General features: G+C 54.4%; 47 protein-coding genes, 2 rRNA genes and 1 pseudogene (1 of these 50 running past the window's edge). 17 read left to right on the top strand and 33 right to left on the bottom strand.

All coding sequences use genetic code 11. The annotated features are described in order from the left end of the window. Positions 1–414 carry the end of a stationary phase inducible protein CsiE gene (gene csiE, locus OGW13_RS02285; RefSeq protein ID WP_287115562.1) on the top strand. The gene continues 867 nt to the left of window position 1, outside the view, so the window shows 414 of its 1281 coding nt (coding positions 868–1281); its start codon lies beyond the left edge, outside the window; it ends in the stop codon at positions 412–414. Here csiE and OGW13_RS02280 read toward each other — a convergent pair. The 4 genes from OGW13_RS02280 to OGW13_RS02265 all read right to left on the bottom strand — a co-directional run bounded on the left by OGW13_RS02280 (position 406) and on the right by OGW13_RS02265 (position 7253). Further along, on the bottom strand, positions 406–1545 hold the full coding sequence (locus OGW13_RS02280) for a 3-phenylpropionate MFS transporter (RefSeq protein WP_058586958.1): 1140 nt from the start codon (positions 1543–1545) through the stop codon (positions 406–408). The two genes, csiE and OGW13_RS02280, sit on opposite strands and share 9 nt — an antisense overlap. 88 nt (positions 1546–1633) lie before the next feature. Further along, positions 1634–2476, bottom strand: coding sequence for an aldose 1-epimerase (locus OGW13_RS02275; RefSeq protein ID WP_058586959.1), 843 nt, complete (start codon positions 2474–2476; stop codon positions 1634–1636). Beyond that, positions 2476–3915 (bottom strand): sugar porter family MFS transporter, encoded by a 1440-nt coding sequence (locus tag OGW13_RS02270; RefSeq protein ID WP_109740515.1) that lies wholly within the window; start codon positions 3913–3915, stop codon positions 2476–2478. The genes OGW13_RS02275 and OGW13_RS02270 overlap by 1 nt, the downstream gene beginning before the upstream one ends. A gap of 71 nt (positions 3916–3986) precedes the next feature. Next, on the bottom strand, positions 3987–7253 hold the full coding sequence (locus OGW13_RS02265; RefSeq protein WP_287115561.1) for a DUF5107 domain-containing protein: 3267 nt from the start codon (positions 7251–7253) through the stop codon (positions 3987–3989). A 113-nt stretch (positions 7254–7366) separates the two neighbouring features. On the opposite strand from OGW13_RS02265, the gene OGW13_RS02260 reads away from it, so the two are divergent. Then, entirely contained in the window at positions 7367–8560 is a 1194-nt protein-coding gene (locus OGW13_RS02260) for an ROK family transcriptional regulator (protein ID WP_287115560.1), read from the top strand. Between the two features lie 75 nt (positions 8561–8635). After that, on the top strand, positions 8636–9058 hold the full coding sequence (locus OGW13_RS02255) for a DoxX family protein (RefSeq protein WP_142765336.1): 423 nt from the start codon (positions 8636–8638) through the stop codon (positions 9056–9058). A gap of 48 nt (positions 9059–9106) precedes the next feature. Here the strand turns inward: OGW13_RS02255 and glyA are convergent, their stop codons facing one another. Then, positions 9107–10360 carry a serine hydroxymethyltransferase gene (gene glyA / locus OGW13_RS02250; protein ID WP_042999800.1) on the bottom strand — a complete coding sequence of 418 codons (1254 nt, stop codon included), beginning with the start codon at positions 10358–10360 and terminating at the stop codon, positions 9107–9109. A gap of 327 nt (positions 10361–10687) precedes the next feature. Here glyA and hmpA point away from each other — a divergent pair, with 327 nt between their 5' ends. Beyond that, positions 10688–11878, top strand: a complete 1191-nt coding sequence (hmpA, locus tag OGW13_RS02245; protein ID WP_061069771.1) for an NO-inducible flavohemoprotein — start codon at positions 10688–10690, stop codon at positions 11876–11878. Between the two features lie 96 nt (positions 11879–11974). Here hmpA and glnB read toward each other — a convergent pair whose 3' ends face one another. The 5 genes from glnB to OGW13_RS02220 form a co-directional block, all read right to left on the bottom strand. After that, positions 11975–12313: a nitrogen regulatory protein P-II gene (gene glnB / locus OGW13_RS02240; RefSeq protein ID WP_012906673.1), complete on the bottom strand. Its 339-nt coding sequence runs from the start codon at positions 12311–12313 to the stop codon at positions 11975–11977. A 60-nt stretch (positions 12314–12373) separates the two neighbouring features. After that, a complete protein-coding gene (gene glrR / locus OGW13_RS02235) occupies positions 12374–13708 on the bottom strand; it encodes a two-component system response regulator GlrR (RefSeq protein WP_086512879.1) in 1335 nt (444 codons plus the stop codon). Continuing rightward, positions 13708–14439: a two-component system QseEF-associated lipoprotein QseG gene (qseG, locus tag OGW13_RS02230; RefSeq protein WP_044264932.1), complete on the bottom strand. Its 732-nt coding sequence runs from the start codon at positions 14437–14439 to the stop codon at positions 13708–13710. The genes glrR and qseG overlap by 1 nt, the downstream gene beginning before the upstream one ends. 21 nt (positions 14440–14460) lie before the next feature. Then, positions 14461–15891, bottom strand: coding sequence for a two component system sensor histidine kinase QseE/GlrK (gene qseE, locus OGW13_RS02225; RefSeq protein ID WP_042999796.1), 1431 nt, complete (start codon positions 15889–15891; stop codon positions 14461–14463). Positions 15892–16370: 479 nt separating this feature from the next. Further along, complete coding sequence (locus tag OGW13_RS02220) at positions 16371–17618, bottom strand: IS1 family transposase (protein ID WP_054176535.1); 1248 nt, start codon at positions 17616–17618, stop codon at positions 16371–16373. A gap of 133 nt (positions 17619–17751) precedes the next feature. On the opposite strand from OGW13_RS02220, the gene OGW13_RS02215 reads away from it, so the two are divergent. Both OGW13_RS02215 and OGW13_RS02210 read left to right on the top strand, forming a co-directional pair. Continuing rightward, on the top strand, positions 17752–19305 hold the full coding sequence (locus tag OGW13_RS02215) for a bifunctional metallophosphatase/5'-nucleotidase (protein WP_042999794.1): 1554 nt from the start codon (positions 17752–17754) through the stop codon (positions 19303–19305). Positions 19306–19328: 23 nt separating this feature from the next. Further along, positions 19329–20864 (top strand): aryl-sulfate sulfotransferase N-terminal domain-containing protein, encoded by a 1536-nt coding sequence (locus OGW13_RS02210; protein ID WP_109740522.1) that lies wholly within the window; start codon positions 19329–19331, stop codon positions 20862–20864. A gap of 59 nt (positions 20865–20923) precedes the next feature. On the opposite strand, the gene purL is transcribed toward OGW13_RS02210, so the two are convergent. After that, positions 20924–24811, bottom strand: coding sequence for a phosphoribosylformylglycinamidine synthase (purL, locus tag OGW13_RS02205; protein WP_054176532.1), 3888 nt, complete (start codon positions 24809–24811; stop codon positions 20924–20926). Positions 24812–25072: 261 nt separating this feature from the next. On the opposite strand from purL, the gene mltF reads away from it, so the two are divergent. Further along, complete coding sequence (gene mltF, locus OGW13_RS02200; RefSeq protein WP_042999791.1) at positions 25073–26623, top strand: membrane-bound lytic murein transglycosylase MltF; 1551 nt, start codon at positions 25073–25075, stop codon at positions 26621–26623. A gap of 15 nt (positions 26624–26638) precedes the next feature. Here mltF and tadA read toward each other — a convergent pair whose 3' ends face one another. Genes tadA through murQ form a run of 4 tightly spaced genes read right to left on the bottom strand, consistent with a single transcriptional unit; the run spans position 26639 to position 30109 of the window. Beyond that, positions 26639–27157 (bottom strand): tRNA adenosine(34) deaminase TadA, encoded by a 519-nt coding sequence (tadA, locus tag OGW13_RS02195; RefSeq protein WP_071887577.1) that lies wholly within the window; start codon positions 27155–27157, stop codon positions 26639–26641. A 43-nt stretch (positions 27158–27200) separates the two neighbouring features. After that, positions 27201–27836, bottom strand: a complete 636-nt coding sequence (gene yfhb / locus OGW13_RS02190) for a phosphatidylglycerophosphatase C (protein WP_042999789.1) — start codon at positions 27834–27836, stop codon at positions 27201–27203. Positions 27837–27839: 3 nt separating this feature from the next. Next, on the bottom strand, positions 27840–29204 hold the full coding sequence (locus OGW13_RS02185; RefSeq protein ID WP_042999788.1) for a PTS transporter subunit EIIC: 1365 nt from the start codon (positions 29202–29204) through the stop codon (positions 27840–27842). Positions 29205–29206: 2 nt separating this feature from the next. Next, positions 29207–30109, bottom strand: coding sequence for an N-acetylmuramic acid 6-phosphate etherase (murQ, locus tag OGW13_RS02180; protein ID WP_042999787.1), 903 nt, complete (start codon positions 30107–30109; stop codon positions 29207–29209). 116 nt (positions 30110–30225) lie between these two features. Between murQ and OGW13_RS02175 the strand changes: the two genes are divergently transcribed. Continuing rightward, a complete protein-coding gene (locus OGW13_RS02175) occupies positions 30226–31074 on the top strand; it encodes a MurR/RpiR family transcriptional regulator (RefSeq protein WP_042999786.1) in 849 nt (282 codons plus the stop codon). A gap of 55 nt (positions 31075–31129) precedes the next feature. Further along, positions 31130–31390 (top strand): YfhL family 4Fe-4S dicluster ferredoxin, encoded by a 261-nt coding sequence (locus tag OGW13_RS02170; RefSeq protein WP_042999785.1) that lies wholly within the window; start codon positions 31130–31132, stop codon positions 31388–31390. On the opposite strand, the gene acpS is transcribed toward OGW13_RS02170, so the two are convergent. From acpS to rseD, 12 genes and pseudogenes are all read right to left on the bottom strand, one after another. After that, the gene (gene acpS / locus OGW13_RS02165; protein ID WP_042999784.1) at positions 31387–31767 is read right to left on the bottom strand and encodes a holo-ACP synthase; all 381 of its coding nucleotides are present in this window, start codon (positions 31765–31767) and stop codon (positions 31387–31389) included. The two genes, OGW13_RS02170 and acpS, sit on opposite strands and share 4 nt — an antisense overlap. Then, positions 31767–32498, bottom strand: coding sequence for a pyridoxine 5'-phosphate synthase (gene pdxJ / locus OGW13_RS02160; protein ID WP_042999783.1), 732 nt, complete (start codon positions 32496–32498; stop codon positions 31767–31769). The genes acpS and pdxJ overlap by 1 nt, the downstream gene beginning before the upstream one ends. A gap of 16 nt (positions 32499–32514) precedes the next feature. Further along, the gene (gene recO / locus OGW13_RS02155) at positions 32515–33225 is read right to left on the bottom strand and encodes a DNA repair protein RecO (protein ID WP_043001853.1); all 711 of its coding nucleotides are present in this window, start codon (positions 33223–33225) and stop codon (positions 32515–32517) included. Positions 33226–33254: 29 nt separating this feature from the next. Further along, the gene (gene era / locus OGW13_RS02150) at positions 33255–34160 is read right to left on the bottom strand and encodes a GTPase Era (RefSeq protein ID WP_042999782.1); all 906 of its coding nucleotides are present in this window, start codon (positions 34158–34160) and stop codon (positions 33255–33257) included. Continuing rightward, on the bottom strand, positions 34157–34837 hold the full coding sequence (gene rnc, locus OGW13_RS02145) for a ribonuclease III (protein ID WP_042291512.1): 681 nt from the start codon (positions 34835–34837) through the stop codon (positions 34157–34159). The genes era and rnc overlap by 4 nt, the downstream gene beginning before the upstream one ends. Before the next feature lie 273 nt (positions 34838–35110). Then, on the bottom strand, positions 35111–36085 hold the full coding sequence (gene lepB, locus OGW13_RS02140) for a signal peptidase I (RefSeq protein WP_042999781.1): 975 nt from the start codon (positions 36083–36085) through the stop codon (positions 35111–35113). A gap of 16 nt (positions 36086–36101) precedes the next feature. Beyond that, a complete protein-coding gene (gene lepA, locus OGW13_RS02135; RefSeq protein WP_042999780.1) occupies positions 36102–37901 on the bottom strand; it encodes a translation elongation factor 4 in 1800 nt (599 codons plus the stop codon). 282 nt (positions 37902–38183) lie between these two features. Next, positions 38184–38663 (bottom strand): SoxR-reducing system protein RseC, encoded by a 480-nt coding sequence (gene rseC / locus OGW13_RS02130; protein WP_044253150.1) that lies wholly within the window; start codon positions 38661–38663, stop codon positions 38184–38186. Beyond that, positions 38660–39616, bottom strand: a complete 957-nt coding sequence (rseB, locus tag OGW13_RS02125; protein WP_042999715.1) for a sigma-E factor regulatory protein RseB — start codon at positions 39614–39616, stop codon at positions 38660–38662. The genes rseC and rseB overlap by 4 nt, the downstream gene beginning before the upstream one ends. Continuing rightward, the gene (gene rseA, locus OGW13_RS02120) at positions 39616–40266 is read right to left on the bottom strand and encodes an anti-sigma-E factor RseA (RefSeq protein ID WP_042999714.1); all 651 of its coding nucleotides are present in this window, start codon (positions 40264–40266) and stop codon (positions 39616–39618) included. The genes rseB and rseA overlap by 1 nt, the downstream gene beginning before the upstream one ends. 30 nt (positions 40267–40296) lie before the next feature. After that, entirely contained in the window at positions 40297–40872 is a 576-nt protein-coding gene (gene rpoE / locus OGW13_RS02115; protein WP_000003307.1) for an RNA polymerase sigma factor RpoE, read from the bottom strand. Continuing rightward, positions 40869–41034: pseudogene (gene rseD, locus OGW13_RS02110) on the bottom strand (rpoE leader peptide RseD). The gene rpoE and the pseudogene rseD overlap by 4 nt, the downstream one beginning before the upstream one ends. Before the next feature lie 261 nt (positions 41035–41295). On the opposite strand from rseD, the gene nadB reads away from it, so the two are divergent. Further along, positions 41296–42918: an L-aspartate oxidase gene (gene nadB / locus OGW13_RS02105; protein WP_044253156.1), complete on the top strand. Its 1623-nt coding sequence runs from the start codon at positions 41296–41298 to the stop codon at positions 42916–42918. On the opposite strand, the gene trmN is transcribed toward nadB, so the two are convergent. Further along, complete coding sequence (trmN, locus tag OGW13_RS02100; RefSeq protein ID WP_044253159.1) at positions 42903–43640, bottom strand: tRNA(1)(Val) (adenine(37)-N(6))-methyltransferase TrmN; 738 nt, start codon at positions 43638–43640, stop codon at positions 42903–42905. The two genes, nadB and trmN, sit on opposite strands and share 16 nt — an antisense overlap. Before the next feature lie 131 nt (positions 43641–43771). On the opposite strand from trmN, the gene srmB reads away from it, so the two are divergent. Continuing rightward, positions 43772–45106 (top strand): ATP-dependent RNA helicase SrmB, encoded by a 1335-nt coding sequence (srmB, locus tag OGW13_RS02095; protein ID WP_042999711.1) that lies wholly within the window; start codon positions 43772–43774, stop codon positions 45104–45106. 44 nt (positions 45107–45150) lie between these two features. On the opposite strand, the gene grcA is transcribed toward srmB, so the two are convergent. Further along, on the bottom strand, positions 45151–45534 hold the full coding sequence (gene grcA, locus OGW13_RS02090; protein WP_044253162.1) for an autonomous glycyl radical cofactor GrcA: 384 nt from the start codon (positions 45532–45534) through the stop codon (positions 45151–45153). 317 nt (positions 45535–45851) lie between these two features. On the opposite strand from grcA, the gene ung reads away from it, so the two are divergent. Further along, positions 45852–46541, top strand: coding sequence for a uracil-DNA glycosylase (ung, locus tag OGW13_RS02085; protein ID WP_042999709.1), 690 nt, complete (start codon positions 45852–45854; stop codon positions 46539–46541). 33 nt (positions 46542–46574) lie between these two features. Here the strand turns inward: ung and OGW13_RS02080 are convergent, their stop codons facing one another. Beyond that, a complete protein-coding gene (locus tag OGW13_RS02080) occupies positions 46575–47612 on the bottom strand; it encodes a tRNA/rRNA methyltransferase (protein ID WP_042999708.1) in 1038 nt (345 codons plus the stop codon). A gap of 206 nt (positions 47613–47818) precedes the next feature. Between OGW13_RS02080 and trxC the strand changes: the two genes are divergently transcribed. The 5 genes from trxC to OGW13_RS02050 all read left to right on the top strand — a co-directional run bounded on the left by trxC (position 47819) and on the right by OGW13_RS02050 (position 53538). Next, on the top strand, positions 47819–48238 hold the full coding sequence (trxC, locus tag OGW13_RS02075; RefSeq protein WP_042999707.1) for a thioredoxin TrxC: 420 nt from the start codon (positions 47819–47821) through the stop codon (positions 48236–48238). Between the two features lie 68 nt (positions 48239–48306). Further along, positions 48307–49005, top strand: a complete 699-nt coding sequence (tapT, locus tag OGW13_RS02070; RefSeq protein WP_287115539.1) for a tRNA-uridine aminocarboxypropyltransferase — start codon at positions 48307–48309, stop codon at positions 49003–49005. 35 nt (positions 49006–49040) lie between these two features. After that, on the top strand, positions 49041–51701 hold the full coding sequence (locus tag OGW13_RS02065; protein WP_058586971.1) for a bifunctional acetate--CoA ligase family protein/GNAT family N-acetyltransferase: 2661 nt from the start codon (positions 49041–49043) through the stop codon (positions 51699–51701). A gap of 113 nt (positions 51702–51814) precedes the next feature. Then, complete coding sequence (gene pssA, locus OGW13_RS02055; protein ID WP_044253171.1) at positions 51815–53170, top strand: CDP-diacylglycerol--serine O-phosphatidyltransferase; 1356 nt, start codon at positions 51815–51817, stop codon at positions 53168–53170. A gap of 41 nt (positions 53171–53211) precedes the next feature. Beyond that, the gene (locus OGW13_RS02050) at positions 53212–53538 is read left to right on the top strand and encodes a YfiM family lipoprotein (RefSeq protein ID WP_054176525.1); all 327 of its coding nucleotides are present in this window, start codon (positions 53212–53214) and stop codon (positions 53536–53538) included. Here the strand turns inward: OGW13_RS02050 and OGW13_RS02045 are convergent. The 3 genes from OGW13_RS02045 to OGW13_RS02035 form a co-directional block, all read right to left on the bottom strand. Beyond that, positions 53535–54833, bottom strand: coding sequence for an MFS transporter (locus OGW13_RS02045; RefSeq protein ID WP_042999703.1), 1299 nt, complete (start codon positions 54831–54833; stop codon positions 53535–53537). The genes OGW13_RS02050 and OGW13_RS02045 overlap by 4 nt on opposite strands. A gap of 324 nt (positions 54834–55157) precedes the next feature. Beyond that, a 5S ribosomal RNA gene (gene rrf, locus OGW13_RS02040) occupies positions 55158–55273 on the bottom strand. A 94-nt stretch (positions 55274–55367) separates the two neighbouring features. Next, a 23S ribosomal RNA gene (locus tag OGW13_RS02035) occupies positions 55368–57671 on the bottom strand; the annotation flags it as partial.

The raw sequence follows: 57671 nt of genomic DNA, 5'->3' as shown, positions 1-57671 counted from the left end.
CGCCTCTATCCGCGTCTGATGCGTACCACCCGCGATGCGTTACGCGGGTTTGAAGAAGAGTATGCCGTTGAGTTTTCTGAAGAAGAGACGGGACTGGTGGCGGTGATTTTTGGCGCATGGCTGATGCAGGATAATGACCTGCATGAGAAACAGGTCGTCTTACTGACCGGTGATAATCCGCAACTGGAGCAGCAGATAGAACAACAACTGCGTGAACTGACGCTACTGCCGCTGAACATCAAGCCATTGCCGATGCGAACTTTCCAGCAGGAAGGCTCACCGCGCGGCGTGGCGCTGATTGTTACCCCTTACGCCACGCTGCTGCCGCTCTTTTCACCCCCGTTGATTCATGCGGATCAGGCGCTAACGCCACATCAGCAGCAGCAGATCCGCAAGATGCTGGAATCAGGATGAAGCGGCCACTTTTGGCCGCAGTACCATAGCCGGCAACGCCACCAGCGCCATAACCCAGAAGACGCCGTTGCCCAGATTCTGGTACAGGAAGCCAGCAAACACGGTCATGATGGCAATGCTGCCGCCCATCGCCACAGCAGAATAGACCGCCTGCAGACGAATGACTTCGCTTCCCTGACGCGCCGCAATATAACGCATCGCCGCCAGGTGGCAGACGGTAAAGGTGCCACAATGGAGGATCTGCACCACAATCAGCCACGGCAGCGCCGTCGTCCAGCCCATCAGTCCCCAGCGAATCACACCGCAGATGGCGGAGAGCAGTAACAGATCGCGGGCGCTAAAGCGGCGGAACAGCTTATTGCTCAGGGCAAAGATGATCACTTCTGCCACCACGCCGAGCGACCAGAGATAGCCGACCGCCGACGCGGAATACCCCGCCCCCTGCCAGTAAATGGCGCTAAAACCGTAGTAGGCGGCATGCGCCCCCTGCAACAGACAGACGCAGGCCAGAAAGCGCCAGCTTTGTGTGACCAGCGAACGCCAGGCGGGCCAGCCAGCGCTCTCCTGGTGACGGTTTTCCCCTTTGGGCAACACGCTGGGGCGAATCAGCATTCCCAGCAACATTGAGGCGACGCCCAGCGTCAGCAGCGCCAGAATCGCCCGGTAATCAAACAGGCTGACCAGTTTGCCGGTTAGCGCCGAACCAATCACAAACGCGACCGATCCCCACAGACGCACCCGTCCATAATCCATGGTGATCTGCTTTTGCCAGGTATTCGCCAGCGCGTCCGTGAGCGGCACCAGCGGCGAGAAGAAGAGGTTAAAGCCGACCATTACCACCATCAGCCAGGCGACATGGGTTCCGGCCCAGAAGGCCAGCGCAAAGATCAGCGTTAGTAGCGCCAGAATGCGTAACGCGGAGATCAGCCGTGATGGATCGCTGACCCGCGGGGCAATGATCAAACTGCCAAGAAAACGGGCGACCAGACCAGCGCCCAATAAGAGGCCGATCGTCTCCGGCGTGAGGCCAAGCCCTTTAAGCCAGACGCTCCAGAAGGGAAGAAAAATCCCGTAGCTAAAAAAATAGGTGAAGTAACCGAGCGCCAGCCAGCGCGTGGAGTGCAAAGACATGATCCCCTCCCGTGTGGAGGCGATAGTCTGGCGATAAACGCAGGCTGGCGCAAGTGAACATTAACAGCAACATAACAACGTTTTGTCGCTAATCAACGCGAATCTCCATCGCGAAACGGCACTGTTCTCCAGAGCCTAACATCCGCAATCCCGGCTGCCCCGGCATGTGGTGGGCATTCACCGGATGCGTCTGCGGTTCCAGACAAAGAAATGACTCACCTGGCATTCTGAAAAGCATAAGCCAGGGAGTTTGCGCAGAAATCGTGACACGCATCACATTACGTTGAATGATCGCCTGCCCACTCCAGCCGGAATACCCCACATTTAGCCAGCGATCCGCGCCATACTGCGCCCTGGTAAAATCAGCCTCCGTCGGCAGTTCACTCTGCCAGGCCAGCGGCAAATGGTGCTCGCCTTCCGGCCAGTAACCGCTGGCAGAAAACTGCACGGTGCTTCGCGCATCAAAGACAAAAAACGGGTGGAAACCGCAGCCGTACAGCATGGGGCGCTTGCCCAGATGGGCGATCGTCAGCGACGCCCTGAATACTGACGCGTCAAGCACATACTGCAGTTCCGCCTGATAATCATAGCCACATGCCAGTTGACTGCGCAGACGCAGCGAACAGCTATCATCGGTCGCCGCCGTCACTTCCCAGCGTTTAAGCCAGCCGTCACCGTGCAGGAAAAACGCGTCGTCGGCCTCATATAACGGCAATTGCACCTCGGTTCCGCGCTGGCTGAAGCGGTTACCGGCCACGCGATTGGCAACCGGCAGCATCGGAAACAGCCCGCCATCACCGGCGGTTTTTCCCTCGCTTTCGCGTAGAACCGGTTGTTGATGTTGTAACGAAAACAGCGACAACAGCGCGCCGCCTTGAGGATCCACGCGCATCCGCAGATGCGCGTTATGCAGCGTCAGCGGCGTGGTCATCAGCGCACGCTTTTTGGCTGTGCCGACGGGCTGGCTTTCAAATGTCTCGCCGCCAGTTGTTCTTCCAGCGCTTCCAGCGTTACGCCTTTTGTTTCCGGTACATTACGCAGCACATACACATATCCCATTGCGCAAATCACGCCGTAGAGCAGGAAACTCCCGGCGGCACCCAGCCCGGCATTGAGCAGCGGGAAGGTATAGGTCAACAGGAAACAGGCAATCCACAGCGCCAGCGTACCCAGCGACATCGCCAGCCCGCGCACGCGGTTAGGAAAGATTTCAGACAGCAGCACCCAAGTGACCGGTGCCAGCGTCAGGGCATAAATGGCAATGGCCGCCAGCACCAGAACCAGCACCGGCCAGCCCATAATCCCCATCCCGTAGGCACCGGCAATCAACACATAAATCACCGTCAGGCCGGATGCGCCGAACAGCATCAGCTTGCGCCGCCCAATTTTGTCCACCAGCGGCAGTGCGGCGAGGGTAAAGACCAGGTTGATAATGCCGGTGGCAACGATCGATTTCAGCGTACCGTTGATGTCGAAACCGGCAGAGGCGAAAATTTCCTGCGCGTAGTTAAAGATCACGTTGATCCCGCACCACTGCTGGAAGACCGCCAGCACCATGCCGATGATCACGATCGGTTTGATCTGCGGTTGCAGCAGCGTGGACCATGCGACTCTGTGATTATCTTTGAGCAGCGTGTGTTCGATCTCTTTTAGCGTCTGTCCGGCGTACTCCGCAGAGCCAATGCGTTGCAGCATGGCACGCGCACGCTCCGGTTTACCCGCCTTCACCAGCCAGCGCGGGGATTCCGGGACGAAAAACATCAGCACCAGAAAGGCCAACGCGGGAACCAGTTCCGCGCCAAACATCCAGCGCCAGCCCATCTGCCCGTTCCAGCTCTCAACAATTGCCTGCTGTGTCGCCCCTGTGGCAACGGGTTCAGCGATCATCAGGTTGATCAGTTGCGCCGCCAGAACACCAATGACAATGGTCAACTGGTTCACCGCCACAAAACGTCCGCGTTTTTCCGCCGGACTGACTTCGGCGATGTACAGCGGACTGAGCGCTGACGCCAGGCCAATCCCGACGCCGCCAACAATGCGGTAAACCACGAACATGTCGAAGTTGCTGGCAACGGCGGTTCCCCATGCCGAGGCGCTGAACAGAATAGCAGAGAGGATGAGCGGCATTTTTCGGCCAAATTTATCGGCGCACCAGCCCGAAATCAACGCGCCAAAAATACAGCCCACCAGCGCGGAGCTCATCGCCCAGCCGGACTGCGCCGGATCGGTTATCGAGAAGTACGCTTCATAAAAAGGCTTTGCCCCACCAATCACCACCCAGTCGTAGCCAAACAGCAAACCACCACAGGCTGCGACCAGACAGATAGTCCAGACGTAGCCGATTTTCAAATGTGTCTGCGCGTTATTTATTATGATTCCTCTTTCAGGGAAACGCAGGGAACAGTAGGTTTCCGGTGGCGTTACCGCCACCGGTTCAGGGTTTAGTGCAATAACTCCAGTCTGATGACATGGCGCACAAGCAGAGCTTTGTCATGCGCCGGGTTCTGTTGCAGAAGTGCGTCAAGCGCCTGCTGGCAGGCGGATAAATCCCCAAGCCCCAGATGCCCCAACGCGGTAATAAACAGGCAGTGCTGCTGGTGCTTTGCCTCCGCCGGCGTATCGAGCACCACCAGATCCGGTAATGAGACGGCGAAGAAATCCACCTCCGGCACGTGGTCACGTTGTGATGTCACCCATTGCAGGAAGCTGCGGAAAAGTTGCTCTGCGTCGTCACGTTCACCCAGCTGTTTCAGCGCCATGCCCTGCCAGAAGAGATAGTCCACGGGCTGATCGTTGTAGTAGCGTCCGGCATCCAACGTGCTTCCGCCACGGGTGGCACGGGCAAAGTAACGATGCGCTTCGTCATGATATCCCTGACGCTGAGCGCAATAGCCCAACAGATACCAGATATCGTTATCGGTTTGTCCGGGTAAGCGCCCTTCCCCCAGGTTATGCGGATAGATCAGCGCCTGTTGTAGCAGACTGACCGCGTCGGAGAATTCCTCTTTGCCGATCGCCGCCAGCGCCCGATGCATCTGGTTCAGCAGGTACTGCCCGGTCGCTTTCCCCTCGCCCCCTTCCCAGGGGTGGAATACGCGCTCGCCAAGCACCTTCGCGGCATCATCGTAGTGGCCCAGTCCGTTCCACAGGCTGAGCAACTCCACGGTTAAATCGTCACGCTGGAACACCACCGCCTTACGCGATTCCAGCTGTTGCAGACGCTGTTCGGCAGGCGTCGCCAGGAGTTTATTGAGGTAATCCAGTTCAAACAGGAAACGGGCGTTATCAGGTTCCAGCGCCACGGCCTGTGACAAATACTGGTGTGCCTTGACGCCATCGTGCTGTTTGTTCCACGCATAAATCCCCAGCAGACGGTGCACAGGCGCAAATTCAGGCTCCTGTTGCAGGGTAAATTGCCAGCAGGTAAGCGCCTCTTCGTAGCGGCGTTTGCTGTACCAGAAGCAGCCCAACAGATAGCGGGCGTAAGCACTATGCTCCAGCGTTTGCAGCATCTGTACTTCGTCGAGGGTATTCGGGAAACGTACCCGGTTAGGCAGGCAAGCACGCGCCTGGGCGATGAACGGCTGCGGATGGTCGCTCAGCGACGCCCGCCACAGCAACGGCAGCGTTTCCTGACTGTCCAGCAGTTCCAGCAGTTCGCGGGCTGCAGCTTTTTGACCGAAAGAGAGTAGCCATCCTGCCAGTTCGCAGGCGTTAGTACCTCGGCGACCGGTAATAGTGATAAGCGCCGTTTTCGACGGTTCATCCCGGCGTATCGCCCAGCGGGCATAGTGCAGCACGTAGCTAAGCGGATAGTCATTACGCTGCTGCTCGATGTACTTCAGCGCCTCAGACGTGCGCCCCAGTTCTGCCAGTACCAGCGCTTTCAGTCCCATCGCCAGATTGTTGCTGCCGTTAAAGCGCAAACTCTGCGTTACTTTTGCCAGTGCATCTGCATGATCGCCACGCGCCATCGCAAGCCGGGCCAGTGCCCAGAAGGCCGCGTCGCGACAGTTTCCGCTCCAGCTCGCCTTGTAGTAATGATCCCAGGCCTGCTGGCAATCGCCCTGGCGCTCCCGCGCAGCGGCTAACAGCATACTGGCTTCACCATCGCGCGGGTTTTTGTTCAGGTGATGCGCCCGCGCTAATGCCGCTTTCGCGCAGCGTTCAGCTTGCGCCCAGTCAGCCTGGTTCAGCGCCAGCGTCCCCAGCGCAACGTTGTTGCGGTAATCCAGCGGATCCATTTCCAGCGCCCGGCGATAGTAATCCCCGGCGTAACGACTGGCGTGGTTGTACTGCTCCAGATGCTGACCGATAAAGTAAAGTTCATCAGTGTTAGATAATGCCTCCGGCTGTGCCGGGGCCGTTGCCGCCGAGGGCAGCGGCAAATCGTCAGCAATATGCTCTTCGTATTGCAGCAATGTCTGACCGTCGTGACGGGTGACCGTCATGGTGATCCGCGCATAGCCCGAATCGGCAAGCGTCGTTAGCCAGCTTTTCCCCGGTGCCAGCGTCAGCGTGGTTTCGAAGAAAGGCGCGCCGTCTGCACTGAGCGTCACTTGCACATCCTGCAATGGCGCAACCGCATAGACACCAACGGACAGCTGGCTTTCATCACGCACCAGTCGCAACGCCAGGTCGGTACTGGCGTTTTGCACCATTCCTAATTCACTGTATGGCAGGAAGTTCTGGACGAACACCTTCTCTTCAAAAGGTGCAAGCCAGGTGAAATCCGGCTGGTTGTCGGTAAACACCCCGGTCATTAATTCGATGTACGGGCCATTCTCATCGGTCAGGTTACGATCCCAGGCCACGCCAAAATCCCCGTAACCCCAGCTCCACTGCTTTTTCCCCGGCGAGATGTGATGATCGGCAACATGGAGCAACCCGCCGCGCTCACCGTGATGCCAAGCACCGACAAAATCATAGTCCGATTTTTCCGCCATGTACGAAGTCGGCACCGGCACATTCTTATAGCGGGAGATATCCACCCCTGCCGAGTAGTCAACTTTGTAATAGGTGCCCGTAGCGATCGGAAAAGCGGAGACATCGCGCTTGCCGTGATCGAACACCGCCGTGACATCAGGCGGGAACACGCTTTGATGATCGTCGCCGCCCTTCACCGCCGGGTTCGCCCACCATAAAAAATGACGTGGCGTGGCGTTGCCGTTGAAGACTTTACCGGTGATTTCTATCAACGCGCGATCCGGGTAGAGGGTGAATCCAGTCATCACCTGCAGACCGCGCATCGGCTCCACTTCACCCATCCAGACGGTTTGTTCGCCGTGTTCCCCTGCCCGCTGTGTAAAATCTACCGGCATAAAAGTGGTGGGGCGATGGTGCTGCGGCCAGTTAAATTCGATCCCGCCGGAGATCCACGGCCCCAACAGGCCAACCAGCGCAGGCTTCACCACTTCGTTGTAATAGACAAAATCGCGCTGCTGCACTTTGTCATACGCACGGTGAATACGCCCCCCCAGTTCGGGCAGCAGCATGACGCGGATAAAATCGTTTTCCATCCACACGGCCTGGTAATCGCGCATCTCGCGCTTGCCGGTCAGGGTGTCGATCACGCCGTAGGGGTAAACCGCACCTGAGGAGCCCTGATAAACCCGTTTTTCCAGAAACATCGGGTTCGGATCTTCCTCACCCACCGTCCAGGTCGGTAGTGAGAGGGTTTCCTGCCAGACCTTAACTGAACCGTACATGCTGCCTCCACTCAATAAACAAAAGTAAAATGTCATCTTGTGGCTATTGTGTGGCAGTTAACTGGCGGTAAAATGCGCAATGCTCACGCAATATAGTTAAGGGAGTTAAGTGTATGCAGCGTTCGGGATTCAATAACGCCCGTGTCAGACAGGCGAATAAACAGATCTTCCTGTCGCATTTGTGGCGCGAAAAGCAGCTCAGTAAATCGCAGCTGGCGCAGCTCACCGGCCTGTCGATTCCGGCGGTGAGTAACATTCTTGAAGAATTGCTGGACGAAGGACGGCTGTGCCACTCCCGTGAAACGCTGAGCCAGCGCGGGCTCAGCAACGGGAGTTTTCATCTGCCGGTACAGGGCGCGTGGACGCTGTGTATCAACGTCACCCCGACCAGTCTGACCAGCCAGCTGGCCGATGCGCGTCTGGTGGCGGTTGGCGACTGGCAGCATGAGGTGATTAACGCCGCGACGCCTGACGCGCTGCTTGCCGCAATAGCCAACCACTGGCGGCGCTGGCGTCAGCGCTATCCCGACACCACGATCAACCTCGCGCTGGGCGTCCACGGTCAGGTGGATCCGATCACCGGTGCGTCGAAAACGATGCCACAGGCGCCGTGGAAAACGCCGGTGGAAATCAAGTATCTGCTGGAGGAACGACTCGGTATACAGGTCCGCCTCGACAACGACTGCGTGATGCTGGCGCTGGCGGAAAAGTGGCAAAACCCGGCGGCCAACGAGGACTTCTGCGTGATTAACGTCGATTACGGCATTGGCTCATCGTTCGTCATTCACGACAATATCTGGCGCGGTAGCCTGTACGGCAGCGGTCAGATTGGGCATACCATTGTTAACCCCGACGGGATCGCCTGCGACTGCGGTCGTTACGGCTGTCTGGAAACCGTCGCCTCCCTGAGCGCGCTGAAAAAGCAGGCCAGAGTCTGGATGAAGGCGCAGCCAGTGCCGGGAAGGGATCCGGAAACGCTGACCACGGATTTACTGATCGACGCCTGGCGCAAGGGTGATGTACGCATTCAGGCATGGGTGGAACATGCAGCCAGCGCGATTGGTTTAAGCCTGTATAACTTTCTTAATATCCTGAATATCAACCAGATCTGGCTGTACGGACGCAGTTGCGCCTTCGGTGAATCCTGGCTCAATACGCTACGGCAACAGACGGGATTTAACCCTTTCGATCACGGCGATAACCCGCGGGCGAAAGCGACGCAAATTAGCTTTGGCACGCTGACCCGCGCCCAGCAACTGATGGGCATTGGCTATCTGTACGTGGAGTCGCAACTGAACGAAATATAAGCTTATGGCGCGAATGGCGAGCCTCGGGGTTGTGTAGTAGTTTTAAAGTACGTTACTCATGCTAATGAGCCTGCTATGAACACGTTACGTTATTTTGATTTTGGAGAATCACGCCATCTGTTTTTATTGATTGCCCGTATTGCGCTGGCAATTCTGTTTATTATTTTTGGCTTTCCGAAACTGACAGGGTTCGACGGTACCGTACAGTATATGACGTCTCTCGGTACCCCTGCGCCGATGCTTGCTGCGATCATTGCCGTTGTTATGGAGGTTCCGGCAGCGATACTGATTGTGCTGGGCTTTTTCACGCGTCCACTGGCGATTATTTTCGTTTTCTATACGCTGGGTACCGCCGTGATCGGCCATCACTTCTGGAATATGACCGGTGATGCGGTGGGACCGAATATGATTAACTTCTATAAGAATGTCAGTATCGCAGGCGGTTTCCTGCTGCTGGCACTGACGGGGCCGGGCGCGATTTCCATTGACCGGCGCTAAAAAGAAAAAAGGCCGCATCGGCGGCCTTTTGCTTGCAGCAAAACGGAATTATGCGTAAACCGGGAAGCGTGCGCAGATATCCAGAACTTTCCCTTTGATGCGCTCAATCACCGCTTCATCATTGATGTTGTCCAGCACGTCACACATCCAGCCCGCCAACTCTTTCGCTTCCGCTTCTTTAAAGCCGCGACGCGTAATGGCCGGAGAACCGATACGGATACCAGAAGTGACGAACGGGCTCTTCGGATCGTTCGGCACGCTGTTTTTGTTCACGGTGATATTGGCACGACCCAGCGCGGCGTCAGCTTCTTTACCGGTCAGGTTTTTGTCCACCAGATCCAGCAAGAACAGGTGGTTTTCAGTACCGCCGGACACCACTTTGTAGCCACGGTTCAGGAACACTTCCACCATCGCTTTGGCGTTTTTCGCAACCTGCTGCTGGTAGACTTTGAACTCTGGCTCCATCGCTTCTTTCAGTGCAACCGCTTTACCGGCAATCACGTGCATCAACGGGCCGCCCTGCGCGCTTGGGAAAACGGCAGAGTTCAGTTTTTTGTACAGCTCTTCATCACCGCCTTTCGCCAGGATCAGGCCGCCGCGCGGACCCGCCAGGGTTTTGTGGGTGGTGGTGGTCACAACGTGTGCATGCGGAACCGGGTTCGGGTAAACGCCTGCGGCAATCAGACCCGCAACGTGGGCCATATCAACGAACAGGTACGCACCGATGCTGTCAGCGATTTCACGCATTTTTGCCCAGTCAACCACGCCGGAATAAGCTGAGAAGCCACCGATGATCATTTTCGGTTTGTGCGTCTGCGCCAGTTGCGCCATCTCTTCGTAGTCAATTTTACCGGACTCATCGATACCGTAAGGTACGATGTTGTACAGTTTGCCAGAGAAGTTCACCGGAGAGCCGTGAGTCAGGTGGCCGCCTTGCGCCAGGTTCATACCCAGAACGGTATCACCGGGTTGCAGCAGCGCGGTGTAGACCGCGAAGTTAGCCTGAGAGCCGGAGTGCGGCTGTACGTTAGCGTAGTCTGCGCCAAACAGTTCTTTGGCGCGATCAATCGCCAGTTGCTCAACGATATCGACGTATTCGCAGCCGCCGTAGTAGCGCTTGCCCGGATATCCTTCAGCGTATTTGTTAGTCAGCTGAGAGCCCTGCGCCTGCATGACACGCGGACTGGTGTAGTTTTCGGAGGCGATCAGTTCGATGTGCTCTTCCTGACGTACTTTTTCCTGCTCCATAGCCTGCCACAGTTCGGCATCATAATCGGCAATGTTCATTTCACGCTTTAACATCCGCATCTCCTGACTCAGCTAACGATAGAATTTTTGGCCTTAAAAGGCGGTCCTGTTGGACAACGGGCAACAGTATAACTGAATCATTCTGTGATAACAGGTCTTGACAAAGGAATTTACGCAAACGATTACCTTCACAGGACACAAGGCTTTGCGGAATGAAGACCTTACGAATTTCAACGGATTTCTTTTCAGGTTTGTGATGCAGATTTTTCACGTTGTAACGTTTAACACGTAAAGCGTCAAAGAACCATTTACAAAGCAGGGATATTTTTTATAAGATGCATTTGACATACATCATTAAAGATTCACATAAAGGAAGACCGTATGCTTGACGCCCAAACCATCGCCACTGTAAAAGCCACCATTCCCCTGCTGGTAGAAACCGGCCCCAAACTGACCGCCCATTTTTACGATCGCATGTTCGCTCATAACCCTGAACTCAAAGAAATTTTTAACATGAGCAACCAGCGTAATGGCGATCAGCGTGAAGCCCTGTTTAATGCCATTGCCGCTTATGCCAGCAATATTGAGAATCTGCCTGCCCTGCTGCCTGCAGTTGAGAAAATCGCCCAAAAGCACACCAGCTTTCAGATAAAACCTGAGCAGTACAACATTGTCGGTACACACCTGCTGGCGACCCTCGACGAAATGTTCAGTCCAGGCCAGGACGTGCTGGATGCGTGGGGCAAAGCCTACGGCGTGTTGGCGAATGTCTTTATCAACCGCGAAGCACAAATCTACAGTGAAAACGCCCGTAAAACCGGCGGCTGGGAAGGCACGCGTCCGTTCCGGATCGTAGCGAAAACCCCGCGCAGCGCACTGATTACCAGCTTTGAACTTGAACCGGTAGACGGCGGCACCGTGGCCGAATACCAGCCTGGCCAGTATCTTGGTGTCTGGCTGAAACCGGAAGGCTTCCCGCATCAGGAGATTCGTCAGTATTCTCTGACCCGTAAAGCGGATGGTAAAAGCTACCGTATTGCCGTGAAACGTGAAGAAGGCGGTCAGGTATCAAACTGGCTGCATAACCATGCGAACATCGGCGATGTCGTGCATTTGGCCGCACCTGCTGGCGATTTCTTTATGGCGGTCACCCCGAATACGCCGGTTTCCCTGATCTCTGCTGGCGTCGGTCAAACGCCCATGCTGGCAATGCTGGATACGCTGGCAAAAGCAAACCACACCGCGCAGGTCAACTGGTTCCACGCCGCAGAAAACGGCGACGTCCATGCGTTTGCCGATGAAGTGAGTGAACTGGGTAAAATGCTGCCACGCTTTAGCGCCCACACCTGGTATCGTGAGCCAACCGAAGCCGATCGCGCGAAAGGCGCGTTTGATAGCGTTGGGCTGATGGATTTGAACAAACTGGAAGGCGCAATCAGCGATCCGGCGATGCAGTTTTATCTGTGCGGTCCGGTGGGCTTTATGCAGTTTGCCGCGAAGCAGCTTGTTGAGCTGGGTGTGAAAAACGAAAACATTCATTACGAATGCTTCGGCCCGCATAAGGTCTTGTAATGACGTCATGCCTGATGGCGCTGTGCTTATCCGGCCTATAGGATGCAGGGCCGGATAAGGCGTTTACGCCACCATCCGGCATGCGCACGGCGCGGCTTAAATTGCCGCGTCGTCTTCTTCACCGGTACGGATACGCACCACGCGCGCCACATCAAAGACGAAGATCTTACCATCGCCGATTTTGCCCGTCTGCGCTGTGCGAATAATGGTATCCACGCAGGTTTCAACGATATCGTCTGGTACGACGATTTCAATTTTCACCTTCGGCAGAAAATCCACCATGTATTCCGCGCCGCGGTACAGCTCGGTATGCCCTTTCTGACGCCCAAAGCCTTTCACTTCGGTGACGGTCATCCCGGTAATACCGACTTCAGCCAGCGCTTCACGAACATCATCGAGCTTGAAGGGTTTAATAATCGCATCAATCTTTTTCATGCTAGTCCTTGAAAAGGTCGCCTGTCTTTTAATCGGGTAAACGTAACATATTACGCAACGTTATTCTTTGAAATCGTTTGCATCCAGCTCATGGCGTGACAGGAGTTTGTAGAACTCCGTCCGGTTACGGCCCGCCATTCTTGCCGCATGCGTCACATTGCCTTTGGTGATTTGCAGCAACTTGCGCAGATAGTTCAGTTCAAACTGGTTACGCGCTTCAACAAAAGTCGGCAGCGCGGTATTTTCCCCTTCCAGCGCCTGTTCCACCAGCGCATCGCTGATAACCGGCGAAGAGGTCAGCGCCACGCACTGTTCAATCACGTTCACCAGTTGACGCACGTTGCCCGGCCAACTGGCGGTCATTAGCCGCTTCATTGCATCCGTCGAAAACGCCCGCACAAACGGCTTATGCCGCTCCGCCGACTGGCGCAGCAGATGATTTGCCAGCAGCGGAATATCTTCGGTCCGCTCCGCCAGCGCCGGGATCTTCAGACTTACCACGTTGAGGCGGTAGTATAAATCTTCACGAAACTCGCCGCGCGCCATGGCTTTCGGCAAGTCACGGTGGGTTGCCGAGATAATACGCACATCAATATCGATGTCGCGGTTGCTGCCAAGCGGTCTGACTTTGCGTTCCTGCAAGACGCGCAGCAGTTTGACCTGTAGCGGCGCGGGCATGTCGCCAATCTCGTCCAGGAACAGCGTCCCGCCTTCCGCCGCCTGAAACAGCCCCTCGCGGTTACTCACCGCGCCGGTAAACGCGCCGCGCGAGTGGCCGAATAACTCCGACTCCAGCAATTGTTCCGGTAGCGCCCCACAGTTGATGGCAATAAACGGTTTACTGCTGCGCGGGCTGGCATTGTGAATAGCCTGGGCGAAGATCTCTTTCCCGGTACCGCTCTGACCATTGATCAATACGCTGACGTCGGACTGTGCCACCATCCGCGCCTGCTCCAGCAAACGCAGCATCAGCGGGCTACGGGTAACAATCGATTCACGCCAGCTATCATCCGTGGCGGGTGCCGACTGCTCAAGCGCCTCGTCAATCGCCTGATACAGCGCATCTTTATCCACGGGTTTAGTCAGGAAGCTGAACACGCCCTTTTGCGTTGCCGCGACCGCATCCGGAATCGAACCGTGGGCGGTAAGAATGATGACCGGCATTCCCGGCTGCACCTTCTGGATCTCGCTGAACAGCTGCATGCCGTCCATCTCATCCATCCGCAGATCGCTTATCACCAGATCCACTTTTTCACGGTTCAAAACACGCAGCCCTTCTGCCCCGCTCTCTGCGGTCACCACGCTATAGCCTTCACTGGTCAGACGCATGCCCAGCAGTTTTAACAGGCCTGGATCATCATCCACGAGCAGTAAATGCGCCGGTTTACGACTCATTATGGGGTCACCTCATCTTGTGATGATTCCGGGGCTTGTCCCTCAGACTTGTCGCCGCCATGCGTCGCATCCGGATTGTAATTTCCCGCCGGTTTACGGGTGGAAAGCTGGCGCTCAATATCGGTCAGGTTCTCCAGTTTACGCGTGGTGAGATCGAGCTGTGCCTGAAGGTGCTGATGCTGCTGACGCAGCGTATCCAGATCGCCATCGGTCGTTTGCTGCAGTTTGCTGTAACGCTGGCGTTCTTCGGCGAGCTGGAGCTGTAACGACTGTCCGTCGCGCCAGACCTGATAAAGCGGGCGCACCTGCGCCGGGATCTGCGGGCTGAACGCATCCAGTCGCGAGACGTTTTCGCGACGCTCCAGCGGCGTAATTTTGGCATTCGCCAGCAAGATGCCGCGCTTAAAAGCGTTTTGCCAGCTGTCGTCACTCAGCGAGCGGGCCTCGCTGCGCGACTGCACCGGTAACAGGCGATCTGCGCAGTCAATGGCGCGCAGCCAGTAAAGAGGGTTGGTATCCGTCGATTGCCCCTGCAATGCCCAGATATCAGTACACTCAACAGACAGATAATCCGCCAGTTGATACGTCGGGAGGGCATCCTGCGGCGCATCCCCGGTGATGTGCTTCACCGCATGCGGCGTACACCCCATCAGCGCAAGGCACGGCATTCCCGCCAGGATGAACTGGCGGGAGAATAGACGTTGGAAAATGTGAGAAAAAACGTGTGGCATATTCACCAGGCTTAGCATTATTTAGTCGTTTTTCGTTGCAGATAACGGCAGTTCTATGCGGAAGCAAACCTCTTGCGCCTGTTCATCGACAAGATAGAGCTCACCCTGCATACGGCGGATACAATCTCTGGCGATACTTAGCCCCAGTCCGCTCCCTTTCACTGCCCCTTTCCGTTGATGACTTCCCTGGAAAAAAGGTTCGAAAATCATAGTTCTTTCCGCTTCAGGAATAGGAGTTCCGGTGTTGATAACATCGATATACACGGTTGATCCCTGTAAGCGGCTGCGAATACGGATGTTACCGGATTCAGCCCCATAGTGCACCGCATTGGAATAAAGATTATCCAGTACGCTCATCAGTAACATCGGCTCGGCCAGGCAGCGATCGGCCGCCAGCGCAATGTCGGTATGCATCATTTTAGCGCGAGCCGGTAGACTATGAGCGGAAACCACCATATCTACCAGCGGTTCAATCTCCACGCTTTCCATTTCAATGGCGCTATCCGCCAGTTTGCGGTTGTAATCAAGTAGTTGTTCAATCAATTTTTGTAGGTTACGGCTACTGTCATCGAGAATGCCAACCACCTCTTTTTGTTCCGGCGTCAGTGGCCCCACTACCTGGTCCGCCAGCAGTTCGGTGCCTTCACGCATGCTGGCCAGCGGGGTTTTCAACTCATGGGAGAGATGGCGCAAAAATTGATGGCGTTGAGACTCCAGCCAGGAGAGGCGCTCGCTCAACCAGATGATCCGCTGCCCAACGGAACGCAGTTCGCGCGGTCCGGTAAAGGTGACGGTATTGCCCAGCGATCGCCCTTCCCCCAGACGATTGATCATCCGCTCAATGCCCTTTACCGGCCCGATAATCATCCGCGTGAACAACAGCACCATCGCCAGACTCACCAGAAACAATACCAGCGCCTGCCAGCCGAAGAACTGTCCACGCTCGGCAATCTCTTGTTGTAGCTGCTGCCCGCGTGAAAAAACCACGGTACGCGTCGCTTGCACCATTTCGGTATTGGCGTTGGCAAATGCTTCCAGTCGCGCGGCCGCGGCGGTTTCAGGCCCACTGTTCCGGCATTGCAGTTGCGCCAGGTCGTTCAGATCCTGACGTAACGCCTGATACAGCTTATCGTCAGGCAGAACACCCGCATGGGCGTCCAGCATTTCACTGTAGCGTTTGCGCTGGCTCTGATACACCTTTGCCAGCGTAGGATCGTCAAGCACGCAATACTGACGATAGCTACGCTCCATCTCCAGGGCGGCATTGGTCATCGCCTCACTGCGACGCGCATCGATAAGGGTAGTACGGTTAGTCTGTGCCGCCTGGGCGCTAAGCGCGTTCAGGCTTTGCCACGCCTGCCAGGCGAGGACCAGCAGCGGTAACAGGATCAGCAGGAATGCCAGCGTCACCAGTTGGCGTAGTGACCGGGGAAAAACAGACCAGCGCTTCAAGGCATTACTCTCACAGGAGATGAATAGAACGATGCTAACTGAGGGAAACGCCAGATACAACAAAGCCGGGCTGAACCCGGCTTTGTTATGGAATAAGGCGGTGCCTAACTCGACGTTTCGCCCGATGGTTGATAAAGCAGCGCTATTATCAGAAGTTGGACGGCAGGCACCTTGTTGTGCGTCATTCGAAGTTTATGTAGCACGTCCCGAAGGGGCTGACATAAGAAGGTGAATGAGCCACTGGTTACTATTATGCAGTAACTATGCCAACATTCAAAACAAATTATTAACACCCTGAATTTAATTGTTTTTTATTGATAATTAATCGATTAATGCAGTGAACGACTTTCATACAAACTGTCGCCAATTAGCAACACCTTAAACGAAATGGATTTAGCCCCATAAAAATCAACAAGTTATATGTCTCTTTTTGAAGACACCCCTTGCGCGCATTTGTCGTGAATTCCCGACAGACCAAATTAACGATAGTGATTATAAAGATACGCAAGGCACACGACATGCCGGCTCAACACCTTCGGCCCTAATCCTGACTGACCCGAGGACCACGGGTGCGTATACAGCCAGCGAACAAAGACATCGCTGGCGCGCAGAGAAACCGGAGCAATGTTCCCGGCCTGCTTTTGCCCGGTTAATGAGCAGACGATCTTATCCGCTCCGCCGCAACTCCACCGCTGCCAGACATTGTTCCACCACCCAATGTTCCACCTGCCTGTCAGCCTGTACTCCGCCTCTGTCCCGGATGGCGGGTTGGCATCTTCCAGCACAAACCACAGATTCGTCGTACCACGCTGTACTTCCGCTGACCAGGCCGTAATCGCTGCGCCACGCAGCACACACTCGTGCGCCAGGTAGTGATCGGTGATAGCAGGAAACCGCCGTTTCAACCGCTGGAAATGACCGTGAATCGCGATCGCAGGGCGAAGGATACACCCGCGATCGTTGCCTTTCAGTCGCGCACTGCCATAGTGAATTTCATCAAACTGACATCTTTGCATGAACTGCATTTCCTGCCAGCGAAGGGACTCCACCGAGCACTCATGCGCCATTTGCGGCACAGGACTCGCCGAACCGGTATAAAGCAAAGAGTCACCTACCGCCTCATCACAGTAGTTAGTTGTGACCTGGAGAATATGACCAGAACAGGCATCAGCGCTGATCACCACATACAGCCGCTGTTCTGCCGCCTGTCCCTGGAAAGGCAACGCCAGAACCTTTGTCGCAACGCGTTTCACATCACGGTTAGCATGATGCGCTTGCTGCTCACACCAGTTAACCGCTTTCGCCAGCAGTCGATATTGCGTGGTTTCTGCCGCGTAATCACCCTGCTGAAGTCGCAAGAGAAACGGCTCGATGGTGCGTTCGAAACAGCGCTTCGTCTGTCGGGGAGTAAAAACCGTCCGACAAAGACGACACTGGAATCGACTATGACCTGCCTGCGTTCGCCCATAGCGAATCACGTCGCTGGCAGAGCAGTGCGGGCATTCTGTTCCGGTTGCGTCCGGTTTATTTTTTATTAACCGTGCAAACCAGTGGTTAAATTCACGCTCATTAAATAAGGGGGGCAGACTGCCACATTTCTGGCATTCCAGCGCCGCATACCCCAGACGATAAACGGGATAAAGATAGTCAGCCGCTTCCGCCACGCCGAGATTGGGGCACGACCAACTTTTACAAACATTGAGATGTATTTTGTCCTGGATTTCCATTTCACTCGACCAACTGATTTTGTCAGTCGAATAACTCTGGCGGTTATTCAGATTTACTGTCGTGAGGAGCCTCACAAAATCCAGGCAAGCGGAAACGACAATAGCACTCTCATTTATACGTTAAGGATAAACAATGAAAAAACGCTTGATTGCCTCGTTACTCATCGCTGGATATGCGGGATATGCCTGTGCACAGGATGTTACCGTCATCTATACCAATGATCTCCACGCCCACGTTGAACCGTATAAACTGCCGTATATTGCTGAAGGTAAACGGGAGATTGGCGGTTTTGCTAATATTTCCACACTGGTTAAACAGGAAAAAGCTAAAAATAAGGCGACGTTTTATTTTGATGCCGGTGATTATTTTACCGGTCCATATATAAGCAGCCTGACTAAAGGAAAAGCAATTATCGATATAATGAATACAATGTCGGTGGATGCGGCCTCTGTCGGGAATCATGAATTTGACCATGGCTGGGATAATACCCTTTTGCAGTTCAGCCAGGCGACGTTCCCTATTTTATTGGGTAACGTCTTTTTTAAGAACAGCACTCTGCCCTTCTGGAATAAACCGTACACTATTGTGGAAAAAGACGGCGTCAAAATCGGTGTCATCGGTTTGCACGGTGTGTTTGCCTTCGACGATACGGTGTCGTCAGCCATGCGCCAGGGAATTGAAGCGCGTGATGAAGTCAAGTATCTACAGCGCTATCTGGATGAGCTGCGTGGAAAAGTGGATATCACCGTCGCGTTAATGCACGAAGGCACACCGGCGCGCCAGTCCAGCATCGGCAATGCGGACGTCAGACGTGCGCTGGATAAGGATATTCAGACCGCAAAACAGGTCAAAGGCCTCGATCTTCTCATTACTGGCCATGCGCATGTTGGCACGCCAGAACCAATTAAAGTGGGCAATACCCTCATCCTCTCGACCGACAGCGGTGGCATTGATATCGGTAAACTGGTGCTGGATGTCAACACAAAAAATCATCGTCACACGGTTAAAAGCTTTGAACTGAAAACAATTTATGCGGATGAATGGAAACCCGATCCGGTCACGCAGAAGGTGATTGATGGCTGGAACAAAAAGCTCGCGGAAACCGTGAGCCAAAAAGTGGGTGAAACGCCGATTGCGTTGACCCGGGCCTATGGCGAGTCCTCATCGCTGGGTAACCTGTTTACCGATGCCATGCTGTTCGCCGCGCCTGATGCGCAACTTGCGCTGACCAATTCGGGCGGTTTACGCGCCGATCTCAATCCTGGCCCCCTCACGCTTGGCGATATTATTAGCGCCTTCCCGTTCCCTAATGAACTGACCGTGATGGATTTAACGGGTAAATCATTACGCAATCTGATGGAGCATGGGGCGTCACTGAGCAACGGCGTATTACAGATGTCGAAAGGCGCTGAAATGCGCTACGACCCGCGTAAACCGGTCGGCCAGCGCGTGACGACATTTACACTTAACGGCAAAAACATTGTCGATACGCAAACCTATCGCGTGGCAACCAACAGTTTCCTCGCGCCGGGCGGTGATGGTTTTATGGCTTTTACCGACGGTAAAAATAAGCAGGTCCGCGGCGGATATAACCTCTCCGATGCGGTGATTGATTACCTGAAAAAAGGCAACGTCATCGACCCTCAGCAAGTCAATGAAATGCGCGTAAGTGAAGTCAAACACTAATCTTATTTAATCAGGTGGATACTATGGCAATTATTTATACTGGAACAGTGCTCGCTCCGGCAAACAATCAGCTTGCTGCCTGGCTCAAGTTTCAACTGGACGTACCAGCCACATTTTCATATACCGTGTTAAAAAGGACGACAAGTCAGACAAGCGTAGACTTTTCTTTCACGTCAAGCGAGTTGATTGACGATACCACGACAGAAATTAAAATCCCGGTGATTGGCCTTTACGCTAATTATAACAACCAGGTTCAGGTCATTTTCAAAAATCAGGCGGGGAATGAAATTTTCAACAGTACGATCCAGGTTAGCACACGCGATCAAATTTATCGTGAAGCGACCATTTTTCATCTTAACATTGAGCAAAACGATCCCGCAAAATTTGCCAGTGTGTGGGGAAACAGTTGGTTAATGACAACCAATTGCGATGGTTATGACCAAAACGGTGACCTCCGCTGTTATTTCGCGCAACCTTATCGCAACCAAATGTTAAGAACGCACGATGGGTATTTTTACATAGGTAGCGACGAGGACGAACATTGGTATGGCCGTCGCTTCTTTAAAATTGATATTCTTGGCAATGAAATCCTTGAATATGATTTACGCGATAGTGATGGCAATCTTTACGCAAATACGCACGATCTAGCCTGGGATTCGGCAAATAACCTTTATATGATCGGTAACGATATACCGGATCGTTCGACATCTACAATGAGACAGGATGCCTGGATCTTAAAATTCAATGAACAGTCGGGGAAAATGATCTGGGCCAAAAATTACACTCGCGCCTTCGATAACGCCTCGATTCTGAATAATAGCCCAACCAATGATGCGCATCTTAACTCACTCTCCTGGATCCCAGCTGGCTCTGAAAACAGTGAGGCTATTATTGTCCACACCCGTTCAGCCGGGGTTACTTTTGGCGTATCGCCAGAAGATGGCCGGATTCTCTGGACAATCGATACTGGCGGTTTCAACCCACAATTCCCTGCAGATCAATCGGTTATAAATATCAGTACAACCGGAATTGGCGATAATGAAAACGGCGGCCATACCGTTTTAGTCACCAGTAATAGCGCATTTTCCAGTCTCACAGATTACAACGCAGGGAAGTTTGTCCTTTCTGTCTTTGATAACCGCTCTTGCATAACGTCTGATGGTCAGCCTGTTATCCGCCCTATCGACGCGGATGCAGACGCTGCAAAGCAGTATCAAACCCTGGAAGCTCGTGTTCTGTTTTACGCCGTTGATTTAACGGCCAGAACCATCACGAAAGCAGCAGAACCTATTTCATTGGCATCAGCCCGTGTCCCACAAGTAACGGACTTCATGGGGGCGGTTTTTGATCACAATGACAACTACACTATCTATACCAACCACGCGCGTTCTTTCTTTATCAGCGACGCCAGCGGGAATTTCATTGCAACGATTTACGATCTTATCTGTTCGCTGGATGGCTATCCGGAGTTTCCTGGAGAATGCTACCGGGCAAGGCTATTTGCCAGCAATGAACTCACCGCTCTGATCAACGTTGGGTTTGATACCGCGAACAACTGATACCGTTCAGTAAAAAAAACCCGGTGTTTATTTCACCGGGTTTTTCTGTTTCAGAAGGTTTATCCCAACTGCTTGCGGGCGTTACGGAAGATACGCATCCACGGACCGTCCTCACCCCAGTTTTCCGGGTGCCATGAGTTGCTGACGGTACGGTACACACGTTCCGGATGCGGCATCATCACCGTCACACGACCACTTTCCGTGGTGACAGCGGTAATCCCATTCGGCGAGCCGTTCGGGTTAGCCGGGTAGGTTTCCGTTACGTTGCCAAAGTTATCGACAAAGCGCAGTGCGACCAGACCTTTGCTTTCCAGCGCCGCCAGATGGGCTGCGTCGCGAACTTCAACGCGCCCTTCTCCGTGCGAGACGGCGATAGGCATCATTGACCCGACCATGCCCTGCAGCAACAGAGACGGGCTCTGGGTCACCTCAACCAGGCTGAAGCGGGCTTCAAAGCGATCCGAATGGTTACGCACAAAGCGCGGCCACAGGTCACTGCCCGGGATCAGTTCACGCAGATTCGACATCATCTGACAGCCGTTACACACACCCAGCGCCAGCGTTTGTGGACGATGGAAGAAGGTTTCGAACTCATCGCGCACGCGGTTGTTGAACAGAATTGATTTCGCCCAGCCCTCACCCGCGCCCAGTACGTCGCCGTAAGAGAAGCCGCCGCAGGCCACCAGCGCCTGGAAGTTACCCAGACCCGTGCGGCCACCGAGCAGATCGCTCATGTGCACGTCAATCGCGTCAAAGCCTGCACGCTGGAACGCCGCAGCCATTTCGACGTGAGAGTTCACCCCTTGCTCACGCAGTACCGCCACTTTCGGACGCGCACCGGTCGCAATATACGGTGCGGCGATATCGTCATTAATATCAAAGGTCAGCTTCGCGCTAAGGCCCGGATCGGCATCGTTGGTTTTCGCATCGTGCTCCTGATCGGCACACTCCGGGTTATCACGCAGACGCTGCATTTGCCAGGTGGTTTCGGCCCACCAGATGCGAAGCGTCGTGCGACTTTCGCTGAAGACGGTCTGACCGTTGGCTTCGATAACAAAACGATCGCCCGTGACGGCCTGACCCAGGTAATGTACGCAATCGCCCAGACCGTGTTGCGCCAGCAGTGCTTCCACCGCCTCGCGATCCGCTGCGCGAACCTGAATCACCGCGCCAAGTTCTTCGTTGAACAACGCCGCCAGACGATCGTCGCCCAGTGCGGCGATATCCGCCTGAACCCCACAGTGGCCGGTAAAGGCCATTTCCGCCAGCGTCACCAGCAGGCCGCCATCGGAACGGTCGTGATAAGCGAGCAGTTTACGTTGCGCCACCAGCGCCTGCATCGCGTCGTAGAAGCCCTTCAGTTGCGCGACGTCACGCACATCTGCCGGCGTATCGCCAAGCTGGCGGTATACCTGCGCCAGCGCCGTCGCACCCAGCGCGTTGTGGCCACGGCCCAGGTCGATCAGCAGCAGCGCGTTGTCTTCAGTAAAAAGCTGCGGGGTGATGGTATGACGCACATCTTCCACGCGAGCAAAAGCGGAAATCACCAGCGACAGCGGCGAGGTCATTTCGCGCTGTTCGTTGCCTTCCTGCCAGCGGGTTTTCATCGACATCGAGTCTTTACCCACCGGAATCGTCAGACCCAGCGCCGGACAGAGTTCTTCACCGACCGCTTTCACCGCTTCGTATAAACCGGCATCTTCGCCCGGGTGACCGGCTGCGGCCATCCAGTTAGCGGAAAGCTTAATGCGTTTGATATCGCCAATCTGCGTTGCCGCGATATTGGTCAATGCTTCCCCGACCGCCAGACGGGCAGAAGCGGAGAAGTCGAGCAGCGCCACTGGCGCACGTTCGCCGATCGACATCGCTTCACCGTAGTAGCTATCGAGGCTGGCGGTGGTCACCGCGCAGTTCGCCACCGGCACCTGCCACGGACCGACCATCTGATCGCGAGACACCATCCCGGTCACAGTACGGTCGCCAATGGTGACCAGGAAGGTTTTTTCCGCCACCGTCGGCAGATGCAGAACGCGTTTAACTGCATCCGCAATGGTGATGTCAGCACGATCCAGTGCCTCACCTTTCGCCTTCAGCGTCTGAACGTCGCGGGTCATCTTCGGCGTTTTGCCGAGCAGTACGTCAAGCGGCAGATCGATAGGCTGGTTGTTGAAGTGACGATCGTTTAGCGACAGATGCTGTTCTTCGGTCGCCTCACCAATTACCGCATACGGCGCGCGCTCGCGCTTACACAGCTCGTCGAACAGCGGCAGTTGGTCCGCCGCCACAGCCAGCACGTAACGTTCCTGGGACTCGTTACACCAGATCTCCAGCGGGCTCATACCCGGCTCATCGCTGAGGATGTCACGCAGTTCGAATTTACCGCCGCGTCCGCCGTCACTAACCAGTTCAGGCATCGCGTTCGACAGACCGCCGGCGCCAACGTCGTGGATAAACAGGATCGGGTTGGCGTCACCCAACTGCCAGCAGCGGTCGATCACTTCCTGGCAGCGGCGTTCCATCTCCGGGTTATCACGCTGTACCGAGGCAAAATCAAGATCCGCGTCAGACTGGCCGGAGGCCATCGAGGAAGCCGCACCGCCGCCCAGGCCGATATTCATCGCCGGACCGCCGAGAACGATCAGCTTCGCCCCGACGACGATCTCGCCTTTCTGTACGTGATCGGCACGAATGTTACCAATCCCGCCCGCCAGCATGATCGGCTTGTGATAGCCGCGCAGCTCTTCGCCATTGTGGCTGTTCACTTTTTCTTCGTAAGTACGGAAATAGCCGTTCAGCGCAGGACGACCAAATTCATTGTTAAACGCCGCGCCGCCCAGCGGGCCTTCAGTCATGATATCCAGCGCGGTCACAATACGCTCTGGCTTGCCGAAGTCTTCTTCCCACGGCTGCTCAAAGCCCGGAATGCGCAGGTTAGAAACGGAGAAGCCTACCAGACCCGCTTTTGGCTTCGCGCCGCGTCCGGTTGCCCCTTCATCACGGATTTCACCGCCGGAACCAGTCGCCGCCCCCGGCCACGGCGAGATCGCCGTCGGGTGGTTATGGGTTTCCACCTTCATCAGGATGTGCGCCGGCTCCTGGTGGAAGTCATAGCGACCGGTCGCGTGGTCGGCAAAGTAACGCCCCACTTCAGACCCTTCCATCACCGCCGCGTTATCTTTATACGCGGAAAGCACGTGGTCCGGTGTGGTTTCAAAGGTGTTTTTGATCATCTTGAACAGCGACTTCGGTTGTTGCTTGCCATCGATGATCCAGTCGGCGTTGAAAATCTTGTGACGGCAGTGCTCAGAGTTCGCCTGCGCAAACATGTAGAGTTCGATGTCGTTCGGGTTGCGCCCCAGTCGGGTAAACGCGTCCTGCAGGTAATCAATTTCGTCATCCGCCAGCGCCAGACCGAGACGCAGGTTAGCATCAATCAGCGCCTGACGGCCTTCACCCAGCAGATCAACACTTGCAACCGGCGCCGGCTGATGGTGAGCAAACAGTTTTTCCGCATCGGTTAACGAAGAGAACACCGTCTCCATCATTCGATCGTGCAGTTCAGCGGCAACCCACTGCCACTGCTCAGCGCTTAGCGTGGAGGCCTCAACGTAATAAGCGACGCCGCGTTCCAGACGGTCAATTTGTTGCAGACCGCAGTTATGGGCGATATCTGTCGCTTTGGAAGACCAGGGGGAGATGGTGCCAGGGCGAGGCGTCACCAGTAGCAGTTTCCCTTCCGGGGTGTGGCTGCTCAGGCTGGGACCGTATTTCAGCAGACGGGCAAGCTGCGCGTGCTCATCCTCGTTCAACGGAGCGTTCAGGTCAGCGAAATGGACGTACTCGGCGTAAATATTGCTTACCTGGAGGTTGGCAGCCTGAAAACGTGCCAGCAGTTTGTTAATACGGAATGCGGACAGTGCAGGCGAACCACGTAGAATTTCCATCATAAGTCTCTCGTCTTCTAAGCTAAGCTTTCGGTGTGCCCAAGTGGGGAAACGGGCGTCATTATAAAGAATCTGAGCCGCCGACGAAACCGTTTGCGTCGAAATAAAATCCACCGCCGTTATTGTCATACGATGCTGCCAATGGCTGTAATTAGTTGCCAACTGGCGCAAGTTTAAGCAAAATGCCGCTCATTGATGAATACTCCTGGCCTTTCTATTCTTTTTCCCATCCTGAGGCAACGCACGGTTCAGAGAATTAACTAATTGAAAAAATTAAAGATTAATTATCTGTTCATCGGCATACTGACGCTGCTGCTGGCGGCGGCCCTCTGGCCCTCTATCCCCTGGTTCGGTAAAGCCGATAATCGTATCGCCGCGATCCAGTCGCGGGGAGAGTTGCGCGTGAGCACAATTGAGTCGCCGCTCACCTGGGCGAAACTCGACGGTAAGCCGTACGGGCTCGATTACGAGCTGGCGCAGCAGTTCGCCAGCTATCTGGGGGTAAAACTGAAGATTACCGTCCGCCAGAACATCAGCCAGCTGTTTGACGATCTGGATAATGGTGACGCCGACCTGCTGGCGGCCGGGCTGGTCTACAACAGTGAACGAGTGAAAAACTATCAGCCAGGGCCGACTTACTATTCGGTATCCCAGCAACTGGTCTACAAAGTGGGTCAGTATCGTCCCCGTACGTTGGCCAGCGTGACGGAAAGTCAACTCACTATCACGCCGGGACACGTGGTGGCAAACGATCTGCAAACGCTGAAACAGACAAAATACCCTGAGCTGAGCTGGCGGATCGATGAGAAAAAAGGCTCAACGGAACTGCTGGATGCGGTGATTGCCGGACAGCTGGATTACACCATTGCCGACTCTGTCGCCATCAGCCTCTACCAACGCGTTCATCCCGAACTTGCTGTTGCGCTGGATATCACCGACGAACAGCCGGTGACCTGGTTTAGTCAGCTGGATGATGACAACACGCTGTCTGCCGCCCTGCTCGATTTCTTCAACGGCATGAATGAGGACGGCTCCCTGGCGCGTCTCGAAGAAAAATATCTGGGGCACGGCGATGATTTTGACTATGTCGATACCCGCACCTTTCTGCGCGCGGTTGATGCCATGCTCCCCGACCTGAAACCTCTGTTTGAAAAACACGCCCAGGAGATTGGCTGGCAGCTGCTTGCGGCGATCTCCTGGCAGGAATCGCATTGGGATCCGCAGGCCACATCACCAACCGGCGTGCGCGGCATGATGATGCTCACCAAAAACACCGCACAAAGTCTCGGTCTGACCGACAGAACCGATCCTGAGCAGAGCATCAGCGGTGGAGCACGCTACTTACAGGACATGATGAGTAAAGTGCCGGACACCGTACCCGAGAACGAGCGTATCTGGTTTGCGCTGGCGGCCTATAACATGGGTTATGCGCATATGCTTGATGCGCGGGCGCTGACAGCCAAAACGAAGGGAAACCCGGACAGTTGGGCAGACGTCAAACAGCGTCTGCCGTTGCTCAGTCAAAAACAGTATTACAGCAAGCTGACCTACGGCTATGCGCGCGGACATGAGGCCTACGCCTACGTTGAAAACATCCGTAAATATCAGATAAGCCTGCAGGGCTATTTGCAGGAGAAAGAAAAGCAACTGGCTGAAGAGATGAAACTGGCACAAGAGTATCCGGTCGTCTCACCAACGGAATTTGGCAAACAGCGGCGACCACTCGCCGCCTTCCTGTCGCAATCGTCATCCAGTTATCTGACGCACTCGCCGTCGCTGCTGCGTTTACCGCAGAAGAAAGAGGACAAAGAGTAAACAGAACCGCAATGCCTACTGGCTTGCGGCTTTCTTCAACGCTTTGATCTCCTGACGGCGCATGCGGAAGAAATCGCTGAGCAGCGTCGCACACTCCTCACGCAATATTCCTTCAGTGACCTCAACGCGATGGTTCATTCCCGGATGATGCAGAACATCCATCAGCGAACCGGCAGCGCCGGTTTTTGCATCGCGCGCGCCGAACACCACATGGCGGATACGGCTGTGTACCATCGCACCAGCGCACATGACGCACGGCTCAAGGGTCACATACAGCGTCGCGTCAATCAGACGATAATTTTGCAGGACGAGGCCGCCCTGACGTAGCGCCATGATCTCTGCGTGCGCGGTGGGATCGTGATGGCCAATCGGGCGGTTCCAGCCTTCACCGATCACGCGATTGTTGTGCACTAATACGGCACCGACCGGGACTTCACGTTCATCCCAGGCGCGCTTCGCCAGCGTTAACGCATGACGCATCCAGTATTCGTGACTAAATTCAACATCTGACAAAAGGGTTACTCCGGTAATCATTGCGGGCGCATTATACAGGGTCGCGATACCCTTCGTCTTTCAACTATTCCAGTTGCTGGAGTTCTCCACGAGGCGTGACGCGCCAGCGGTGCTGGCAAAAATAGAGCAGCGGGTTGTCCTGATTGCTGTCGCTGTAGCCGCTGTAAAGGCGCAGTGGCGTGCCGATTTTACGCTCCAGCTGTGCGACTTTTTCATGCCCCAGACAGCGCAGGGTCAGTACCCAACCGCCGTACCCCCGCTTCATCTGGCTGGCGATCAGATTCACGCGCGGCAGCCACGGCGTATCAACATAAACCTGTTCCACCAGCGACTGCGGCGAACCGGTGATGAGCCAGATATCGGCATCGGAGCTGAGCAGATAGGTGGTCAGACGCTCTTGTACCTGAGGAAACGCCGTAACGTTCTGTCGGAACCATCGAACAAAATCGGCCTGCCTGGCCTGTAGACTGGCCTCGCTGTGGCCGAAGGTACATCCCCACAACAGCAGACTCATCGGCCAGCGCGCAGCGCGTCCTTTAATCAATAACGCACCGACAATCACGGGCAACAACGGCAGCACAAGCAGCGCATTCAGCGGCTGGCGACGCAACAGATAGCGCAGGAAACTGCCAAACATATCCTGCTGATGTAGCGTACCATCCAAATCAAAAAAGACGACACGACGCGCGTGATTGGTCAAACCTTACTCCTCGGGATCGTTGAATCCTAACAGCCAGGTAAACAGGAACCCGGCTATCACTGCTACTAAATAGCCTAACAGATAGAACATCACTTTTCCGGCAACAATCGTTAACGCCAGCGGTAATCCGGAAATACCGAAGGTGATGACGGTGGCGACCTTCCAGTAGCTGATCAGCGCTCCGCCTACTGCGCCACCAAGACAGGCGCCAATAAACGGTTTGCCCAGGGGAAGCGTGACGCCAAAAATCAGCGGTTCGCCAATACCGAGTAATCCCACCGGTAACGCCCCCTTAATCACTTTTTTCAACCGCGCGTTACGGGTTTTCATTAGCACGGCAATTGCCGCGCCCACTTGCCCGACGCCCGCCATCGCCAGAATGGGAAAGAGCGCGTTATAGCCATGCGCCTGCACCAGCTCAACGTGAATCGGCACCAGCCCCTGATGCAGCCCCGTCAGCACCAGTGGCAGGAAGGTTCCCGCCAGAACCGCGCCGACCAGAAAGCCGCCGCGATCGATAGCCCAGGACGCGCCGTGAGCAATAGACTCCGAAATCCAGCCGCCCAGCGGTTGCAGCGCCACAATCGCAATCGAGCCGGTGATGATGGTCGTCAGTAGCGGATTGAGGATAAGCTCCAGCGAGCCGGGTAACACGTCGCGGAATTTACGCTCGATCCAGCACATCAGCGCCACCACCAGCAGCACGGCAATCACCCCACCACGGCCTGGCTGGAGCGCTTCACCAAACAGCGTAATTTGCGCCAGTTGCGGACTCGACAGAATGCCCGCCATCACGCCGCCCATCGCCAGCGAACCACCGAAGACTTTGGCGGTATTCACCCCCACCAGAATGTTCATGATGGCGAAAACTGCACTGCCGAATATCCCCATCAGCCCCAGCATGTTGGGGTAATGGGTGGCGAAATCGCCGACGATATCCGGGCGTTTGAGAATGTTAATGATGCCGGTGATTAAACCGGAGGCGATAAACGCCGGGATCAGGGGAATAAAAACATTCGCCAGCTTGCGTAGCGCATCGCTCATCGGCGCTTTGTACTTTGCTTTGGCCTGCGATTTCGTGCGCTCAATGTCATCGACTGCCGGGCGCGCGCTCCCCTGCGCCAACAGCGCTCGCATGGCATCAACGACCTTTGCCGCCTTTCCGGGTCCGACGATGATCTGATGCTGCGCCCCCTGCTTCACATAGCCACTGACGCCCGGTAGCTGTTTCAGATGCGGGATATCCAACAGCGTATCGTCTTTCACTTCCACCCGGACGCGCGTCATACAATTTTCCAGACGCAGAATATTTTGTTCTCCGCCTATTCCCAGCAGAATATCGCTGGCAAGGGTCGCCATCTTATCCATAGTTACCTCGATGAATCAGCTAACGCAGCGCGTAAGAATCCCTGATGGGCGGCCAGTTTTTCGCGCGCCGCATCAGCATTGAGACCGCTCAGCGCCATAAGAATGGCCGGTTTCACGTCAAAATCGGTCTGTCTGAGCAGCGTTTCCGCCTCAGCGCGGGCAATGCCTGTGGCTTCAACCACCATTCGACACGCGCGGTCCATCAGTTTGATATTGGTGGCTTTCATATCCACCATCAGGTTCTGGTACACCTTGCCAAACTTCACCATCGCCCCGGTGGAGATCATATTGAGCACCAGCTTTTGCGCGGTACCGGATTTCAGACGCGTTGAGCCTGTCAGCGCCTCAGGCCCTACTACGGGTGAAATCGCAATATCCGCTTCCTGCGCAATCGGCGAGTCCGGATTACAGGAGATAGCAACCGTGGTACAACCCGTTTTGCGGGCATATTTCAGTCCACCGATGACATACGGCGTACGCCCTGATGCCGCCAGCCCAACCACCAGATCCTGCGGCACGAGGTTCAGGGCAATAAGATCGTCTTCACCGAGCTGCGCGTTGTCTTCTGCCCCTTCAACGGCTTTCAGCAATGCTCCCGGACCACCGGCGATTAGCCCCACCACCAGACCATGAGGAACGCCAAACGTCGGTGGGCATTCAGACGCATCCAGCACGCCGAGTCGCCCACTGGTCCCTGCGCCCATATAGATAATCCGACCACCGGATTTTAACGCTTCAGCCGCGGCATCGACGGCGCTCGCAACATCGGGCAATGTTGCTTTTACTGCTTCCGCTACCAGCGTATCCTGTTGATTAAAACGGTGAACCAGATCCAGCGTTGATAACGCGTCGAGGTCCATTGTTTGCGGATTACGGGTTTCTGATACTAAAGCGCCGAGATTCATGTTTGCTCCTCAGGAATTTTTAATTCATATTAACGACCAATAATGGAATATAATATTCGTGCAGGCGAGTGAAATTTCATTTTGTCGCCGCCATCACGTTTTCGTCAGGAGAGACCATGAACTGTTTAATTCGCATCCGCCAGCGCTACCCGGGATTTGCGCAGAGCGATAAAAAACTCGCGGACTATCTTCTGATACAACCCGACACTGCCCGCCACCTTAGCTCTCAGCAACTGGCCGCCGAAGCGGGCGTCAGTCAGTCGAGCGTGGTGAAGTTCGCACAAAAGCTCGGCTATAAGGGATTCCCGGCGTTGAAACTGGCGATCAGCGAAGCGCTGGTCAGCAATCCGAACCCGCATTCGGTGCCAGTGCATAACCAGATCCGTGGCGACGATCCCCTGCGTCTGGTCGGCGAGAAACTGATCAAAGAGAATGTGGCGGCGATGCATGCCACGCTGGATGTCAACACGGAAGAGAAGCTGAGCGAAAGCGTGACGATGCTGCGTAACGCCCGTCGGATCGTGTTAACCGGGATTGGTGCCTCCGGCCTGGTAGCGCAGAATTTTGCCTGGAAGCTGATGAAAATCGGCCTGAACGCTATTGTTGAGCGCGATATGCATGCGCTGTTGGCCACGGTTCAGGCGCTGACGCCGGACGATCTGCTGTTAGCGATTTCCTACAGCGGCGAACGTCGAGAACTGAACCTGGCGGCAGAAGAGACTTTACGCGTCGGCGGGCAGATCCTGGCGATCACGGGTTTCACCCCTAATGGGCTTCAGCAGCGCGCCAGCCACTGCCTGTATACCATCGCGGAAGAACAGGCCACCCGCAGTGCGGCGATCTCTTCAACCCACGCGCAAATGATGCTCACCGATCTGCTTTTTATGGCGCTGGTACAGCAGGATCTGGAGCACGCACCTGAACGTATTCGCCACAGCGAGGCGCTGGTAAAAAAACTGGTCTGAGCAAGGAATGCGCGTATAATGCCCGCCCGGTTTGTGTTGTTTTGAGAGTTTCCTGATGGCCCTGTTAATCACGAAAAAATGCATCAATTGCGATATGTGCGAACCCGAATGTCCAAATGAGGCCATTTCGATGGGTGACAGCATCTATGAGATTAACAGCGACAAATGCACCGAGTGCGTCGGGCATTACGACACGCCCACCTGCCAGAAGGTGTGCCCGATCCCCAATACGATCCTCAAAGACCCGGCACATGTCGAAACGGAAGAACAACTGTGGGACAAATTTGTCCAGATGCACCACGCCGATAAAATCTAACTTTCGATAATGACCGTGGCGCAGGCATAGTGACGTTCGTCGGCCAGCGTTACGTGCATATGCGCAACGCCTAGTTTTTCCGCCAGCGCTAACGCCTCTCCCCACAACCGCAAGCGCGGTTTACCAAGTTCGTCGTTAAACACTTCAAACTGATTAAATGCCAGCCCATTGCGAATACCGGTACCAAAAGCTTTCGCCGCCGCCTCTTTGACGGCAAAGCGTTTTGCCAGAAAACGCACCGGCTGCTGGTGCGTTTCCCAGATAGCCCACTCGTTAGCGCTGAGCACTCGTCGGGCAAGCCGGTCACCGGAACGGGAGATCACCGCTTCAATGCGCGCAATCTCCACGATATCAGTGCCTAATCCAAGAATGGCCATTAGCCGCGCGCTTCCAGCATCAGACGTTTCATTTCCGCGACGGCGTCTTTTAGCCCGCTCATCACCGCACGACCGATAATCGCATGACCGATATTCAGCTCGTGCATTTCCGGCAGTGCGGCAATGGCTTTGACGTTGTGATAGGTCAGGCCGTGTCCCGCATTGACTTTCAGCCCCAGGCTTGCGGCGAAGGTGGCGGCTTTCGCGATGCGCGCCAATTCCTGCGCCTGTTCCGCATCGGTTTTCGCATCCGCATAGCAGCCGGTATGAATTTCAATGTACGGTGCGCCGACGTCAGCAGCCGCTTTGATTTGCGCGTCATCGGCGTCAATAAACAGCGACACAAGGATCCCGGCGTCAGCCAGACGTTTACAGGCATCACGCATTTTGTCGCGCTGCCCGGCCACATCCAGGCCACCTTCGGTGGTCACTTCCTGGCGCTTTTCCGGCACCAGGCAGCAAAAATGCGGTTTGGTTTCCACGGCAATCGCCAGCATCTCTTCCGTCACCGCCATTTCCAGGTTCATACGCGTGTCCAGCGTCTGGCGCAGAATGCGGACATCGCGGTCGGTAATGTGACGGCGATCTTCACGTAAATGGACGGTAATGCCATCAGCCCCCGCCTGCTCGGCAATGAATGCCGCCTGAACCGGATCCGGATATGCAGTACCGCGTGCATTACGTAACGTGGCAATGTGGTCAATGTTGACGCCTAACAGTAATTCAGCCATGACAATCCTCGTGATTTTATGTTCGCTTCGGCATGAACTGCCGGAATAATTCGCGGCTCTTTAAGGGTTTACCACCAAGATACGGCTTCAGCGCTATGCGGGTAAAGCGTTTCGCCGCGCGTAGCGTATCAACATCCGGAAATTCGCGTTCTGCCAGCGCCCGCAGATGGCGTCCGGTAAAGGTGCTGTTGTCAATCACAACGCTGGCGATAAAGCCTTTTTCTTCGCGATAGCGGTAGGTCATGGTGTCATCCACCGGCTCACCGCTGCCCGCGCAGTGCAGGAAATCGACTCCATACCCGAGGTGGCCGAGCAGCGCCAGTTCAAAACGACGCAGCACGGGTTCCGGCGTTCCCGTAGCCCCCGCCAGTGCCTGAATGCAATGCAGATAATCGAAAAAGAGTTCAGAAAAGCGGGTTTCGTGTTCCAGCACGCGGGCGAGCAGTTCGTTGACGTACAGGCCGCTGTACAGCGTGATACCGCTCAGAGGGAGCGCCAGAGAAACCGCTTCCGCGCTACGCAGCGTTTTGACGTCACCACGTCCGCCAAAGCGGACTAACAGGGGGGTGAAAGGTTGAAGGGCACCTTTCAGATTAGAGCGCTTAGAACGTGCGCCTTTAGCAACAAGACGCACGCGACCCGACTCTTCCGTGAAGACGTCCAGCATCAGGCTGGTTTCGCTCCAGGGGCGACTATGCAGGACAAATGCGCGCTGCCAGCCCTCCATCATACTCGTCGCCTGTTCGGAGCGCAGGTTTAGAGATCGTCGACGTAACCGAGACTGCGCAGCGCGCGTTCGTCATCGGCCCAGCCGGATTTCACTTTCACCCACAGTTCAAGATGAACCGGAGCTTCGAACATTTCCTGCATGTCTTTACGCGCTTCAATACCGATGGTCTTGATTTTGGCCCCTTTGTTGCCAATAACCATCTTCTTTTGCCCTTCGCGCTCAACGAGGATCAGCCCGTTGATGTCATAACCGCCGCGCTCGTTTGACACGAAGCGTTCGATTTCCACAGTCACGGAGTACGGCAGTTCAGCGCCAAGGAAACGCATCAGCTTTTCACGGATGATTTCAGAAGCCATAAAACGCTGTGAGCGATCGGTGATGTAATCTTCCGGGAAGTGATGCTCCGCTTCCGGCAGATGCTTGCGCACGATGCCCGCGACGGTGTCGACATTCATCCCGGTTTCCGCAGAGATCGGTACGATGTCGAGGAAGTCCATCTGACTTGCCAGGAACTGCAAATGCGGCAGCAGATCGGCTTTTTCCTGCACGTTATCTACTTTATTGACGGCCAGAATCACCGGCGCTTTACCGTCACGCAGTTTATTGAGCACCATCTCGTCATCCGGCGTCCAGCGGGTGCCTTCCACCACAAAGATCACCAGTTCAACATCACCAATGGAACTGCTGGCCGCTTTGTTCATCAGACGGTTAATCGCGCGTTTTTCTTCCATGTGCAGACCGGGGGTATCGACGTAAATCGCCTGCCAGGGCCCTTCGGTATGGATCCCGACAATACGGTGACGCGTGGTCTGCGCTTTACGGGAGGTGATCGAAATCTTCTGCCCGAGCAGGTTGTTCAACAGCGTGGATTTGCCAACATTCGGACGACCGACGATGGCAATAAATCCGCAATAGGTTTTTTCGTCGCTCATTCCAGCTCCAGTTTTTTCAACGCCTGTTCGGCGGCAGCCTGTTCCGCCTTGCGACGGCTCGAACCAGTGCCAACCACCGGTTCACTCAGGCCGCTGACCTGGCAGTGGATAGTAAATTCCTGATCGTGCGCTTCACCACGCACCTGTACCACCAGATAAGACGGCAGCGGCAGATGGCGACCCTGCAAATACTCCTGCAAACGCGTTTTCGGATCTTTTTGCTTATCGCCAGGACTGATTTCGTCCAGACGAGTCTGATACCAGTTGAGGATCAGCTTTTCGACGGTCTGAATGTCACTGTCAAGGAAAACCCCGCCAATCAACGCTTCGACGGTATCGGCCAGAATCGATTCGCGACGGAAGCCACCGCTTTTCAGTTCGCCAGGCCCTAAGCGCAGACATTCGCCCAGATCAAACTCGCGGGCTAATTCAGCCAGCGTATTCCCGCGCACCAGCGTCGCGCGCATACGGCTCATATCACCCTCGTCCACTCGCGGGAAACGGTGATACAGCGCATTTGCAATCACAAAACTTAAAATTGAGTCGCCCAGAAATTCTAAACGCTCGTTATGTTTGCTGCTGGCACTGCGATGGGTTAATGCCTGCTGCAACAACTCCTGATGAGTAAAAGTGTAGCCCAGCTTCCGTTGAAGCCGATTAATTACGATGGGGTTCATGCGATACCAATAAATAAATGCGTCAACAATTCAGCACACGAAACAGACCTGATATATGTAGCATCCTTCCGGCCGCGTTAAGCAGCTTATGTACGCTCATATAGGGGGACCAACGCTGTTTCGTGTGCCGTGGCGACCTGGAGGCGCCAACCTGAAACTTCGGGGGAATATTCTATACACAACGACGAGGGATGTCGTTAGCCTGGGCAGATTTATCGAAGAAATAATTCACGTTGCCGTCATAACGACGACAACGTGAACGATTCGCGGCAATTAGTGGATACCACCAATGCGGCTTAAACGAACGCCAGTCGGCCATTCGCCTTCTTGTTTGTCGAAACTCATCCAGATGGCAGTGGCTTTACCGACCAGATTCGCTTCCGGGACAAAGCCCCAGTAACGGCTGTCCGCGCTGTTATCGCGGTTGTCGCCCATCATGAAATACTGGCCCGGCGGCACAATCCAGGTCGCCAGCGGCTGCCCGGACTGCTGGTAATACATCCCCACCTGATCCTGAGCAATCGGCACGGTCAGAATACGGTGCGTCACGTCGCCCAGCGTCTCTTTACGCTCGGACAGACGAATACCGTTCTCTTTCGTTTCACTCAGCGGGATCTCAAAGAAACCACTGGTGGCTTCACCACCGTTACGACGTGCAAACGTCTGCACAAAATCGCTCGGCTGAACATCGCTATAGGTGACCGGCAGGGCGTTCTCACACGCCTGACCCGAACGGCAACCCGGCTGAATAGTCACTTCTTTCGCGACCGGATCATAGGTCACTTTATCACCAGGCAAACCGACCGCTCGCTTGATGTAATCCAGCCGTGGATCTTCCGGGTATTTAAAGACCACGATATCACCGCGTTTGGGATGACCCGTTTCGATCAGGGTTTTCTGGTAAATCGGATCTTTAATACCGTAGGCAAATTTCTCCACCAGAATAAAGTCACCGATCAACAGCGTCGGCATCATCGAACCTGATGGGATCTGGAAAGGTTCATAGATGAACGAACGCACAACCAGCACGATAGCCAGCACCGGGAAAACCGAAGCGCCAGTTTCCAGCCAGCCAGGCTTCGGCGAGACTTTTTTCAGCGTTGCCTTATCCAGTGAATCTCCGGCTGCAGCCTGTACCGCCGCCTGACGCTCCCGACGTTTTGGTGCGAAGATAAATTTATCCACGCACCATAAAATGCCCGTGACCAATGTGGCAATCACCAGAATCAGGGCAAACATATTCGCCATGCCAACTCCTTAAGGATTATTTGCTGTCTTTGCCGACATGCAGAATGGCGAGGAACGCTTCCTGAGGCAGCTCAACGTTACCGATCTGCTTCATCCGCTTCTTACCTTCTTTCTGCTTCTGCAACAGCTTTTTCTTACGGCTGATATCGCCGCCATAGCATTTTGCCAGAACGTTTTTACGCAACTGTTTCACAGTAGAACGCGCAATGATATGCGTCCCGATCGCCGCCTGGATCGCAATATCGAACTGTTGACGTGGGATCAGATCTTTCATCTTCTCCACCAGCTCACGACCACGGCTCTGCGAGTTATCACGGTGAGTGATCAGCGCCAGCGCATCGACACGTTCGTTGTTGATCAAGACATCAACACGCACCATGTCGGAGGCCTGGAAGCGTTTAAAGTTGTAATCCAGCGACGCATAACCGCGCGAGGTGGACTTCAGGCGGTCAAAGAAGTCGAGTACCACTTCAGCCATCGGGATTTCATAAGTCAGCGCCACCTGGTTACCGTGGTAAACCATGTTGGTCTGCACGCCACGCTTCTCAATACACAGGGTAATCACGTTACCGAGGTATGCCTGAGGCAACAGCATGTGACATTCCGCGATCGGCTCGCGCAACTCATAGATGTTATTCAGCGGTGGCAGCTTGGACGGGCTGTCGACGTAAATCGTCTCTTTCGCGGTGGTTTCGACTTCATACACAACCGTCGGCGCGGTGGTGATCAGGTCGAGATCGTATTCACGTTCCAGACGCTCCTGAATGATCTCCATGTGTAACAGACCAAGGAAGCCACAGCGGAAGCCGAAGCCCAGCGCAGTAGAACTTTCCGGCTCATAGAACAGAGAGGCGTCGTTGAGGCTAAGCTTGCCCAGCGCGTCGCGGAAGTTCTCGTAATCATCAGAGCTGACCGGGAACAGGCCCGCATAAACCTGCGGTTTTACCTTTTTGAAGCCTGGCAGCGCTTTTTCTGCCGGGTTACGTGCCTGAGTCAGGGTATCGCCAACCGGTGCGCCGAGGATGTCTTTAATCGCACACACCAGCCAACCTACCTCGCCGCACTTCAGCTCGGTACGATCAACCTGTTTAGGCGTGAAGATCCCCAGACGGTCAGCGTTATAGGTCTGACCGGTACTCATCACTTTGATTTTGTCGCCTTTACGCAGGGTACCGTTTTTAATACGCACCAGCGAGACAACGCCGAGATAGTTATCGAACCAGGAGTCGATGATCAGCGCCTGTAACGGTCCATCCGGATCGCCCTGCGGCGGCGGAATATCACGCACCAGACGTTCCAGAACGTCGGTCACGCCCACGCCAGTTTTCGCCGAGCAGCGCACGGCATCAGTCGCATCAATACCAACGATGTCTTCAATCTCTTCGGCGACACGCTCGGGATCGGCGGCTGGCAGGTCAATTTTATTGAGGACCGGCACCACTTCGAGATCCATTTCCATCGCGGTGTAGCAGTTTGCCAGGGTTTGCGCTTCGACGCCCTGCCCGGCATCCACCACCAGCAGTGCGCCTTCACAAGCGGCAAGCGAACGAGAAACTTCATACGAGAAGTCAACGTGGCCTGGGGTGTCGATGAAGTTAAGCTGGTATGTTTCACCATCAGCGGATTTGAAATCGAGCGTTACGCTCTGCGCTTTGATAGTAATACCGCGCTCACGCTCAAGATCCATCGAGTCGAGAACCTGCGCTTCCATTTCACGGTCAGACAGGCCACCGCAGATCTGAATAATACGGTCAGACAGCGTCGATTTACCGTGGTCGATGTGAGCAATGATCGAAAAGTTACGTATGTTCTTCATATAGTGTAATTATTGTGCCTTACGCCTGGTTGGACAGGCTTTGAGAAGTCGCTGTTCTGAGCTTAACGTCTGTTTAACTGAAACGCCGCATTCTACACTACAACGCTGAGGCGAGGAAATGTTCATAAAGTCAGGATAGCGGGAACTGGAAACGGCATCGCTTTTCTGATGTAAAACATCGTAAGAGAAGCATGATGCCCGATGGCGCAAGCTTATCGGGTCTACTGGACTTGCTGACCGTTTGTAAGTCGGATAAGGCGAAACCGCCATCCGGCAAGAATATCATGGTGCCGTTTCGGTGGAGGGCGTTTCAACGCGAATCGTACTGGATGGGAGAGCAACATTAAGAATAACGGGTTGCCAGGCTTCGCGTTCAGCCAGCTTGCGGGAATAGCCACGGGCAATCAGGAATCCGCCGACGCCGCCCAGTATCGCGCCGCTTAACGCCGCGAGATCTGAGCCAAACAGCACCTGAAACAGGGAGGCGATGAGGAATAACCCCACCAGCGGCGACAGATAAACCAGCATGGCGGAACCTAACAGACTGCCTTCGGCAATCCCCAGCTCCACTTTCTGCCCAGGTTCTAACGGCACATCGCTCGCCACCACAATGGTATGCGTGGTCTGCGGCCCGAGTTTATTCAGCACGCGGGTGCCACATCCTGAACGTGAAGCGCAGCTGCTGCAGGACGCTTTCACATCACAGCTCACCAATGCCTCACCGTTTTGCCATGACACCACGGTAGCCCACTCTTTGATCATTGCGCGGCTCCGAACTTAATGGTGTCGGCAATGCGCTTCGCTGTCTGCGGCGGCAATTCACCCACGATGGTAATTTCCGCGTTGTCGCGTACGCTGGTGCTGACCGTTCTGCGCCCGGTGCGCAGCATCTGGTCGGTGCTGGCCTGAGTTGCCCGATTGACGTTAATAGAGAAGCTAAACAGACCGTCGGAGTAGAGACGCGATTCAATCGGCATGTTGTCCATCGTTGGCAACGGTCTGCGCCCGCTGGACACTTCGCTAAACCCTTTCGGAAGCCATGTCGGATTCCAGCTGAATTTGGCTTTTTCACCCGCCGGAACAGAGAGCAGCGGCGGCAAACTGGCTTTCGCCAGCGTCTGCATGCCGCTACCGGCATCCTGATTCACGGTGAAGGCAATCACCCGGAATTGCTCTAACGTTTCGCCATCGCGATCGAGGAGATCGACCCGCATCGGCAGCTTCGTTTCCGTATCCATCCAGACAATATAGCTGTAACGCGTACCATCACGCGCGACCACGCGAATCACTTCGCACAGGCGATCGGCAATTCGGGTACGACCCACAGCAATAAAATCATAGTAGGGAGCAAGACGTTTGAAATCGGTATAGATAAGCGACGGCAGGGAGTCGACGATGTAGTCACCGTTCAGAGTGAACGGTTCAAGTCCAGGCTCGAAGTAGCTAATTTCATTTCCGCGCTGGACCACTTCACGACGCGGACCATCCATTTGCAGCAGCTGCGCAAGCGGACGATTTTCCAGGCGAGCATGGCGATAACGCAGAGACTCAACGCCTTGTTTCGTGATGCTGACGAATGACAGCTCGTAATTGAGTGACTGGCTCGCCACATTCATCTGCTGCAACAACGCCCCGGACGCAGTGTTGGCCGAGGCGTTGACAGAGAAGAACAGGCTACCCGTCACAAGTGACATGGCAAACCAAAGTTGCTTCATTACTGCGATTGCGTTCCTAAAGTTTGAATTCCTGGCACCTGAACAGCGGCTTGCTGTGTCTGTGCCTGCTCAAACTGAAGCTGTTCGGAGTGCAGTCGGCGTTGCAGTTCGTAATCCTGCAACATGGCGTTGATCCGACGACGCTGCTCCTGTACCTGCTGCTGTTGCCCACCATTCGCGGTCGCATCAGAAGGTACTCCCAGGCTTACCGGGCTGGCTTTACCCATCATCGGCAAAGTATTAAAGACCGGCGTTTCAGGCTGCTGGGACGTTTCAGATTGTCCATTATAGTGCTGGACACCAACGATAACTGCAAGCGATACGCACGCGGCAACGCCCATTTGGGTAAGTTGCGCGGCCCACGGACGCATTTTTTTCCAGAATGGCATTTTCTGCCATTGCTGCGGCGCAGGCTGGGCCTCTGGAATGAATGGCACCGTATTGCGTACCGGCTCATCTTCAATAGCGGCCATTACGCGAGCGGAAATATCGAAATGAAGCACCTCAGGTGTATCACCCCGCATTGAATCACGGATCAGGTGATAGCTTTCCCAGGTTTTTTGCATATCCGAATCGTGAGCCAGTTCGTTAAGCAACTCACTATCCAGCGTCTCGCCATCCATTAAAGCGGAAAGTTTTTCTTTCTGCATGCCTAATACCTTTTCCAGTATCCGCTATCGTCAACGCCTGATAAGCGGTTGAACTTTATTATCAATAGCTTCCCGCGCTCGGAAGATACGTGAACGCACCGTACCCACCGGACAATCCATGATAGCGGCTATCTCTTCATAGCTCAGGCCATCCAGCTCCCGCAAGGTTATTGCCATACGTAAATCTTCCGGGAGGGACTCAATAGTTCGGAAAACTATCTGTCTCAGTTCTTCTGACAACATTAAGTTCTCAGGGTTCGAAATTTCTTTCAGCGCACCGCCACTTTCGAAGTTTTCTGCTTCAATCGCATCAACATCGCTTGATGGCGGACGACGCCCCTGAGCCACCAGGTAATTCTTCGCTGTATTCACCGCAATGCGATACAGCCAGGTATAAAAAGCACTATCTCCCCGGAACGAGTCCAGCGCACGGTAGGCTTTAATAAATGATTCTTGCACCACATCGGGAACATCGCCCGACGGGACATAACGGGAAACCAGACTCGCCACTTTATGCTGGTAGCGTACTACCAGTAAATTGAAGGCTTTCTGATCTCCCTTCTGGACCCGTTCAACCAGGACCTGGTCCGTTAACTGCTCGCTCATCCGAGGTAAAGTCTCCCCAAACCAAATTTCCACGCGTTCGCGAAACGCCACTCCATTAGCTGCACTATGAGCAAGCAACAGGTTAGAGTGTCTCGTTTTTGTAAAGTTCCGTTACGCATCTGTTTTTTGTTTGTCATGTTGTAGACGGTCATTATCTCTCATTATAAGTCTACCGAGTCTGAACAACGCACTATCTTTAAAAATGCCCATAAACCGGTTGCAGAGTAACCCAACGGCCACTTTATTTCATCCTCTAATCTGATGCTTACGGCCCGCCGCGCAAAATGGTTTCCCCACCTGACATCCTTTTACATCGCACCGTTTTGTTTAGTCATTACAACAACACTGAAAATAAAACGTGCTGAATCGCAGATTCTGGTGCTATGCTGGCCAAACACTGTTTAGTACATTAAACAAAATATCATGAAAACTACGCCTGAACTTTCTTGTGACGTGTTAATTATTGGTAGCGGCGCTGCCGGACTCTCGCTGGCGCTGCGCCTGGCTGAAAAGCACCAGGTTATCGTGCTGAGTAAAGGTCCCGTCAGCGAAGGCTCCACTTTCTATGCGCAGGGCGGGATTGCCGCCGTTTTCGATGAAACCGACAGCATTGATTCACATGTCGAAGATACGCTCATTGCCGGCGCCGGTATTTGCGATCGCCATGCGGTGGAGTTTGTCGCCAGCAACGCCCGCCCCTGCGTACAGTGGTTGATTGATCAGGGGGTGCTATTTGATACCCAGGTGCAGCCTAACGGTGAAGAGAGTTACCATCTGACGCGTGAAGGTGGTCATAGCCATCGTCGCATTTTGCATGCCGCTGATGCCACCGGTAAAGAGGTGGAAACCACGCTGGTCAGCAAGGCGCAAAGCCATCCGAACATCCGGGTACTGGAACGCAGTAATGCCGTCGATTTAATCATCTCCGACAAAATTGGCCTGCCCGGCACACGACGCGTCGTGGGGGCATGGGTCTGGAACCGGAATAAAGAGGCGGTGGAAACCTGTCACGCGAAGTCTGTCGTGCTGGCGACCGGCGGCGCATCAAAGGTGTATCAATATACAACCAATCCGGACATTTCCTCCGGAGACGGTATTGCGATGGCCTGGCGTGCGGGATGCCGGGTTGCGAATCTCGAATTTAATCAGTTCCACCCTACCGCGCTGTATCATCCCCAGGCACGTAATTTCCTGCTTACCGAAGCGCTGCGCGGAGAAGGTGCTCATCTAAAACGCCCGGACGGCACGCGGTTTATGCCAGACTTTGACGCGCGAGGGGAACTGGCGCCGCGCGATATTGTCGCCCGCGCTATCGACCATGAAATGAAGCGTCTCGGTGCGGACTGTATGTTCCTTGATATCAGCCATAAGCCAGAAGCCTTTGTGCGTCAGCATTTCCCGATGATTTACGAAAAGCTGCTGGGGCTGGGTATCGACCTGACCAAAGAACCAGTGCCCATCGTGCCAGCAGCACACTACACCTGCGGCGGCGTGATGGTTGACGACTTTGGTCGTACCGATGTGGACGGCCTGTATGCGATCGGGGAAGTGAGCTACACCGGCCTGCACGGCGCGAACCGGATGGCCTCAAACTCGCTGCTGGAGTGTCTGGTGTACGGCTGGTCCGCAGCGGAAGATATCGACAGACGAATGCCTTACGCCCGTGGCGTAAGCGCCCTGCCCGCCTGGGATGAAAGTCGCGTGGACAACCCTGACGAACTGGTGGTGATTCAGCATAACTGGCATGAGCTGCGGCTGTTTATGTGGGACTACGTGGGGATTGTGCGCACCACCAAACGTCTGGAGCGGGCCCTGCGTCGTATCACTATGTTACAACAGGAGATCGACGAATATTACGCCCATTTCCGCGTCTCGAATAATTTGCTGGAGTTACGCAACCTGGTTCAGGTCGCCGAGCTGATTGTGCGCTGTGCGATGATGCGCAAAGAGAGCCGCGGTCTGCACTACACGCTCGATTATCCGGCACTGCTGGAGGAATCTGGCCCATCTGTGCTCTCGCCGTTAACGGCTCACATGAACAGATAAAATGCCTGGGTCAGCGCCGTATAACCTTCGGAGTAACGCTGATCCGGCCCGCGAATCACCAGCCTGTCGCTAAAGCATTCCCCCTTCTTAGGGGAGAATGCCAGCAGCACCCGATGCGGCAACCGCGCCTCCGTTTCAGCAACGTCGGTGCGTAGCCGTAAATGCCAGCCCATATTTAACGCCTGCTGCGTGAAGGTATTGCCGATATTTTCCGGCAACACAACGCACAAGAACCCCTCTTCCGTGATCAGCCCCGTCGCCGTCGCTAACAGCGCAGAATGATCCAGCATCGTGGTATAACGCGCCTGTTCCCGCTGCGGTGTAGCACACTCGACGCCCTGCTCGTAATACGGCGGGTTACTGATGATAAGGTCATATTTAACGGTCTGCCGTGCCGCCCAATGTTGGACATCTTCCGCCTGCACCGTTACCCGATCCGCCCACGGCGACTGGGTAACGTTTTCTTGCGCCTGCGCGGCGGCGTCGCTATCCAGTTCAACGGCATCAACGGTGACGCTTTCATCAGTACGCTGCGCCAGCATCAGCGCCAACAGTCCGCTGCCGGTACCGATATCGAGGATCCGCTTTACGCCCGCCACCGGTGCCCATGCCCCTAACAGAATCCCATCTGTTCCGACTTTCATCGCACAACGATCGTGCGCGACAAAAAACTGTTTAAAAGTAAATCCATTACGACGAAGGACGGATGTAGACTGAGGCATGAATTAAAAACCTTGCAGGAAAAACGGCAACAGCACCTGGTGAAAACAATACCTGAGAAGCGATATCCATACAAACAGATGAAGATTGCAGCCGTAACGTCTATAATCAGCGCCCCACACAGAGGTAGAACATGACTGTAACGACTTTTTCCGAACTTGAACTCGATGAAAGCCTGCTGGATGCCCTCCAGGAAAAAGGTTTCACTCGCCCGACCGCCATTCAGGCTGCCGCCATTCCGCCTGCACTCGAAGGCCGTGACGTACTCGGTTCTGCGCCGACAGGCACCGGTAAAACGGCGGCGTATTTGCTGCCAGCGTTGCAGCACCTGCTCGACTTCCCGCGTAAAAAATCCGGTCCGCCACGTATTTTGATCCTGACTCCGACTCGCGAACTGGCGATGCAGGTCGCCGATCATGCCCGTGAACTGGCCAAAAACACCCATCTGGATATCGCGACAATTACCGGCGGCGTAGCCTACATGAACCACGCCGAAGTGTTCAGCGAAAACCAGGATATCGTGGTCGCCACCACCGGGCGTCTGCTGCAGTATATTAAAGAAGAGAATTTTGACTGCCGCGCCGTGGAAACGCTGATCCTCGACGAAGCCGACCGAATGCTGGATATGGGCTTTGCCCAGGACATCGAGCACATCGCCGGGGAAACGCGCTGGCGCAAACAGACGATGCTGTTCTCCGCCACGCTGGAAGGCGATGCGATTAAAGATTTTGCCGAACGTCTGCTGGAAGAGCCAGTCGAAGTCTCCGCTACGCCATCCACCCGCGAACGTAAGAAGATCCACCAGTGGTATTACCGCGCGGATAACGTCGAACATAAATTCGAACTGCTGAAGCACCTGCTGAAGCAAGACGACGCCACCCGTACCATTGTGTTTGTCCGCAAGCGCGAGCGCGTGCACGAACTGGCTGAAAAGCTGCGTCTGGCGGGGATCAACAACTGCTATCTCGAAGGTGAGATGGCGCAGATCAAGCGTAACGAAGGCATTAAGCGTCTTACTGACGGTCGCGTTAACGTGCTGGTCGCCACCGATGTTGCCGCACGCGGGATCGATATTCCTGACGTCAGCCACGTGATTAACTTCGACATGCCGCGTAGCGGAGACACCTATCTGCACCGCATTGGCCGTACTGGCCGCGCCGGTCGCAAGGGCACCGCAATCTCGCTGGTCGAAGCGCACGATCACCTGCTGCTGCTGAAAATTGGTCGCTACATTGAAGAACCGCTGAAATCCAGGGTGATTGATGAATTGCGCCCAACCTCACGCGCTCCGAGCGAAAAGATGACGGGCAAACCGTCGAAAAAAGCACTCGCGAAACGTGAAGAGAAGAAAAAAGAGAAAGACAAAGATAAACCGCGCGTGAAGAAACGCCATCGCGATACCAGGAACATTGGTAAACGTCGCAAGCCGAGTACGGCAACGACGCCGCAGGAGTCAAACGAAGAATAAAAAAACGCCGGGATTTCCCGGCGTTTTTATTTAAACGTTAAGCCTTACAGGCTTTCAGTAAAGGTACGAGCGATAACGTCGCGCTGTTGTTCCGGCGTCAGTGAGTTAAAGCGCACGGCATAACCCGAAACACGGATAGTCAGCTGCGGGTATTTTTCCGGATGCTTAACCGCATCTTCCAGCGTTTCACGACGCAAAACGTTAACGTTCAGGTGCTGGCCACCTTCCACACGAACTTCCGGTTTCACTTCCATCGGAATTTCGCGGTACTCAATTTCACCCAGTTTGCTGACCGCTACCACTTCATCTTCGGCAAAACCGGCTTTCGCTGCGATGCAACGCGCTTCGCCTTTTTCGCTGTCCAGCAGCCAGAAGGAATTCAGCAGATCGTCATTAGCGGCTTTAGTAATCTGGATACCTGTAATCATTGTGATGCCTCCCCGGCAAAGTATTTGATTAGGGTTGGCCGGCTCGCGGCCAATTGGTAAAACCATTGTTGCTTGAGTGTATATATACCCCCCTAACACCCTCGATTCATTGATTTAAATCAATAAAATCCACACGACAAATAGGGGAATGAGATGATTTTATTGTTTTACATCAACTTACGCCATGTGAAGACATAAACTTTTTACACAAATTTTCAACTTTATTAAGTGCATAGCGCACATCATCGCGGAGAGAATTTTGCGCCGTTGAAAGAAGCAGTTAAGCTATGACGATCGAGAATTCGCAGGAGAGCGAGATGGCCACTGAATTAACCTGGCACGATGTGCTGGCTGAAGAGAAACAGCAGCCCTACTTTATCAATACGCTGCATACCGTCGCCGGAGAGCGTCAGTCCGGGATCACGGTTTATCCGCCGCAAAAAGATGTGTTCAATGCGTTTCGCTTCACCGAGCTGGGTGATGTCAAGGTCGTGATCCTTGGACAGGATCCCTACCACGGTCCCGGGCAGGCGCATGGTCTGGCGTTTTCTGTCCGCCCCGGTATTGCTACTCCTCCTTCGCTGCTGAATATGTATAAGGAACTGGAGGGGTCGATCCCCGGTTTCACTCGTCCTGCCCACGGTTATCTGGAAAGCTGGGCGCATCAGGGCGTTCTGCTGCTTAATACGGTATTAACCGTGCGGGCGGGTCAAGCGCACTCTCATGCCAGTCTGGGATGGGAAACGTTCACCGATAAAGTGATCGGCCTGATTAATCAACATCGTGAAGGGGTGGTTTTTCTGCTCTGGGGCTCTCATGCGCAGAAGAAAGGCGCGATCATTGATCAAAAACGTCATCATGTCCTGAAAGCGCCTCATCCTTCACCGCTCTCGGCGCATCGTGGATTTTTTGGCTGTAACCATTTTGTGTTGGCGAATCAGTGGTTGGAACAACGCGGCGAGAAGCCGATTGACTGGATGCCCGTTTTACCGGCGGAGAGCGAATAAAAAAAATGCCAGCGAATCGCTGGCATTTTTCCATCAGGCTTTGTTCTGACGCCACCATTCGGCAAGCAGCACACCGGTTGCCACCGAGACGTTCAGGCTTTCAACATTCCCCGTACCGTCGATTTTAACGCACAGATCGCTGGCATCGCGCGCCGCATCCGGCAAACCGTCAACGTCCTGACCTAACACCAGGACGATTTTCTCTGGCAGTTCAGTTTTAAACAGCGGCTTACCGCGTTCGCTGGACGTTGTCACCACGGTGTAACCCGCCTGACGGAAATCATCCAACACATCAACGATGCTGTCGCCGGTAATCGGCTGAACGTGTTCGGCACCACCTTCTGCGGTACGAATCGCCGCACCGGACTCCAGCAGCGCCGCATCCTGCACCACTACGCCTTTCACACCGAAGTGCGCGCAGCTACGCATCATGCCACCGAGGTTGTGCGGGTTAGAAATAGCTTCCAGCGCTAACACACAGTCCTGCGCGCCCGCCTGGCTTACCCACTGTTTCACCGTCGTGCCGTTACGTTTTTTAATCAGGAAGCAGACACCGCCGTGATGTTCGGTACCTGAAGCTTTCGCCAGTTCCGCTTCATCAACCACATGGTACGCTTTGCGGTTTGCCGCCATCCAGCGTAATGCTTCTTTGAAGCGCGGCGTGACGCTCTGAATGAACCAGGCGCGGACAATCGCGTCCGGGCGACTCTGGAACAGGGCCTGACAGGCATTTTCACCGTAAACGCGGGTCTCTTCTGCACGTTGACGACGTAAGACTTCAGGATCGATAAAGCTTTTACCGCTGATACCACCGTGATCGGCTTTTTCAGGCGATTCATCACCCGGCGCGCGGGACACGGTCCGCCACGGTGAGTCTTCACGCTTGCGATCGCGGTTCTGAGGGGTTCTTTCATCGCGGGCGGGGCGACGGCCACCGTCGGCACGAGATTTTCCTGGACGCCCGCCACCTTTCCCGGTACGCGGGTTATGGGTACGTTTATCAGAATCATCATCACTGCGGACATACATCACTTTGACCTTGCCGCTTTTGTTTTTCAATTCATCGTTCATGCTTTTCTCCACCAGCGCTGCGCGAAGCGCGCAGATTACCCGATGTGCGCCAGGTTAGCCATTATTTCATTTAAAAGCTTATGACTATTGTACTCATTGAATAAAACAGATTGTCGTTTAAAACAGTCTCATCGATAATATGTAACATATTAGAAACATACCGGCGTCTCTGCCGTTCAATACCCCGACGCATCCAGAGGTTAGTTATGAATACCGTTTGTACCAGCTGCCAGGCCATCAACCGCATTCCCGACGATCGGGTTGAGGATGCGGCAAAATGCGGACGCTGTGGTCACGACCTGTTCGACGGGGAGGTGATCAATGCGACCGGTGAAACACTGGATAAACTGCTCAAAGACGATCTGCCCGTCGTAATCGATTTCTGGGCACCATGGTGCGGCCCATGCCGTAACTTCGCCCCGATCTTTGAAGATGTTGCCGAAGAACGCAGCGGCAAAGTTCGCTTCGTGAAGATCAACACGGAAGCGGAACGTGAGCTTAGCGCACGCTTTGGTATCCGTAGTATTCCCACCATTATGATCTTCAAAAACGGTCAGGTTGTCGACATGCTGAACGGCGCGGTTCCCAAAGCGCCATTTGATAGTTGGCTGAACGAGTCACTGTAAACTCTGCGGGGCGCATCTTGTGCCCCGTTTTCACCTCTGCGACAATAGCGTTTTTCAACGCATTCTCTATGATTGAAAACGCTGTTCTCACGCTTCGCGCTGAACGTCTGGCGCGCGCCACTCGCCCTTTTCTCGCCCGAGGCAATCGTATTCGTCGCTGCCAGCGCTGCTTGCTGCCGCTGAAACTTTGCCTGTGCGCGACGCTGTCGCCTTCTCAGGCAACGAGCCGTTTTTGTCTGGTGATGTTTGATACTGAACCGATGAAACCGAGCAATACCGGGCGTCTGATCGCCGATATTTTACCGGATACTGCCGCGTTTCAGTGGTCGCGGACAGAACCACCGCAGGCCTTGCTGGATCTGGTGAAAAGCCCGGCGTATCAGCCGATGGTGGTATTCCCCGCCTCCTATGCCGATGCTGAACGTGTGGTGATTTCCACTCCACCGACAGGTAAGCCTCCGCTGTTTATTATGCTCGACGGCACCTGGCCGGAAGCGCGTAAGATGTTCCGTAAAAGCCCGTATCTCGACTCTCTCCCCGTGATCTCGGTGGATCTGTCGCGGTTGTCGGCCTATCACCTGCGTGAAGTCCATGCCGAAGGGCAGTACTGTACCGCTGAAGTCGCCATTGCGCTGTTGGATCTGGCCGGTGATACAGATGCAGCAAGCAGCCTCGGCGAGCACTTTACCCGTTTTAAAACGCGCTACCTCGCGGGAAAAACCCAACATCAGGGAAGCATCACAGCAGAATCAGCAGAAAGCGTTTAGAATCATTCGGTCACTTCTGTGTAAGGGAAACCGGTATGAGTCAGCGAGGACTGGAAGCACTTCTGCGACCAAAATCGATCGCGGTGATCGGGGCATCGATGAAGCCCAATCGGGCGGGATATCTGATGATGCGCAATCTGCTGGCAGGAGGATTTAACGGTCCCGTTTTGCCGGTAACCCCTGCCTGGAAAGCCGTTCTGGGCGTCCTGGCCTGGCCCGATATTGCCAGTCTGCCCTTCACCCCCGACCTTGCCGTGCTGTGTACCAATGCCAGCCGTAATCTGGCCTTGCTGGAAGCGCTTGGGGAAAAAGGCTGTAAAACCTGCATTATTCTCTCGGCCCCTGGCGCGCAACATGCGGAACTGCTAACCTGTGCGCAACGCTACAACATGCGTCTGCTCGGCCCTAACAGTCTTGGCCTGCTGGCACCCTGGCAGGGGTTGAATGCCAGCTTCTCGCCGGTCCCGATTAAGCGCGGCAAACTGGCCTTTATTTCTCAGTCCGCTGCGGTTTCCAATACCATTCTCGACTGGGCACAGCAGCGGGAAATGGGCTTTTCCTATTTCATTGCCCTCGGCGACAGCCTGGATATTGATGTCGATGAGCTGCTGGATTATCTGGCGCGTGACAGCAAAACCAGCGCTATTTTGCTTTATCTCGAACATCTCAGCGATGCCCGGCACTTTGTATCCGCCGCCCGTAGCGCCGCGCGCAACAAACCCATTCTGGTGATTAAGAGCGGTCGCAGCCCGGCAGCGCAGCGGTTATTGCATACCAGCGCCGGAATGGATCCGGCCTGGGATGCCGCCATCCAGCGCGCCGGTTTGCTGCGCGTGAAAGATACCCATGAGCTCTTTTCCGCAGTGGAAACGCTCAGCCATATGCGTCCTCTGCGCGGTGACAGGCTGATGATCATCAGTAACGGTGCCGCGCCTGCGGCGCTTGCGCTTGATCAACTTTGGTCCCGCAACGGCAAGCTCGCCATGCTGAGTGAAGAGACCAGCCAGAAACTGCGCGATGCTCTGCCTGCCCATGTCGAGATCGCCAACCCACTGGACCTGCGTGACGATGCCAGCATTGAACATTACACCCGAACGCTGGACATTCTGCTCGCCAGCCAGGACTTTGACGCACTGATGGTGATTCACTCCCCCAGTGCCGCCGCCCCCGCCACTGAGTGTGCACAAACGCTGATTGGAACCGTTAAGCACCACCCGCGTGGAAAATTTGTCTCGCTATTGACCAACTGGTGTGGCGAGTTTTCCTCTCAGGAAGCCCGTAGACTGTTCAGTGAAGCCGGACTCCCTACCTATCGTACTCCGGAAGGGACGATCACTGCATTTATGCATATGGTCGAATACCGGCGCAACCAGAAACAGCTGCGTGAAACGCCAGCCCTGCCCAGCAATCTGACCTCCAACACGGCCCAGGCGCATGATCTGCTTCAGCAGGCGATTGCCGATGGAGCAACCTCACTCGATACCCATGAGGTTCAGCCGATCCTGCAGGCTTATGGATTACATACGCTCCCGACCTGGATTGCCGGCGACAGCATCGAGGCCGTCCATATTGCAGAACAGATTGGCTACCCGGTCGCGCTGAAGCTGCGTTCACCGGACATCCCGCACAAATCTGAAGTTCAGGGCGTAATGCTCTACCTGCGTACGGCAAACGAAGTTCAACAGGCAGCCAATGCAATTATTGATCGTGTGAAAATGACCTGGCCACAGGCGCGGATCCACGGTCTGCTGGTGCAAAGTATGGCGAACCGTGCGGGAGCGCAGGAACTGCGCGTGGTGGTTGAGCACGATCCCGTATTTGGCCCATTGATCATGTTGGGTGAAGGCGGCGTTGAGTGGCGGCCTGAAGAGCAGGCCGTGGTGGCATTACCGCCGCTAAACATGAACCTGGCGCGTTATTTAGTGATTCAGGCGATCAAGAATAAAAAGATCCGTGGCCGCAGTGCGCTGCGCCCGTTGGATGTCGCGGGGTTAAGTCAGTTGCTGGTTCAGGTCTCAAACCTGATTGTCGACTGCCCGGAGATCCAGCGTCTGGATATTCACCCGCTGCTGGCCTCCGCCGGTGAGTTTACCGCCCTGGATGTCACGCTGGATATCGCCCCATTCGAGGGCGATAACGAAAGTCGTCTTGCCATTCGCCCCTATCCGCATCAACTGGAAGAGTGGGTGGATATGAAAAATGGCGAGCAATGTCTGTTCCGTCCTATCCTGCCAGAAGATGAACCCCAGCTTCAGCAGTTTATTTCCCAGGTCACCAAAGAAGATCTTTATTACCGCTATTTCAGCGAGATCAATGAATTTACTCATGAAGATTTAGCCAACATGACGCAAATCGACTACGATCGGGAAATGGCGTTTGTTGCGGTGAGGCGCGTAGAACGAACGGAAGAGATCCTGGGAGTGACGCGAGCGATCTCCGATCCGGATAATATTGATGCGGAATTTGCCGTACTGGTTCGTTCCGATCTCAAAGGGTTAGGATTGGGTCGTCGATTGCTGGAAAAATTGATTACCTATACACGAGATCACGGACTGAGAAGGCTGAATGGTATTACGATGCCAAATAATCGTGGCATGGTCGCGCTGGCGCGTAAGCTTGGGTTTAGCGTGGATATCCAGCTCGAAGAGGGAATCGTCGGGCTGTCGCTGGATCTGGCTCCGCCCGAGGAATCGTGAGTAAGGTACTGGAAATGTTGACCACTTTAACGGGGACGGTGTTATCATTGCCCGCTTATGTCGTCTGCATAGCACAGAGGACCCTTCAATGAACAGAGAAGAAATGCACTGTGATGTTGTCAAAATTTAAGCGTAATAAACATCAACAACACCTTGCCCAACTACCTAAGATTTCTCAATCAGTTGATGATGTCGATTTCTTTTATGCTCCCGCCAGGTTCAGGGAGACCCTGCTGGAAAAGATAGCCAGCGCGAAGCAGCGCATTTGCATTATTGCCCTGTATCTGGAACAGGATGACGGTGGCAAAGGCATTCTTAGCGCGCTTTACGAGGCGAAACGGCAGCGTCCTGAGTTGGATGTTCGGGTACTCGTCGACTGGCATCGTGCGCAGCGTGGACGTATTGGCGCGGCAGCATCCAATACCAACGCCGACTGGTATTGCCGAATGGCGCATGAAAATCCGGGTGTCGATGTGCCGGTATACGGTGTGCCGATCAATACCCGCGAAGCCCTTGGCGTGCTGCACTTTAAAGGCTTTATCATTGATGATAGCGTCCTGTACAGCGGCGCCAGTCTTAACGATGTCTATCTGCATCAGCACGATAAATATCGCTATGACCGCTATCAGCTAATCCGCAACGCCAGAATGGCAGACATCATGTTCGAGTGGGTGACCCAGAACCTGATGAACGGTCGTGGCGTAAATCGTCTGGATAATACCCAGCGTCCGAAAAGCCCGGAGATTAAAAACGACATTCGTTTATACCGCCAGGAGCTTCGTGACGCGGCTTATCACTTCCAGGGCGATGCCGATAATGAACAGCTGTCCGTGACGCCATTGGTCGGTCTGGGGAAATCCAGCCTGCTGAACAAAACCATTTTCCACCTTATGCCCTGTGCGGAGCATAAGCTCACGATTTGCACCCCCTATTTCAACCTGCCAGCAATTCTTGTTCGCAACATCATTCAACTGCTGCGCGAAGGGAAGAAAGTTGAGATCATTGTGGGGGATAAAACCGCCAACGATTTTTATATCCCGGAAAATGAACCATTTAAGATAATTGGCGCATTGCCCTATCTCTATGAGATTAACCTGCGTCGTTTCCTGAGTCGTTTGCAGTATTACGTCAATACCGATCAACTGGTCGTTCGCTTGTGGAAAGATGACGACAATACCTACCATCTCAAAGGGATGTGGATCGATGACAAGTGGATGCTGCTGACCGGGAACAACCTCAACCCGCGCGCCTGGCGTCTGGATCTGGAAAATGCAATCCTGATCCACGATCCTAAGCAAGAGCTGGCTGCACAGCGCGAGAAAGAGCTGGCGCTAATTCGTACGCATACCACGGTCGTTAAACACTATCGTGACTTGCAGAGCATTGCCGATTACCCGGTAAAAGTTCGCAAACTGATCCGTCGATTACGTCGTATTCGAATCGACAGGCTGATAAGCCGTATTCTGTAAAAGTGAAACCCCGTCCTGAACGGGGTTTTTCCTATGGGGGCATGGTGCGCGTTATTTTTTTTCTGAGCGCCTTTATTCTGTCAGGCTGTAGCCATATGGCGCAGGATAGCTGGAGTGGGCAGGACAAAGCACAGCACTTTATTGCTTCCGCGATGCTCTCAGCCGCAGGTAATGAGTACGCGCAACATCAGGGAATCAGCCGCGATCACAGTGCGATGATAGGGTTTATGTTCTCGGTCAGTCTGGGGGCGTCAAAGGAGCTTTGGGATAGCCGCCCCGCAGGGAGCGGCTGGAGCTGGAAAGACTTTGCCTGGGATGTCGCCGGTGCAACGACCGGCTATACACTCTGGCAAATGGCGCATCACTAGAGGCGCAGACCTTTCCCTTTACGATGCAACGTCAGCGAAACCAAAAATGCGACGATCGACATAACGGTGACATACCAGAAGAACGACGTTTCCATACCGACAGACTTCAGCGACAGCGCCACATATTCCGCCGAACCACCAAACAGAGCATTCGCCACGGCATAAGAAAGCCCCACTCCTAATGCACGAACCTGTGCCGGGAACATTTCAGCTTTCAATATACCGCTGATCGAGGTGTAGAAACTGACGATCAGCAGCGCGCACATTACCAGACCAAATGCTGCATACGGCGAAGTCACATTCTGAAGTGCGGTCAAAATGGGGACAGTAAACAGGGTTGCCAGCGCGCCGAAACACAGCATGGAGGTACGTCGGCCAATTTTATCTGACAACGCACCAAACAGCGGCTGCACAAGCATATAAACAAATAGCGCCGCCGTCATAATGCCGCTTGCCACATTGGCATGCATACCTGCGGTGTTTACCAGATACTTTTGCATATAGGTAGTGAAGGTATAGAAGCACAGCGATCCCGCCGCGGTGAACCCGAGCACCATGATGAACGCTCTACGGTTACGCCATAACCCTTTCAGCGAGCCCGCCTCTTTCAGCGCACGCGTTTCCTGCTTTGATGTTTCATCCAGTTGACGACGTAACCAGAGCGCCACAATCGCCAGTACTGCGCCTAATGCGAAAGGAATACGCCAGCCCCACTCTCTGAGGGCTGAATCTTCCATAGTCTGCTGTAAGACAACCACAACCAGCAGCGCCAACAGTTGACCACCGATAAGTGTGACGTACTGGAAAGAGGCGTAAAACCCCTTACGGCCCTCGACAGCAACTTCACTCATGTAGGTCGCGCTGGTGCCATACTCCCCACCAACAGATAATCCCTGGAACAAACGCGCCAGCAGTAACAGCGCCGGAGCCCAGGTTCCAATGGTTTCATAACCTGGCAGGCAGGCGATCACCAGCGATCCCAGACACATCATACAAACGGACAAAAGCATGGATTTTTTACGACCATGTTTATCGGCGATACGACCGAATAGCCAACCACCAATCGGACGCATTAAAAACCCGGCCGCAAAAACGCCTGCGGTTTGTAGTAGCTGCGTTGTCGTGTTTCCGGAAGGAAAGAAGATGTGGGCAAAATAGAGCGAGCAAAACGAGTAGACATAGAAATCAAACCATTCGACCAGATTTCCGGATGACGCGCCTACAATTGCCCATATGCGACGACGGGTATCACTATCAGTCAGTGACCCGTTCGCAGTTACACTGCTTTCAGTCATTAAAGTTGTACTCCTGCCAAAGATCCGGTTGTGTTTGCTGTCTTTTTTAGTAAAATAAATGTTATATAATTGTTATATGTTGTTGTGTGACAGCGATCGCGGTTTTAATTAGCAGGGAAAGAATTTAGGAGTAAGCGCAGGGATCAGTTGATGAGATTCATCGTGACGGCGCGCGCAGAGGTTCGACTATTCTGGACGGTCGTGTCCGTTAACCACAGAGCCTCGCCCTGACAGCAGGCCAGATAAGGCAAAGCCACACTCCAAATTTGCAGCGCAGAAACGCAAAAAGCCCATCCGTCAGGATGGGCTCTTCACTTAATTGATGCCTGGCAGTTCCCTACTCTCGCATGGGGAGACCCCACACTACCATCGGCGCTACGGCGTTTCACTTCTGAGTTCGGCATGGGGTCAGGTGGGACCACCGCGCTACAGCCGCCAGGCAAATTCTGTTTATTAACCCGCCTTTCGCCGGTTAATCTAATCTGTAATCACGCTGAAAATTTTCTCAATCCGCCAAAACAGCTTCGGCGTTGTAAGGTTAAGCCTCACGGTTCATTAGTACCGGTTAGCTCAACGCATCGCTGCGCTTACACACCCGGCCTATCAACGTCGTCGTCTTCAACGTTCCTTCAGGACCCTTAAAGGGTCAGGGAGAACTCATCTCGGGGCAAGTTTCGTGCTTAGATGCTTTCAGCACTTATCTCTTCCGCATTTAGCTACCGGGCAGTGCCATTGGCATGACAACCCGAACACCAGTGATGCGTCCACTCCGGTCCTCTCGTACTAGGAGCAGCCCCCCTCAATTCTCCAGCGCCCACGGCAGATAGGGACCGAACTGTCTCACGACGTTCTAAACCCAGCTCGCGTACCACTTTAAATGGCGAACAGCCATACCCTTGGGACCTACTTCAGCCCCAGGATGTGATGAGCCGACATCGAGGTGCCAAACACCGCCGTCGATATGAACTCTTGGGCGGTATCAGCCTGTTATCCCCGGAGTACCTTTTATCCGTTGAGCGATGGCCCTTCCATTCAGAACCACCGGATCACTAAGACCTGCTTTCGCACCTGCTCGCGCCGTCACGCTCGCAGTCAAGCTAGCTTATGCCTTTGCACTAACCTCCTGATGTCCGACCAGGATTAGCTAACCTTCGTGCTCCTCCGTTACTCTTTAGGAGGAGACCGCCCCAGTCAAACTACCCACCAGACACTGTCCGCAACCCGGATTACGGGCCCACGTTAGAACACCAGCCATTAAAGGGTGGTATTTCAAGGATGGCTCCACACGAACTGGCGTCCGCGCTTCAAAGCCTCCCACCTATCCTACACATCAAGGACCAGTGTTCAGTGTCAAGCTATAGTAAAGGTTCACGGGGTCTTTCCGTCTTGCCGCGGGTACACTGCATCTTCACAGCGAGTTCAATTTCACTGAGTCTCGGGTGGAGACAGCCTGGCCATCATTACGCCATTCGTGCAGGTCGGAACTTACCCGACAAGGAATTTCGCTACCTTAGGACCGTTATAGTTACGGCCGCCGTTTACCGGGGCTTCGATCAAGAGCTTCTCCTTACGGATAACCCCATCAATTAACCTTCCGGCACCGGGCAGGCGTCACACCGTATACGTCCACTTTCGTGTTTGCACAGTGCTGTGTTTTTAATAAACAGTTGCAGCCAGCTGGTATCTTCGACTGATTTCAGCTCCACGAGTAAATCGCTTCACCTACATATCAGCGTGCCTTCTCCCGAAGTTACGGCACCATTTTGCCTAGTTCCTTCACCCGAGTTCTCTCAAGCGCCTTGGTATTCTCTACCTGACCACCTGTGTCGGTTTGGGGTACGATCTGATGTTACCTGATGCTTAGAGGCTTTTCCTGGAAGCAGGGCATTTGTTGCTTCAGCACCGTAGTGCCTCGTCATCACGCCTCAGTGTTAAAGTGAACCGGATTTACCTGGAACACACACCTACACGCTTAAACCGGGACAACCGTCGCCCGGCCAACATAGCCTTCTCCGTCCCCCCTTCGCAGTAACACCTGGTACAGGAATATTAACCTGTTTCCCATCGACTACGCCTTTCGGCCTCGCCTTAGGGGTCGACTCACCCTGCCCCGATTAACGTTGGACAGGAACCCTTGGTCTTCCGGCGAGCGGGCTTTTCACCCGCTTTATCGTTACTTATGTCAGCATTCGCACTTCTGATACCTCCAGCATGCCTCACAGCACACCTTCACAGGCTTACAGAACGCTCCCCTACCCAACAACACTTAGTGTCGCTGCCGCAGCTTCGGTGCATGGTTTAGCCCCGTTACATCTTCCGCGCAGGCCGACTCGACCAGTGAGCTATTACGCTTTCTTTAAATGATGGCTGCTTCTAAGCCAACATCCTGGCTGTCTGAGCCTTCCCACATCGTTTCCCACTTAACCATGACTTTGGGACCTTAGCTGGCGGTCTGGGTTGTTTCCCTCTTCACGACGGACGTTAGCACCCGCCGTGTGTCTCCCGTGATAACATTCTCCGGTATTCGCAGTTTGCATCGGGTTGGTAAGCCGGGATGGCCCCCTAGCCGAAACAGTGCTCTACCCCCGGAGATGAATTCACGAGGCGCTACCTAAATAGCTTTCGGGGAGAACCAGCTATCTCCCGGTTTGATTGGCCTTTCACCCCCAGCCACAAGTCATCCGCTAATTTTTCAACATTAGTCGGTTCGGTCCTCCAGTTAGTGTTACCCAACCTTCAACCTGCCCATGGCTAGATCACCGGGTTTCGGGTCTATACCCTGCAACTTAACGCCCAGTTAAGACTCGGTTTCCCTTCGGCTCCCCTATTCGGTTAACC

It is taken from the genome of Citrobacter sp. Ca225, assembly GCF_030337175.1.
Taxonomy (GTDB): domain Bacteria; phylum Pseudomonadota; class Gammaproteobacteria; order Enterobacterales; family Enterobacteriaceae; genus Citrobacter_A; species Citrobacter_A amalonaticus.
Note: the sequence above shows the minus strand (reverse complement) of the source record. Positions and strands in the feature narration are given on the sequence as shown.

Coding starts and splice junctions, on each gene's coding strand:
- OGW13_RS02280 (WP_058586958.1), bottom strand. CDS start 1,545: ATGTCTTTGCACTCCACGCGCTGGCTGGCGCTCGGTTACTTCACCTAT.
- OGW13_RS02275 (WP_058586959.1), bottom strand. CDS start 2,476: ATGACCACGCCGCTGACGCTGCATAACGCGCATCTGCGGATGCGCGTG.
- OGW13_RS02265 (WP_287115561.1), bottom strand. CDS start 7,253: ATGTACGGTTCAGTTAAGGTCTGGCAGGAAACCCTCTCACTACCGACC.
- OGW13_RS02260 (WP_287115560.1), top strand. CDS start 7,367: ATGCAGCGTTCGGGATTCAATAACGCCCGTGTCAGACAGGCGAATAAA.
- OGW13_RS02255 (WP_142765336.1), top strand. CDS start 8,636: ATGAACACGTTACGTTATTTTGATTTTGGAGAATCACGCCATCTGTTT.
- glyA (WP_042999800.1), bottom strand. CDS start 10,360: ATGTTAAAGCGTGAAATGAACATTGCCGATTATGATGCCGAACTGTGG.
- hmpA (WP_061069771.1), top strand. CDS start 10,688: ATGCTTGACGCCCAAACCATCGCCACTGTAAAAGCCACCATTCCCCTG.
- glnB (WP_012906673.1), bottom strand. CDS start 12,313: ATGAAAAAGATTGATGCGATTATTAAACCCTTCAAGCTCGATGATGTT.
- glrR (WP_086512879.1), bottom strand. CDS start 13,708: ATGAGTCGTAAACCGGCGCATTTACTGCTCGTGGATGATGATCCAGGC.
- qseG (WP_044264932.1), bottom strand. CDS start 14,439: ATGCCACACGTTTTTTCTCACATTTTCCAACGTCTATTCTCCCGCCAG.
- OGW13_RS02220 (WP_054176535.1), bottom strand. CDS start 17,618: ATGGAAATCCAGGACAAAATACATCTCAATGTTTGTAAAAGTTGGTCG.
- OGW13_RS02215 (WP_042999794.1), top strand. CDS start 17,752: ATGAAAAAACGCTTGATTGCCTCGTTACTCATCGCTGGATATGCGGGA.
- OGW13_RS02210 (WP_109740522.1), top strand. CDS start 19,329: ATGGCAATTATTTATACTGGAACAGTGCTCGCTCCGGCAAACAATCAG.
- purL (WP_054176532.1), bottom strand. CDS start 24,811: ATGATGGAAATTCTACGTGGTTCGCCTGCACTGTCCGCATTCCGTATT.
- tadA (WP_071887577.1), bottom strand. CDS start 27,157: ATGATTACCGGAGTAACCCTTTTGTCAGATGTTGAATTTAGTCACGAA.
- OGW13_RS02185 (WP_042999788.1), bottom strand. CDS start 29,204: ATGGATAAGATGGCGACCCTTGCCAGCGATATTCTGCTGGGAATAGGC.
- murQ (WP_042999787.1), bottom strand. CDS start 30,109: ATGAATCTCGGCGCTTTAGTATCAGAAACCCGTAATCCGCAAACAATG.
- OGW13_RS02175 (WP_042999786.1), top strand. CDS start 30,226: ATGAACTGTTTAATTCGCATCCGCCAGCGCTACCCGGGATTTGCGCAG.
- OGW13_RS02170 (WP_042999785.1), top strand. CDS start 31,130: ATGGCCCTGTTAATCACGAAAAAATGCATCAATTGCGATATGTGCGAA.
- acpS (WP_042999784.1), bottom strand. CDS start 31,767: ATGGCCATTCTTGGATTAGGCACTGATATCGTGGAGATTGCGCGCATT.
- pdxJ (WP_042999783.1), bottom strand. CDS start 32,498: ATGGCTGAATTACTGTTAGGCGTCAACATTGACCACATTGCCACGTTA.
- recO (WP_043001853.1), bottom strand. CDS start 33,225: ATGGAGGGCTGGCAGCGCGCATTTGTCCTGCATAGTCGCCCCTGGAGC.
- era (WP_042999782.1), bottom strand. CDS start 34,160: ATGAGCGACGAAAAAACCTATTGCGGATTTATTGCCATCGTCGGTCGT.
- rnc (WP_042291512.1), bottom strand. CDS start 34,837: ATGAACCCCATCGTAATTAATCGGCTTCAACGGAAGCTGGGCTACACT.
- lepB (WP_042999781.1), bottom strand. CDS start 36,085: ATGGCGAATATGTTTGCCCTGATTCTGGTGATTGCCACATTGGTCACG.
- lepA (WP_042999780.1), bottom strand. CDS start 37,901: ATGAAGAACATACGTAACTTTTCGATCATTGCTCACATCGACCACGGT.
- rseC (WP_044253150.1), bottom strand. CDS start 38,663: ATGATCAAAGAGTGGGCTACCGTGGTGTCATGGCAAAACGGTGAGGCA.
- rseB (WP_042999715.1), bottom strand. CDS start 39,616: ATGAAGCAACTTTGGTTTGCCATGTCACTTGTGACGGGTAGCCTGTTC.
- rseA (WP_042999714.1), bottom strand. CDS start 40,266: ATGCAGAAAGAAAAACTTTCCGCTTTAATGGATGGCGAGACGCTGGAT.
- rpoE (WP_000003307.1), bottom strand. CDS start 40,872: ATGAGCGAGCAGTTAACGGACCAGGTCCTGGTTGAACGGGTCCAGAAG.
- nadB (WP_044253156.1), top strand. CDS start 41,296: ATGAAAACTACGCCTGAACTTTCTTGTGACGTGTTAATTATTGGTAGC.
- trmN (WP_044253159.1), bottom strand. CDS start 43,640: ATGCCTCAGTCTACATCCGTCCTTCGTCGTAATGGATTTACTTTTAAA.
- srmB (WP_042999711.1), top strand. CDS start 43,772: ATGACTGTAACGACTTTTTCCGAACTTGAACTCGATGAAAGCCTGCTG.
- grcA (WP_044253162.1), bottom strand. CDS start 45,534: ATGATTACAGGTATCCAGATTACTAAAGCCGCTAATGACGATCTGCTG.
- ung (WP_042999709.1), top strand. CDS start 45,852: ATGGCCACTGAATTAACCTGGCACGATGTGCTGGCTGAAGAGAAACAG.
- OGW13_RS02080 (WP_042999708.1), bottom strand. CDS start 47,612: ATGAACGATGAATTGAAAAACAAAAGCGGCAAGGTCAAAGTGATGTAT.
- trxC (WP_042999707.1), top strand. CDS start 47,819: ATGAATACCGTTTGTACCAGCTGCCAGGCCATCAACCGCATTCCCGAC.
- tapT (WP_287115539.1), top strand. CDS start 48,307: ATGATTGAAAACGCTGTTCTCACGCTTCGCGCTGAACGTCTGGCGCGC.
- OGW13_RS02065 (WP_058586971.1), top strand. CDS start 49,041: ATGAGTCAGCGAGGACTGGAAGCACTTCTGCGACCAAAATCGATCGCG.
- pssA (WP_044253171.1), top strand. CDS start 51,815: ATGTTGTCAAAATTTAAGCGTAATAAACATCAACAACACCTTGCCCAA.
- OGW13_RS02050 (WP_054176525.1), top strand. CDS start 53,212: ATGGTGCGCGTTATTTTTTTTCTGAGCGCCTTTATTCTGTCAGGCTGT.
- OGW13_RS02045 (WP_042999703.1), bottom strand. CDS start 54,833: ATGACTGAAAGCAGTGTAACTGCGAACGGGTCACTGACTGATAGTGAT.